This is a genomic window from Arthrobacter sp. TJ-270 (genome assembly GCF_058269075.1).
Window position 1 is genome coordinate 1 of the sequence record NZ_JBZCNB010000005.1, and the last position, 57,671, is coordinate 57,671.

General features: G+C 64.4%; 46 protein-coding genes and 1 riboswitch (1 of these 47 running past the window's edge). Of the genes, 22 read left to right on the plus strand and 24 right to left on the minus strand.

Translation table 11 applies throughout. The annotated features are described in order from the left end of the window. Positions 1-187: 187 nt before the first annotated feature. From AC4D2M_RS10715 to AC4D2M_RS10740, 6 genes are all read right to left on the minus strand, one after another. Positions 188-1,258 carry a hypothetical protein gene (locus AC4D2M_RS10715; RefSeq protein ID WP_490891789.1) on the minus strand — a complete coding sequence of 357 codons (1,071 nt, stop codon included), beginning with the start codon at positions 1,256-1,258 and terminating at the stop codon, positions 188-190. After that, positions 1,255-2,361, minus strand: a complete 1,107-nt coding sequence (locus AC4D2M_RS10720) for an AI-2E family transporter (protein WP_490891791.1) — start codon at positions 2,359-2,361, stop codon at positions 1,255-1,257. The genes AC4D2M_RS10715 and AC4D2M_RS10720 overlap by 4 nt, the downstream gene beginning before the upstream one ends. Beyond that, positions 2,358-2,669, minus strand: coding sequence for a hypothetical protein (locus tag AC4D2M_RS10725; RefSeq protein ID WP_490891792.1), 312 nt, complete (start codon positions 2,667-2,669; stop codon positions 2,358-2,360). Before AC4D2M_RS10725 ends, AC4D2M_RS10720 begins: the two co-directional genes overlap by 4 nt. Before the next feature lie 1,331 nt (positions 2,670-4,000). After that, the gene (locus AC4D2M_RS10730) at positions 4,001-4,414 is read right to left on the minus strand and encodes a MarR family winged helix-turn-helix transcriptional regulator (protein WP_490891793.1); all 414 of its coding nucleotides are present in this window, start codon (positions 4,412-4,414) and stop codon (positions 4,001-4,003) included. 132 nt (positions 4,415-4,546) lie between these two features. Continuing rightward, positions 4,547-5,086: a hypothetical protein gene (locus AC4D2M_RS10735; RefSeq protein WP_490891794.1), complete on the minus strand. Its 540-nt coding sequence runs from the start codon at positions 5,084-5,086 to the stop codon at positions 4,547-4,549. Positions 5,087-5,376: 290 nt separating this feature from the next. Continuing rightward, on the minus strand, positions 5,377-6,384 hold the full coding sequence (locus AC4D2M_RS10740) for a M20/M25/M40 family metallo-hydrolase (RefSeq protein ID WP_490891795.1): 1,008 nt from the start codon (positions 6,382-6,384) through the stop codon (positions 5,377-5,379). Positions 6,385-6,587: 203 nt separating this feature from the next. Between AC4D2M_RS10740 and AC4D2M_RS10745 the strand changes: the two genes are divergently transcribed. The 4 genes from AC4D2M_RS10745 (at position 6,588) to AC4D2M_RS10760 (ending at position 10,679) form a co-directional block, all read left to right on the plus strand. Next, positions 6,588-7,736: a baeRF3 domain-containing protein gene (locus tag AC4D2M_RS10745; RefSeq protein ID WP_490891797.1), complete on the plus strand. Its 1,149-nt coding sequence runs from the start codon at positions 6,588-6,590 to the stop codon at positions 7,734-7,736. A gap of 110 nt (positions 7,737-7,846) precedes the next feature. Next, entirely contained in the window at positions 7,847-8,311 is a 465-nt protein-coding gene (locus AC4D2M_RS10750) for a hypothetical protein (protein ID WP_490891798.1), read from the plus strand. 83 nt (positions 8,312-8,394) lie between these two features. Then, positions 8,395-8,814 carry a nuclear transport factor 2 family protein gene (locus AC4D2M_RS10755; protein ID WP_490891800.1) on the plus strand — a complete coding sequence of 140 codons (420 nt, stop codon included), beginning with the start codon at positions 8,395-8,397 and terminating at the stop codon, positions 8,812-8,814. 176 nt (positions 8,815-8,990) lie between these two features. Next, positions 8,991-10,679, plus strand: a complete 1,689-nt coding sequence (locus tag AC4D2M_RS10760) for a thiamine pyrophosphate-binding protein (RefSeq protein ID WP_490891801.1) — start codon at positions 8,991-8,993, stop codon at positions 10,677-10,679. A gap of 17 nt (positions 10,680-10,696) precedes the next feature. On the opposite strand, the gene AC4D2M_RS10765 is transcribed toward AC4D2M_RS10760, so the two are convergent. After that, positions 10,697-11,410, minus strand: coding sequence for a TetR/AcrR family transcriptional regulator (locus AC4D2M_RS10765; protein ID WP_490891802.1), 714 nt, complete (start codon positions 11,408-11,410; stop codon positions 10,697-10,699). A gap of 229 nt (positions 11,411-11,639) precedes the next feature. Here AC4D2M_RS10765 and AC4D2M_RS10770 point away from each other — a divergent pair, with 229 nt between their 5' ends. Genes AC4D2M_RS10770 through atzF form a run of 5 tightly spaced genes read left to right on the plus strand, consistent with a single transcriptional unit; the run spans position 11,640 to position 20,215 of the window. Then, positions 11,640-13,145: an amino acid permease gene (locus AC4D2M_RS10770; protein ID WP_490891803.1), complete on the plus strand. Its 1,506-nt coding sequence runs from the start codon at positions 11,640-11,642 to the stop codon at positions 13,143-13,145. 44 nt (positions 13,146-13,189) lie between these two features. Continuing rightward, positions 13,190-14,071 carry an urea amidolyase associated protein UAAP1 gene (locus AC4D2M_RS10775; RefSeq protein ID WP_490891804.1) on the plus strand — a complete coding sequence of 294 codons (882 nt, stop codon included), beginning with the start codon at positions 13,190-13,192 and terminating at the stop codon, positions 14,069-14,071. Then, the gene (locus tag AC4D2M_RS10780) at positions 14,068-14,748 is read left to right on the plus strand and encodes an urea amidolyase associated protein UAAP2 (RefSeq protein WP_490891805.1); all 681 of its coding nucleotides are present in this window, start codon (positions 14,068-14,070) and stop codon (positions 14,746-14,748) included. The genes AC4D2M_RS10775 and AC4D2M_RS10780 overlap by 4 nt, the downstream gene beginning before the upstream one ends. After that, positions 14,745-18,455, plus strand: coding sequence for an urea carboxylase (uca, locus tag AC4D2M_RS10785; RefSeq protein WP_490891806.1), 3,711 nt, complete (start codon positions 14,745-14,747; stop codon positions 18,453-18,455). Before AC4D2M_RS10780 ends, uca begins: the two co-directional genes overlap by 4 nt. Continuing rightward, entirely contained in the window at positions 18,452-20,215 is a 1,764-nt protein-coding gene (gene atzF, locus AC4D2M_RS10790; RefSeq protein WP_490891808.1) for an allophanate hydrolase, read from the plus strand. Before uca ends, atzF begins: the two co-directional genes overlap by 4 nt. 85 nt (positions 20,216-20,300) lie before the next feature. Here atzF and thiC read toward each other — a convergent pair whose 3' ends face one another. Next, entirely contained in the window at positions 20,301-22,025 is a 1,725-nt protein-coding gene (gene thiC / locus AC4D2M_RS10795; RefSeq protein ID WP_490891809.1) for a phosphomethylpyrimidine synthase ThiC, read from the minus strand. Continuing rightward, positions 22,018-22,127, minus strand: a riboswitch (TPP riboswitch). (Overlaps the previous gene by 8 nt.) A 46-nt stretch (positions 22,128-22,173) precedes the next feature. Continuing rightward, positions 22,174-24,357 (minus strand): alpha-xylosidase, encoded by a 2,184-nt coding sequence (gene yicI / locus AC4D2M_RS10800; protein WP_490891810.1) that lies wholly within the window; start codon positions 24,355-24,357, stop codon positions 22,174-22,176. Between the two features lie 126 nt (positions 24,358-24,483). Between yicI and AC4D2M_RS10805 the strand changes: the two genes are divergently transcribed. Then, positions 24,484-25,473 (plus strand): LacI family DNA-binding transcriptional regulator, encoded by a 990-nt coding sequence (locus AC4D2M_RS10805; protein WP_490892073.1) that lies wholly within the window; start codon positions 24,484-24,486, stop codon positions 25,471-25,473. A 14-nt stretch (positions 25,474-25,487) separates the two neighbouring features. Here AC4D2M_RS10805 and AC4D2M_RS10810 read toward each other — a convergent pair whose 3' ends face one another. Genes AC4D2M_RS10810 through AC4D2M_RS10820 form a run of 3 tightly spaced genes read right to left on the minus strand, consistent with a single transcriptional unit; the run spans position 25,488 to position 29,100 of the window. Next, a complete protein-coding gene (locus AC4D2M_RS10810; protein ID WP_490891811.1) occupies positions 25,488-26,411 on the minus strand; it encodes a carbohydrate ABC transporter permease in 924 nt (307 codons plus the stop codon). Beyond that, positions 26,408-27,412 carry an ABC transporter permease gene (locus tag AC4D2M_RS10815; protein ID WP_490891813.1) on the minus strand — a complete coding sequence of 335 codons (1,005 nt, stop codon included), beginning with the start codon at positions 27,410-27,412 and terminating at the stop codon, positions 26,408-26,410. Before AC4D2M_RS10815 ends, AC4D2M_RS10810 begins: the two co-directional genes overlap by 4 nt. Positions 27,413-27,423: 11 nt before the next feature. Beyond that, a complete protein-coding gene (locus AC4D2M_RS10820) occupies positions 27,424-29,100 on the minus strand; it encodes an extracellular solute-binding protein (RefSeq protein WP_490891814.1) in 1,677 nt (558 codons plus the stop codon). Between the two features lie 240 nt (positions 29,101-29,340). Between AC4D2M_RS10820 and AC4D2M_RS10825 the strand changes: the two genes are divergently transcribed. Next, positions 29,341-32,121: a glycoside hydrolase family 3 C-terminal domain-containing protein gene (locus tag AC4D2M_RS10825; protein WP_490891816.1), complete on the plus strand. Its 2,781-nt coding sequence runs from the start codon at positions 29,341-29,343 to the stop codon at positions 32,119-32,121. A 3-nt stretch (positions 32,122-32,124) separates the two neighbouring features. Here the strand turns inward: AC4D2M_RS10825 and AC4D2M_RS10830 are convergent, their stop codons facing one another. Beyond that, a complete protein-coding gene (locus AC4D2M_RS10830) occupies positions 32,125-32,409 on the minus strand; it encodes a hypothetical protein (protein WP_490891817.1) in 285 nt (94 codons plus the stop codon). 190 nt (positions 32,410-32,599) lie between these two features. Between AC4D2M_RS10830 and AC4D2M_RS10835 the strand changes: the two genes are divergently transcribed. From AC4D2M_RS10835 to allB, 6 genes are all read left to right on the plus strand, one after another. Then, the gene (locus tag AC4D2M_RS10835) at positions 32,600-33,541 is read left to right on the plus strand and encodes a type IV toxin-antitoxin system AbiEi family antitoxin domain-containing protein (RefSeq protein ID WP_490891818.1); all 942 of its coding nucleotides are present in this window, start codon (positions 32,600-32,602) and stop codon (positions 33,539-33,541) included. Positions 33,542-33,742: 201 nt separating this feature from the next. Further along, positions 33,743-34,543, plus strand: a complete 801-nt coding sequence (locus AC4D2M_RS10840) for a hydroxypyruvate isomerase family protein (protein ID WP_490891819.1) — start codon at positions 33,743-33,745, stop codon at positions 34,541-34,543. An 18-nt stretch (positions 34,544-34,561) separates the two neighbouring features. Beyond that, a complete protein-coding gene (locus AC4D2M_RS10845; RefSeq protein WP_490891820.1) occupies positions 34,562-35,449 on the plus strand; it encodes a 2-hydroxy-3-oxopropionate reductase in 888 nt (295 codons plus the stop codon). A 105-nt stretch (positions 35,450-35,554) separates the two neighbouring features. After that, entirely contained in the window at positions 35,555-37,333 is a 1,779-nt protein-coding gene (gene gcl / locus AC4D2M_RS10850; RefSeq protein WP_490891821.1) for a glyoxylate carboligase, read from the plus strand. Between the two features lie 20 nt (positions 37,334-37,353). Then, positions 37,354-38,502 (plus strand): glycerate kinase, encoded by a 1,149-nt coding sequence (locus AC4D2M_RS10855; RefSeq protein ID WP_490891823.1) that lies wholly within the window; start codon positions 37,354-37,356, stop codon positions 38,500-38,502. After that, entirely contained in the window at positions 38,499-39,842 is a 1,344-nt protein-coding gene (gene allB / locus AC4D2M_RS10860) for an allantoinase AllB (protein WP_490891824.1), read from the plus strand. Before AC4D2M_RS10855 ends, allB begins: the two co-directional genes overlap by 4 nt. Positions 39,843-39,940: 98 nt before the next feature. Here the strand turns inward: allB and bcp are convergent, their stop codons facing one another. Next, a complete protein-coding gene (gene bcp, locus AC4D2M_RS10865; protein WP_490891825.1) occupies positions 39,941-40,411 on the minus strand; it encodes a thioredoxin-dependent thiol peroxidase in 471 nt (156 codons plus the stop codon). Positions 40,412-40,569: 158 nt separating this feature from the next. On the opposite strand from bcp, the gene AC4D2M_RS10870 reads away from it, so the two are divergent. Beyond that, positions 40,570-41,415 (plus strand): HpcH/HpaI aldolase/citrate lyase family protein, encoded by an 846-nt coding sequence (locus tag AC4D2M_RS10870; RefSeq protein WP_490891826.1) that lies wholly within the window; start codon positions 40,570-40,572, stop codon positions 41,413-41,415. A gap of 41 nt (positions 41,416-41,456) precedes the next feature. Here the strand turns inward: AC4D2M_RS10870 and AC4D2M_RS10875 are convergent, their stop codons facing one another. From AC4D2M_RS10875 to AC4D2M_RS10900, 6 genes are all read right to left on the minus strand, one after another. Next, positions 41,457-42,086: a polysaccharide deacetylase family protein gene (locus AC4D2M_RS10875; protein WP_490891828.1), complete on the minus strand. Its 630-nt coding sequence runs from the start codon at positions 42,084-42,086 to the stop codon at positions 41,457-41,459. 339 nt (positions 42,087-42,425) lie between these two features. Beyond that, positions 42,426-43,508 (minus strand): fatty acid desaturase family protein, encoded by a 1,083-nt coding sequence (locus AC4D2M_RS10880; protein WP_490891830.1) that lies wholly within the window; start codon positions 43,506-43,508, stop codon positions 42,426-42,428. A 221-nt stretch (positions 43,509-43,729) separates the two neighbouring features. Next, a complete protein-coding gene (locus AC4D2M_RS10885) occupies positions 43,730-45,061 on the minus strand; it encodes an ABC transporter substrate-binding protein (RefSeq protein WP_490891831.1) in 1,332 nt (443 codons plus the stop codon). Positions 45,062-45,130: 69 nt separating this feature from the next. Beyond that, positions 45,131-45,964, minus strand: coding sequence for a carbohydrate ABC transporter permease (locus AC4D2M_RS10890; RefSeq protein ID WP_490892074.1), 834 nt, complete (start codon positions 45,962-45,964; stop codon positions 45,131-45,133). Positions 45,965-46,029: 65 nt separating this feature from the next. Then, positions 46,030-46,962, minus strand: coding sequence for a carbohydrate ABC transporter permease (locus AC4D2M_RS10895; RefSeq protein ID WP_490891833.1), 933 nt, complete (start codon positions 46,960-46,962; stop codon positions 46,030-46,032). After that, positions 46,962-48,986, minus strand: coding sequence for a beta-galactosidase (locus tag AC4D2M_RS10900; RefSeq protein ID WP_490891834.1), 2,025 nt, complete (start codon positions 48,984-48,986; stop codon positions 46,962-46,964). The genes AC4D2M_RS10895 and AC4D2M_RS10900 overlap by 1 nt, the downstream gene beginning before the upstream one ends. A 166-nt stretch (positions 48,987-49,152) precedes the next feature. On the opposite strand from AC4D2M_RS10900, the gene AC4D2M_RS10905 reads away from it, so the two are divergent. From AC4D2M_RS10905 to AC4D2M_RS10920, 4 genes are all read left to right on the plus strand, one after another. Further along, positions 49,153-50,169 (plus strand): LacI family DNA-binding transcriptional regulator, encoded by a 1,017-nt coding sequence (locus AC4D2M_RS10905; RefSeq protein WP_490891837.1) that lies wholly within the window; start codon positions 49,153-49,155, stop codon positions 50,167-50,169. A gap of 127 nt (positions 50,170-50,296) precedes the next feature. Next, a complete protein-coding gene (locus tag AC4D2M_RS10910) occupies positions 50,297-51,430 on the plus strand; it encodes a Re/Si-specific NAD(P)(+) transhydrogenase subunit alpha (RefSeq protein WP_490891839.1) in 1,134 nt (377 codons plus the stop codon). Beyond that, complete coding sequence (locus AC4D2M_RS10915) at positions 51,430-51,741, plus strand: NAD(P) transhydrogenase subunit alpha part 2 (RefSeq protein WP_490891840.1); 312 nt, start codon at positions 51,430-51,432, stop codon at positions 51,739-51,741. The genes AC4D2M_RS10910 and AC4D2M_RS10915 overlap by 1 nt, the downstream gene beginning before the upstream one ends. Next, positions 51,738-53,111: an NAD(P)(+) transhydrogenase (Re/Si-specific) subunit beta gene (locus AC4D2M_RS10920; RefSeq protein ID WP_490891841.1), complete on the plus strand. Its 1,374-nt coding sequence runs from the start codon at positions 51,738-51,740 to the stop codon at positions 53,109-53,111. Before AC4D2M_RS10915 ends, AC4D2M_RS10920 begins: the two co-directional genes overlap by 4 nt. A 112-nt stretch (positions 53,112-53,223) precedes the next feature. On the opposite strand, the gene AC4D2M_RS10925 is transcribed toward AC4D2M_RS10920, so the two are convergent. The 4 genes from AC4D2M_RS10925 to AC4D2M_RS10940 form a co-directional block, all read right to left on the minus strand. After that, positions 53,224-53,490 (minus strand): GlsB/YeaQ/YmgE family stress response membrane protein, encoded by a 267-nt coding sequence (locus AC4D2M_RS10925; RefSeq protein WP_490891842.1) that lies wholly within the window; start codon positions 53,488-53,490, stop codon positions 53,224-53,226. Positions 53,491-53,584: 94 nt separating this feature from the next. Then, complete coding sequence (locus tag AC4D2M_RS10930) at positions 53,585-55,435, minus strand: pectinesterase family protein (protein ID WP_490891844.1); 1,851 nt, start codon at positions 55,433-55,435, stop codon at positions 53,585-53,587. Further along, a complete protein-coding gene (locus AC4D2M_RS10935; protein WP_490891845.1) occupies positions 55,432-56,796 on the minus strand; it encodes a pectate lyase family protein in 1,365 nt (454 codons plus the stop codon). Before AC4D2M_RS10935 ends, AC4D2M_RS10930 begins: the two co-directional genes overlap by 4 nt. Positions 56,797-56,931: 135 nt before the next feature. Next, positions 56,932-57,671 carry the 3' portion of a LacI family DNA-binding transcriptional regulator gene (locus tag AC4D2M_RS10940; RefSeq protein WP_490891846.1) on the minus strand. The gene runs 274 nt beyond the window's last position, so only the last 740 of its 1,014 coding nucleotides appear in the window; its start codon lies off the right edge, out of view — the gene reads right to left on this strand; it ends in the stop codon at positions 56,932-56,934.

A 57,671-nucleotide genomic window follows, 5' to 3' on the forward strand; every position in this document is an offset into this window, starting at 1 on the left:
TTGGTCGTCATCGCCGTGGTGGCAGGAGGCACATTGGGCGGAATCATCGGGGCCCTCGTCGCGGTTCCCGTGGCAGCCGCGGCAGTCATTGTGCTGCGAAAAGTTGTCATCCCGAAACAAAACCAGCGATAGAGCCGTTCCGGCAGGGGCAAAGGAGCAAACGCGGTTTGCAGCGTCGCGGGGAGGGTCAGTCCTCTTCGGAATCAGCCAGTTTCCTTCGTTCGTGTTGTCGGCGGCTGTAGGTTGCTTCTCGGATCGCCTCGTCGCTGTCGAAGTTTGAGCCGAGCGCTCCTGCAGTTGTGCCGAGGGAGGCGGCAAGCCATGAAAGTTCTATGTAGTCCGTGAAGTTCACTGGGTGTTGGAGTTCCGATTGAAGATATTCAGTCGAGATGACGGCTACGGCACCGAAGAAGACCAGCGCAAAGAGGGCGGCGTACATCATTGTGACGCTGAGCAGGACTGTGAGGATTGCAGAGGCGTTGTCCCAGGCGGCATTCCGCGGTGTCGAGACATGGCTCGACGAGTTCCACAGCCCGTTGTGGACAATGAGCCAAATGCTGAGGGCCGAAATGGCAAGGGCGCTGATGAGGAGTAGCCGAACCGGTGGGAGGGCGTCAGCCATCCGCCAGATAGATGCGTAGAAGATACCGAACGCTCCGGTCGCTGCCGCTGCGGCCATGGAGCTAGAAAGCGCGGGGACCAGTCGTCCCGGACGATTGCTGCGGATCGTTCCCGTCAGCAGCCGAAGACGGTTCCACACGCCCGGAGCAGTGAGGTAGGCCACCTCACTCGGCTCTTCCAGGAACTGGAAACGAGCCCTCCCGAAACCCATGTCCTTCGACAATTGGGCGTTGTCAGGACGTTGTTGATCCTTCATAAGGTGAATCAGCGTCAGTATTAGCCTCTGGACCGAGGATTTGATGGCCACTGCCCCGAGAGTGGGAAGCGATATGAGCGCCGCGTTGGTTGCATAGTCGATCTCGCAGAGCATGGGAGTGTCGTCTTTGAGCCGGGGCAGGTCAGTCAGATAGATGAAGTAATCCCAATGCTTCTCTGCCTGCAGTCTCCTGGCCAGGGAAAGAAAGGGGATTTCACCTTCGGCGTTGAGGGGCAACTTCTCGCTGCTGGTCTCCACCTGCCAAACCGCCTGACCGGCGAAACGGTTTTCCAGCTGTTGCTTGAAGCCATTCATCAGAGAATCAACAATCTCTCGGGGAAGTCCGGGATCAGCGACCAACCCAACGGTCACATCGGTCATGAATGCTCCTCCCCGATTGATCTTCCCAGAGGCATCGGTTGATCGGGTGTGGCCATGTTCCAGCCTTTGATGACGGTCCAAATCACCGCAGCTACGGGCACGGCAAGGACTGCTCCGATGACACCGGCGAGGATCCCCCCGACGCCCAGTGCCAGGAGGACCACCAGCGGGTGGAGTTTGACGGCTTTGCCCATGATGACCGGTTGCAGGAGGTTACCTTCGAGTTGTTGGACGATGATGACGGCGGCAGCCATGGCTAGGGCCGTGCCGGCGCCATTGGTGACGAATGCGACCAGGACGACGAAGATCCCGGTGATGGTTGCCCCGACGACCGGGATAAAGCCGCCGAGGAAGACGATGGCAGTCAGGGGTAGAACGAGGGGAACCCCGAGCAGCAGCATGGCCAGTCCGATACCTGCCGCGTCGATGGCGGCGATGATCGTGATTCCGCGGACGTAGGCTCCCATGGTTTCCACGGCGTTCCTACCTGCGCGCATGGTCCGCTCGCGCCGGTCCCCGTGGAGGGTTTGGGTGAGGAAAGACCACATGGCTTTGCCGTCTTTGAGGAAGAAGAACAGGACCACAATCGTCAGTAGCAGGGCGGTCAGGAACACCGCGACGGTGTTGAGGGCTGCGATGGCATCACCAGCGGAGAACCCCCCGGTGAGGGACTGGATCGCATTCTCCCGCGCCTGCCGGATCTGTTGTTCTGAGAACGGTAGCGGGCTCTGGGCGATGGTTCTTTCAAGCCTGCCGAAGCCTGCATCAGTGTTGGCCCTCAGCTCATCCCACCGAGCGTAGATGGAATAGGTCACCGCTGCTCCCAAGCCGACCAGGGCGAGGATGCCCGCTAGCAGGGAGATGAAGGTGGCCGCCGGTTTTGGCATGCCGCTGCGTTGAAGGAAGTGAACCAGGGGACTGATCGCGGCGGTCAGCAGCAGCGCGACCAGTACTGGTACGAGGACCAGCTGCACCGCGGTCAGGGCATTGATCGCCATGACGGCAGCGAAGACGGCGAGGATCACCAGAAGTAGCTTGACCGTGGCGTGGCCGGCGCGCGTGTTCCAGATGCTGGTCATGCCGGCGGGGTTGGAGGCGCTCATGGTTTCGCTGAACTTTGGATGTCGGCGGCCTGGTTTTTCCAATGAGCCAGCAGGGCGCCGGCGATGATCGCCGCAGCCCCCGCGCTCCAGGAAGCAAGGAGTATCGTCGCGCTGAATGCCGCGTCGAAAAGCCCGGCGAGGTGGTGGGGCCGGGGAAACATCAGCCCGACTGTGAGGATGCTGAAGCCGATGGTTTCCGGTATCCCGAACCATATGGCGGCGGCCACGACGCTGAGAACGGCTGCGGGCCTGCACGCATCACCGATACGTTGCCCACGGACGTGGGCGCCATTCCTATGAGTATGCAAGGCTTATTTCTCCTTCTTATGTGGTTTCTACTGAAGGTTAGCCGTGAGGCGGCCAGCGTTGTCGAGAAATTTATCCGGGGACGCCCACCCGGGTGTCCACGACGAGAACTTTCCGGTGATTGCGCAGATCCGGCCGTTGAGGTGTCGACCGTGCTCGCTTGGACGTAGGTCTCGCCCTCCCAGTCCTCGTAGAGAGCATCGTCGAGGTCAACTCCCGACGTCCGCTCCTTCTTCCGAACCTGATGTCCCGTCGCAGGCCGTTACTCCCAGAGCGCTGATCGGCAGGATCGATAACGCCGCTGCTCTCTTCATCCAAGTGCGCTTACTCATAGTTCGCATGTCCTCCTCTAAGTTGGGTCCGGCCCATCTTGTGGATTGGTAATTTTGAGGGCGACCCTAACACCGTAAGCATCCTTAGTAGGCCGGGTTCTAGCTGAGCGATTCGCTCGTTACCTCTGTCGCAGGAGTCGATATCGCGGCGTAACCCCAGCTTTACCTACTCGTTATTCACACCGTTGCGACGTCACATACCCTGTGTCTCGTGTCAGCCGCGCTGACCTTCACACCCGTACAGGGAATCCCGAGCTAGCTTTCCGCATCCTCCCTGAATTCTTCCACTCAGTTCCCAGCCATTTACCTGCCTCTAGCCATGCTCGCTCGATAGCTTAGGAGGCCATTGCTGCAAAGATAGGAATAGAACATGGCACGCCTAAGCAGGATACGTATTGGTATGGCCGTGTTGGATAGGACAGGGACGATCGTCGGGGTGGTGAAGGCTTTGGAGCTTGCGGAGGGCACCAAGCCACCACTGAGTCTGGTTCTTGGTGGGAGTCAGAGTCAGCCGATGCTGGAAGCAAGCTTGCGGGAAGTGGCGCGAACAAACCGGCCCGCTCGTAGGGGGCGCCTGTTGATAGAGACGAGCGAGGGCAAGGAAATCGTTGAATCTTTGGAGTCGGTTGACCGTGTCGCGGACACTGGTGTTCATCTTGCGGTGGCCAGACAGATTGACAAGACGGGTGAGGGGTCACTCGAGGGCGTATAAGACTCATGAAGCCCGGGGAGGAAACGAATGGCGCAACTGTTTCGCGTCGGACGCGGACGGCTCGAATAAAGGGTGGTCGTCACCGTCACTCAGCAGGCATAGCGTCAAATGTCTCGAAGCCATCCGAAACCTTGTAAGTCACTGGGCTTAACACTTCAGGTTCCGGCGATTCAGTGGTTTCCGGCACAGCGCTTGTCGGAGCCTCGCTTGCCGGCGCTGCACTTGTCGGCGCTGCCGGCTGTGGTTCCGCGGCAAGCTCCCCGCCCCCACACCCCGTCAACAGAACGTACTAGATCACACCTGGCTGCAGAAGTTGGGGAAGGACTTGCAGGAGTTGGGCACGTAGCCCCTCGGCTCCTGTCAAGAGAGATTTCTCGATGTCGCGGCCGACCTGTAGAACCTTTCGCCCGCGAGGAGTGATGTGGACCATCCGGCACCTATTGTCGTTTGCTGGATGGTAGGTGATGACGTGTCCTTGCTGTTCCAGCCTATCCAGGATGCCGCCGGCGGTGGGGGTTTTGACGTGAAGTGATTGTGCTATCGCAGATTGGCGAGGGGTCGGGCTGGTGGTTGCTGCTGACAAGGCGAGGTAGCCGGCATAGGTGATGCCAAGGCCGGTAAGGCGTCGGTTCCAAACGCTGGCCAAGAGGCGCGATGCGTGGCTGAGTAATTCCCGGGATGTTTCCGGTTCAGGATGCGTCACATCGTCACCTCTTGTGGTTGCCTGTAGTCGCGTGCCGCTACTAGGCTGCTTGGTTTTCGGATTCTGAGAACATGTGGTCGGCCCACGTTCCCCGTCGAGACGTCCGTTACTTACTGGGATGGCAGGCGATGATTACTCGTCCTCGAGGATCCCTCCACTCGTGGCCTCAATGTAGGGCTCTCCCACATAGTCGGCGTAGAGCTCGTCCTCCAGGTCGATCCCCAGCTTCTCCTCCGCGGTCACGACGTCAAACCCCTGCTGGACTGTGCCGGTCAGTTCGACGACCTGGCCCTCATCGAGAGGAGGAATCTCCTCCATCTCGAGGATCAGCAGCGGATCAACGGTGGTGCCGGCGGCACCGGCAATCACGAACGTGTCATCCGAGAGGGTTTCCGTCACCTCCGCGGAGACTGTGACCTCCTGGCCCACGTAGGCGTCGGCTTCGTCGTAGAAGTTCTGGTCATACGGGCCGGCAAAACCCGGCATGGGTTCGGCTACCGTTTCTTCAGGTGCCGGTGAAGTTTCCGCGATGTCGCCCTCGGAGATGTCCTCCACATCGGTGCCCTGTTCGGGTCCTTCGGTGTTACACCCTGCGAGCCCGAATGCAGTGATCGGCAGGATCGACAGCGCGGCGGCTCTCTTCATCCAGGTCTGCTTGGTCATAGTGCCCATGACTCCTCCTTTGGGTTCGGGTCCGGCGGCGCGAGCCGGCCCGTCGTGCGGTTGGGTTTGTTCAGCCCCTCCCAACACCGTAAGCAGGCTTAGTAGAGAGAACCCACGAGAGCTATCGACCCGTTACCGCCGTCGCGGGCACCGTTATCGCGGCGTTACCCTTTCTCTACTTAGACGTGACGCTGCCTGGTTCTCCGAAGCGAATTCCCTTTCCAGCATCGCGGCAGATCCTTCGATTCGGACTACACCCCGGCAAGCATGCCCAAGTACTCCCGAGGATCGAGGTAGATTCACTTGGGTGTGGCAGAGGCGAACGCCGCGGTCACATGTGCAAGGGCGGCTGTCATTTCCGCGAGCAAGTCAACGTCGACGTTGTCCAATGTGTCGCAGCGTCGGTGGTAGCACGGGTCATGTTGCTCGCCGGCAGTTCCGCCATACGCTTGTGCTTCCTGCGCCGTTTTGATTCCTACGTCGCCCGTGAAGAGGCCGCCCACGGGTATGCCGGCTTCTTCGAATGCGGCGTAGTCGGACCCTCCGTCTAAGACCGCGGGTTCGACGCTTAGGCCGGATGTGGCGAAATAGTCGAGGAACATTTCCTCGATCTGAGCCGAACCGTCGGGATACCGGCCGCCGAAGGTGGACCCGTCGCCATCATGGACAAAGCGCGCGCCGTTAGGCGATCCCGCTATATCGATGTTCAGGTTCATCGCGGTCTGATCGATTTGAGCGTCGGTCAACTGATTCACGTAGTGCGTGGAACCTTCCAGGCCATCCTCCTCGGCACCCCAGAAGGCGAACCGCACGCGGTTGGCAGGGTCTTCGCCGGCCGCGGCGATCCACCTGGCAACTTCCAGCATCGCTGCAACACCGCTGCCGTTGTCGTTGATTCCTGGGCCCTTGAGCACCGAGTCCAGATGACCTCCGACGACGATGGTGTGGGCATCGCTGCCGGGCGTGTCGGCCAGTATGTTGAAGGATTCGACCCATTCGCCGTCGTCCTGGTAAGAGAAGGGTTGCCGGACGGGCGTATAACCGGCTTCCTGAAGGACCGCCTCGACATATTGGGCGGACTCCTCGTATCCGGATGTACCTGCTGCACGGTTCCCATTATTCGAATCGGCGATGTCCTGCAGCGCTGCGAGGTGCACCCCGTAATCAGCGGCCTCCAACGACTGTTGGACGGCGCTCGCGTTCGGCGCCTGATCGGGCACCAGGGGAAACGGCGCAGAACACGCAGCGGCGCCGAACAACACCGTGGACACGGCCATGATCAGACCGGTCTGGGAGAGGGCTCGCATGAACGGAAACCTAGCCCCAACCGGCACCAAACGGAAGCACACTCTAACAACGATCGAGATCAATTACGCAGCTGGGAGGGTGGCCAGCAGCGAATACAAACAGTAGCGTCGAAGGCAGTGAGGAACTGACCGGTGAGATCGAGTCCGCCGTCAGTTGTCACCGCTAAGGCAGTACGGAACACGCTCTGCGGAAGGACCTTGAATTGTTCACGCAAACCGATCTGACCCGACTGATGACCATTGACTCAACCACTGCGGTATCGATTTTCATGCAGACACATCCCAAAGGGAAAGAAGTGCGGCAGGACCCCATTCGCCTGAAGAATCTCCTGGCCGAGGCCCGGACAAGGCTCATCGCCGCAGACCTGTCAGAAGCAGACGCCGACTCTATCCTTGAGCCCGCCGTCGCCCTTCTGGAAGACCGCGATTTTTGGCAGCACCAGAACACTGGATTGGCTCTCTGCATCAACACGGAACAAACAAGAGAGTTCAGGGTTCCCCTCAGCTTCGAGGAACTCGTGGTGGTGGGAGAGAAGTTTCATATCAGGCCTCTGCTGCCCCTCCTGGCTGCAGACGGTCGCTTTTCCGTCCTGACAGTGACGGCCGATGAAGCTGTTCTCTTCGATGCGTCACGTTATGAAATCACTGAGGACACAACCGCCGGTCTTCCTGAGAGAACGTCAGTGGAAAACGATTATGAGAATCCGGTGCAGGCCAGTCCTCCTGCGCGTCCCAATGTAGGGACAGCGAACATTCCGAATGCACAGGTTTATGGAGACAGCCCACCTGATTTCCGGAAAGCACGCCTCCAGGAATTCGTCGCCGACGTGGCGAAGGCGGTTGAGAATCGGCTTTCCTCGGACCCCCAACCCCTGGTGCTCGTCGCGGATGCTGAACTCAGCGGGCATTTCCAGCAAGCGAGCGGCCTTGGCGAGCTCCTGGCGGGCGTCGTGGAGACCAATCCGAGCTCACTTGATACTTCAGCGCTGCACAATCTGGCTTACGAGCAGGCGAAGGAACGGCTGGAAAGCGGACAGATGGAAGCCATCACCAACGCCGCTGAGCTTCTGGGCAGAGGCGACAATGCAGCAACGAGCCATATCGGGGACATCGTTCGCGCATCACACCAGGGGCGGGTCGGCACTTTACTCGTTAACGACGGCGAGCCGATCTGGGGGCATTACGACAGCGAGGCTGACAGACTTGAGACAGGGCCCGTCTTCGAATCCCGGGGAGAGGATCTCTTGGGCGTCGCCGCAACCGAGACACTGCAACACGGAGGGGTTGTCCATGTTGTATCGCCGGATGAACTTCCCAAGGAAACCGATGCAGTAGCGCTCCTGCGCTACTGAACCATAAGGCGTCTCTTCTGGATCCTTCGTTCGTGGTTCTACCCGAACCCAGAATGTGCCGGGCGGAAAGTTGAAGGATGCGCGACGTTCGGGCGGGCTACTCTGGTTCCATGTCGCGAGCACTCCTTCGAGCCTGGGGAATTGCGCTCATCGTGCTGACCTCCGGATGTGCCTGGATCCCGCAGCCCAAGCCCGGTACGGAATCAGGACCCAACGGTGAACTGCTGGTGGTGTCGCGTACCGGGCCGGTGGACGCCGTCATGGAAGCGCTCTTCGAGGGCACACTCTTTCTCAATGAGCACTCCTGCGTTGCCGGTCGCACCTTCGACGGCCAGGAAGTGACGATGCTCTTTCCGCAGGGCAGTTCGCTGGAGGGTGCCGACGAGTTGGTGATCCGCTCCGGGGATCATCGGATCGCCCTTCAGGTTCCTGTCGCGCTGGGTGGGGGCTTCTTACCTTCCGATGAGGACAACCTCTCGGACGTCCCGGACGGATGCAAGTACGACGAGACGTTTCTCGTCCAGACGATCGGGGGGCCGGGACCGGTGGCCGAACCGTCAGCTTCGCCTGACTGATCAATGGACAAGGTGCACCTGCAGTTCTTCGGGCAGGGAATCGAAGGATCAAAGGGAACCAGTCAGCCGAAAGGAGAGCCCAGATGCGTGAAGTTATAGATCGGCTTGTGGCGGCGTTGAACGCGCACGATCTCGAAGCGGCAGCGGCGCTGTTCCACGAGAAATACCATAGCGAGCAGCCTGCCCACCCTGGCCGGGCCTTTGTGGGCAGGGAACAAATGCGCGCGAATTGGGCGGCAATGTTGGTCGGGATTCCTGACCTCCACGCAGAATTGATCCGCTCGGTCGAGGACGGGAACACCACATGGACCGAATGGTTCTGGTTCGGTAATCGCACCGACGGTCAATCGGTCCAGGTGCGCGGAGTGACCCTTTTCGAGATCAAGGGTGGCCTGATCACGGCTGGCAAGCTGTACATGGAGGACGTCGAACGCGAGGCTGTGGGCATCGAGCAGGCGGTGGAGGATCTGTCCGGGCGTCGACCGGACCATGCCGGGGACTGAGTAGCATCACGGCCGACGCGGGGCACCGCCCACGGCTTCCTAGGTGCCAAGGGACTCCCATTGGCCGCTCCAGCGTCGCCGCGTCGCTGGCCGGTGGCGTTTTCGGCACCCGATGCGAGCGGCCTGCCCATGACCGATAACCTATTCACGACGACACGAAGGAGTGGATAGAACCAATGACGAGCGCCAGCACACACGTTCCACAGTCCGGCAAGACTCCCACGCTTCCGGACGAGGGCCACGTTTCGGCGGCGGTGGCTGACGCGGTCGCGGAGCGGGCCGGGCACCTGTTCGGGCTCATGGGCAACGGCAATGCGCACCTGATCAGCCGGCTCACGAGGCGTGGCTTTCCGTTCACTTCCGCACGGCATGAATCCGCTACCGTCGCCATGGCTGACGCGTATCACCGGGCGACCGGCGGAGTCGCCGCAGCAACCACTACGTACGGCGCCGGTTTCACGAACGCCTATACAACCCTGGCCGAAGCGCGCATTGCCCGCATCCCACTGGTCCTTGTTGTCGGCGACGCGCCGTCCAGCGGGCCACGGAACTTCGACCTCGACCAGACGATGGCCGCCGAAGCGGTCGGCGTGACCACGCTCGTTGCCCATCCCGGCAACGCAGCCGAAATCACCCATCGCGCCTTTGACCTCGCACTGCAGACGGTGCAGCCCGTCATCGTCGCCATCCCCTATGACCTGGCCACGGCACCGCTCACCGAATCCGAACCCCTCGACCCGCTGCCCGCCAAGGCAGAGTGGCCACCCAAAACGGATGACCTGGAACGCGTCGCCGACCTGCTCGCCTCGGCGCAGCGTCCGGTGGTAATCGCCGGCCGCGGTGTCGTGCTCGCGGACGCAGCCGCTGCGCTGCGGACCATCGGTGACCGCCTCGGCGCGCTCTTCATGACCTCAGTGATGGCGATCAACGCGTTCGAGAGCGAGTGGGACCTTGGCGTCGCGGGCGGATTCACCCGACGCCACCGCCTCGACGTGGCACGCCAGGCGGACGTCGTGCTGGTGGTGGGAGCGAGCATGAACATCTTCCAGACGCGCTACGGAACCCTCTTCCCGCCGGAAACACGCATTATTCGGGTGGACAACGAACCTGACGAGCATCATCCGATCGTCGTGGACTACATCCGCGCCGACATCCGCCCCTTCGTTGAAAGCCTGCTGGAGCGGGTGCAGGAAGCACCGACCACGTGGCGCGAGCAGGTCCCCGAGGTCGCCGGGGAGGAGTTCCATTCTTCCTCGCCCATAGAGGATCCGGTCGAGTTCGGCCCCGACGGACGGCTGAATCCGCGGGCGGTGGTCGCTGCCCTGGAGAGTATCCTGCCGGTGGAGCGGTCGGTGGTCATGGATGGCGGGCACTTCATCGGGTGGGCGCCGATGTATCTGTCGGTGCCGGATCCGCACGCCATGATCTTGGTCGGCACGGCCTTTCAGGCCATCGGCATGGGCTTCGGGTCCGCCGCGGGGGTCTCTGTGGCGCGGCCGGAGCGCACCACCGTCCTGGTCAGCGGCGACGGCGGCGGCCTGATGGGGTTGGCGGATTTCGAGACGTTCCTCCGCGCCACCCGAAGGGGAGTGGTGGTGGTTTTGAATGACTCCGCCTATGGCGCCGAACTGCACCAGTACGCGGCCAAGGGACTGCACAACAAGGCGATGCTGATCGATGAAGTGGACTTCGCCGCCGTCGGGCGAGCCCTCGGTGCCGAGGGCGCCAAAGCCCGCACCCTGGCGGACCTCACGGAACTGAGCGACTGGCTGGCCGCCAACGACGACGGCGTCTTTGTCCTCGACGTCGCCATTTCCCAGCAGGTGGTTGCCGAGTTCATGGCCGAATCGGTGGCCAAGAAGTAGGAACGACGACGACGGCGTTACCTCGCGCTGTTTGCGCAGGGAACGGCGTCTGCGTGGACCGTACCGTGGGCGGCAATGAGCGCCCTGCTTTCCGCGCGGATCTCCTTCAACCGGTCGCCCAGGCCGCAAAGAATGATGCCGGCGTCTGCCACCTGCATCGGGGAGTCCGGCGTGCTCAGCCCATCGGCCCGCAGGCTCACCAGGGACTCAACCAGCCGGAAAGCCAGGTCACCGTTATGGGCGGCGTCGGATGCGCCGCTCCCGGGAAGCTCTGCGCCGAGGCGCTGATACAGGCCCCGTAGTTCCCGCCTGTCCTCCAGGAAGCTGCTGAAACGCTCACTTCGCGCTTCCGGCAGGTGGTAAAGGACGCCCAGGTTCCAGCGGGCGGTGCACAGTTGGATTCCGTCGTAAAGCGCTGTCGCATGTAGGCGGGCAGCGGCGGCGAGTGGTTTCTCGTGTGGAGGACGGTCCCGGGTGATCTCGCGGGCGAACGCCAGCCCGCCTGCGACCGTGCCGGAGAGCAGGACCTCGAGGATGTCATCCTTCGTTTTGAAGTGGTGGTACAGGGAGGACTGGCGGATCCCGACGGCGTCGGCGATGGCACGCGTCGATGTATTCGCGAAGCCCTGTGTGGTGAAAAGTTCCGCGGCGGCGTCGAGAATCTCATCGATGGCGGTGGCTCCGGGCCGGGAGGGCTGCTGTTTGCGGGGGCGGCCCGGTCCTGTGGTCACTGCATCATTCTTGCATCACTACTGACGCACGATTCGGGTGGCCCCAGTTGGTGAGAAAGGCGAAATATCCGGGAAACAAGCTCTCAATGAGCCTTTCACAGAGGTGAAACCGTTCGGGCATATCCGCTTGGAAAACTATCAAGTGACCGGTATTCAGCAGCTATCGGCTTCATCGCTGCATTTGCCGGAACGATCCACTGCCTGTCCCGTTCCAGCTACGGAGATCCCGATGACGTCCACTGCTCTCCCCGCGTCCGCACATGCGGACGATGCCGACCTTTCTTCCCTCGGCTATGAACCTGCCCTGCACCGCAAGCTGGGGCGATACGCGTCTTTCGCGGCCGGCTTCTCCTTCGTCTCGATCCTGACGACCATCTTCCAGCTCTTCGCCTTTGGCTACTCCTTCGCCGGCCCCGCCTTCTTCTGGACCTGGCCCGTGGTGCTTGTGGGACAGCTCCTGGTCGCCCTCAACTTCGCCGAGCTGGCCGCGCGGTACCCCCTCTCGGGGGCGGTCTACCAGTGGTCTCGGCGCGCCGGCGGTGAAACCGTCGGCTGGTTCGCCGGTTGGTTCATGGCACTGGCCCAGGTGGTCACCGCCGCTGCTGCCGCCATCGCGCTGCAGGTAGTGCTGCCCCAGCTCTGGGACGGCTTCCAGCTCGTAGGCGGGGACCCTGCACTGAACACCGTAACCGGCGCCACGAACGCCGTCGTCCTCGGTGCGGGCCTCCTCATCGCCACGACGATCATCAACTGCCTCGGCGTCAAGCTGATGTCCCACGTCAACTCGATCGGCGTCACCTGCGAGATCGTGGGCGTCATAGCGGTTGTCCTCGCTCTGGCGACTGCCGCGCAGCGCGGTCCCGACGTGGTCATGGAAACCACAGTCCTCCAGGGCTCCGAGTTGGGTGCCGTGGGCGCGTTCCTGGTGTCCGGCCTGATGGCCGCATATGTGATGGTCGGCTTCAACTCCGCAGGAGAACTGTCCGAGGAAACGAAGGATCCGCGCCGGACTGCTCCCCGGACCATTCTTTCGGCGCTCATCATCTCCGGCATCGGTGGAGCGCTCATGATCATCACCGCGCTGATGGCGGCACCCAGCCTTGACGACGGCCGACTCGCCACCGAGGGGCTTCCCTACGTGCTTACGGCAGTCCTGGGAACCTTCTGGGGCAAGGTGCTCCTGGTGGACGTTGCCGTGGCCATCTTCGTCTGCACCCTGGCCATCCAGACCGCCGGATCACGGCTGGTCTTCTCGATGGCCCGGGACGGCAAGCTCCCGGCCTCCGCACTGCTGTCCTCCGTCCATCCGACCCGCGGCACACCGATGTGGCCCTCCATCGCCATCGGCGCCCTCGCCGTAGCAGTGCTCGGCATCAACGTCGGAAACGCTGCTCTCTTCACCACCCTCACCAGCGTCTGCATTGTCATGGTGTACCTCGCCTACCTGATGGTCACTGTGCCCCAGCTGATCAACCGCCTGCGCGGTGACTGGAACGGCGTTGGGCAGACCATGCCCGCCGGCCTCTTCTCCCTAGGGCGCTGGGGGCTTCCCGTAAACATCCTCGCCGTCCTCTACGGCGCCGTCATGGTGCTCAACCTGGCCTGGCCCCGACCCGAGGTCTACGACCCCTCCGGGGAGAACGGGATCCTGCTCTATTCGGCGCCGCTGATGGTGGGACTGGTCCTGTTCCTCGGGATCTGGGTCCGCCGCCGCACCCTGGCCGTGAAGGCCTGAAACCCGTCCGCTCCGCACGTACCCGCACCACTCACAGGATTGATATGACACAGACAGTAGAAACAGCAACGACCGGCACGGCCACCACCGCCGGTGCCCGCGCCCACGCCCGCAGCCAGCACGGACGCTCCGCCGACACCATGCGCCACGTTCCCGCCGCTTCCGCGCCCGAGGCGTTGACTGCCGGACTGCCCGACGCCGGCCGCCACCGCCTGGTCTGGAGCGAATCCCTTGCCTTCGGCCGCTACACCACCCTCCCGCTGGCACGCGGGACACGTGTGAGGATCACGGACACAAGCGGGGACGCCTGCGTGCACAGCCTCCTCTACCGGGCGGGAGCAATGCATGAGCGCCTGAACATTGCGGACACAGTGAAGGTTCCGTGGCAGGCGTATCCGACACTCGGCCACCCCCTGCTGTCCGACGCAGGGCGCCTGATGGCCACCATTGTGGCGGATACCTCGTCCAGCCACGACGCCCTCACCGGCGCCACCACCGTGGCAGGCAACACCGCCCGGTACGGTGCGGGCAGTGCGCACAGTGCATCACCGGCAGCCCGTGAGCTTCTCACCCTGGGGGCACTCAAGTGTGGTCTCAGCCCCCGGGACGTGGCGCCGTCGTTGTCTTTCTTCAAGGGCATCACCGTTGACCCAGCCGGCACTATCGCGTTCACCGGAAGCGCCGGTCCCGGTGCTTCGGTGGACCTGCTGCTCCAAATGGACGCCGTGCTGGTGCTGGCCAATACTGCGCACCCGCTGGACCCGCGGCCGCTCTTCACCGGCACCGCTGTCGACATTCTCGCCTGGAGCGCGCCCGAGGACCTCGACGCGTTGGCTGAGGGGCAGCTCGCCGGTCCGCTCTCACCGGAACACCTCCAGGCGCTGAACAACACCGAACACGACCTCACAGCAAGGAACGCCCGATGAACCCCGTCACGGAAATCCAGGAAACCAAGCCGGAAGCCGGCAGCACCGCCCTTGTACCGGGCGCAGTCGTCCTCGATGAGTTCGTCGAGGCCCGCGGTCCCTGGTCTGCGGTGGTCAGGGCAGGCGATGTGCTGACGATCGTTGACCTGGAGGGAAACCAGGCCGTGGATTGCCTGCTCTACGCCGCCGGAGATACCTCAGTACGCTACTCCGCAGCAACAACCATCGCCGCACAGCAGTCCATCGTCCTCACCACCGGATCAGTGCTCCGCGCCGACACCGGTGCGGCACTGATGACGGTGGTTGCCGATGAGGTGGGCGTGCACGACACCATCGGCGGGGCCTGCTCGCAGGAGTCGAACACCCTTCGCTACGGCCAGCACACCCGCGAGCAGCATGCCTGCGTCGAGAACTTCCTCATTGAAGGCTCCCGCTGGGGGCTCGGTAAACGGGACCTGGTCTCCAACATCAACTGGTTCATGAACGTGCCGGTGGACTCTGACGGCGCTCTCGGGATTGTTGACGGGCTGTCTGCTCCGGGCAAGCGCGTGGCACTCCGGGCAGAAGAGGACACCCTGGTCCTCGTTTCGAACTGTCCGCAAATCAACAACCCGTGCAACGGCTTCAACCCAACTCCCGTCCGAATGATCATCACCCGTCCGGAGGTTTCACAGTGACCCGCTTCGACACCCTGCTGGTCGCCAACCGCGGCGAGATCGCCTGCCGGATCATCGAGTCGGCAGGCGATCTCGGACTGCGCACCATTGCCGTCTTCTCAGAAGCCGACCGCGGCGCGCGCCACGTGCAACTCGCGGACGAGGCTGTCCTCCTGGGCCCGGCCCCCGCCAAGGACTCGTACCTTCGGGTGGACGCACTGCTGGCTGCCGCCGCTTCAACCGGGGCCGGCGCCATCCACCCCGGCTACGGCTTTCTCTCCGAGGATGCAGACTTCGCTGAGGCCGTGGAGCGCGCGGGCCTGGTCTTTGTGGGACCCACTGCTGAACAACTGCGGATTTTCGGCACCAAGCACACCGCGCGCGACGCCGCACGTGAGGCAGGCGTACCCATGATCGCCGGGTCCGGACTGCTGCCCGACGTCGATGCGGCCCTGACAGCCGGAGCAAACATCGGCTACCCGCTGATGCTCAAGGCAACCGGCGGCGGCGGCGGGATCGGAATGACAATCTGCCGCAACGAACACGAACTCGCCGAGAACTTCCCCCGCGTCGCCCGCATGGCCAGCGCCAGCTTCGGCACCGCAGGCATCTTCGCCGAACGCTACGTCGAGAACGCGCGGCACGTGGAGGTGCAGATCTTCGGTGACGGGGAAGGCCGGGTAGTCAGCCTGGGGGACCGTGACTGCTCCCTGCAGCGCAGGCACCAGAAGGTTCTGGAGGAAGCACCCGCACCCGACCTGGCGGATGATCTGCGCGAGGAACTGCATCGCAGCTCACGCGCGCTCTGCGCCTCCCTGAAGTACCGCTCCGCCGGAACTGTGGAATTCGTCTACGATCCGGTCCGCGGGGAAGCGTCCTTCCTGGAGGTCAACGCCCGGCTCCAGGTGGAGCACCCGGTCACCGAGGCCGTCACGGGAGTAGACCTCGTCGAATGGATGCTTCGCCTGGCCCAGGGCGGCGAGGACGCCGCCGCCGTCCTCGCAGACATGCCCGACAGTGTGCCCGTGTCCGGCGCAGCAGTCGAGGCTCGCCTCTACGCCGAGGATCCCGCCCGGGGTTTCCAGCCCAGCGCCGGAACCGTTACCAATGCCGTCTATCCCGACGCCTCAAGCGCTCGCGTTGATGCCTGGGTAGAGACGGGCAGCGAGGTCTCCACCAATTACGACCCCCTGCTGGCAAAGATCATTACAGCTGGAGCCAGCCGTGACGAGGCCTTCGACCGGCTGGCTGCGGCTCTGAGCGTGACACGCATTGACGGCATCGAAACCAACCTCGGCATGCTTCGCGCAGTCAGCGGCCTCGACGTCGTCCGCAGCGTCCTACACTCGACGAGCACGCTCGACAGCGTCGGTGATCCCGAGCCCCGGATAACAGTGGAACGGCCCGGCCTGCAGACCACCGTCCAGGACTGGCCTGGACGCACCGGACTCTGGCAGGTGGGCGTCCCACCGAGCGGTCCCATGGATGACCTGTCCTTCCGCCTCGGCAACGTGGCGCTTGGCAATCCGGAAGGTACTGCGGGCCTGGAATTCACCATGGCGGGCCCCAGGCTGCACTTCACCCATAACACCACCGTGTGCGTGGTGGGTGCCGATGTCCTCGTTAGCGTGGACGGCAAAGCTGCACCCGCCTGGGAGCCGCTCACCGTACCGGCGGGCGGAACACTCGACGTCGGTACCGCCGACGGTGCCGGCCTCCGCGGGTACATCCTGTTCGAGGGAGGCCTGGACATCCCCGAATATCTCGGCAGCGCGTCCACGTTCACACTGGGACAGTTCGGCGGCCACGCCGGCAGGGCGCTGCGCACGGGCGACGTGCTCCGCGCGGTCCCGACCGAGCCGGTTGCCGGGGAGGTCGCGCGGCCGCACGGTCCGGTTCCACTCGATTCCCGCCCGGTCCTCACTACCGACTGGGAACTCACCGTGGTCGAGGGACCACACGGAGCCCCGGAGTTCTTCCAGCGCGAAGACATCGAGGAGCTTTACTCAGCCAAGTACGAGGTGCACTTCAACTCTGCCCGCACGGGCGTCCGGCTGATCGGACCGAAGCCGCGCTGGGCCCGGAACGACGGCGGCGAAGCGGGTCTCCATCCCTCCAATATCCACGACACCGCCTACTCGGTGGGAGCCCTGGACTTCACCGGTGACACCCCGATCCTGCTTGGGCCCGATGGGCCGAGTCTGGGCGGGTTCGTCTGCCCCGTCACCGTGGTGGCGGCAGACCGCTGGAAGCTCGGCCAACTACGGCCCGGCGACAGGGTCCGGTTTGTGCCCGTCCAGGTGAGTCAAACAGCCTCCATCAAGGATCTTGGACCCGGCCGGCAGCTGATCCTGCCCGGTGATGTGGCCTGGGCAACCAATGGGAACAGTGCCGCTACGGGACGGGGCGACGGCGACGACGGCGTACTCGGCCGGGTGCCGGAAAATACCGGACGGCCTGCAGTCACCTACCGTCGCTCCGGCGACGACAATCTCCTGGTCGAGTTCGGCGACATGGTCCTGGACCTCGGTCTGCGGGCACGTGTCCATGCCCTTCACCAGCACATCGCCGGGTTACAGCTGCCCGGCATCGTGGACCTGACTCCGGGTATCCGTTCCCTGCAGATCAAGGTTGATCCGTCCGTCCTGCCCACCCGCCGCTTGCTGGGCCTGGTGCAGGAAATTGAGCAGGCCCTGCCCGCGAGTTCGGAGCTGGTGGTGCCCAGCCGTTCGGTCCGCCTGCCATTGTCATGGGACGACCCAGCCACCCGCGAGGCGATCGAACGCTACATGACCGGCGTTCGCGACGACGCCCCCTGGTGCCCGTGGAACATCGAGTTCATCCGGCGGATCAACGGGCTGGAGTCGGTGAACGAGGTGTTCGATACCGTCTTCAATGCCGAGTACCTGGTCCTCGGACTGGGTGATGTGTACCTCGGCGCACCCGTGGCCACACCGCTGGATCCGCGGCACCGCCTGGTGACCACGAAGTACAACCCGGCGCGGACCTGGACCCCCGAAAACGCAGTAGGAATCGGTGGCGCCTACATGTGCATCTACGGCATGGAAGGCCCCGGCGGCTACCAGTTCGTGGGACGCACCACCCAGGTGTGGTCCCGCTATGCCGATTCCGCGCCGTTCGAACCGGGTTCCCCCTGGCTGTTGCGATTCTTCGACCGCATCTCCTGGTATCCGGTAAGCCCTGAGGAGCTGCTGGACCTGCGCGCGGATATGGCAGCCGGCAGGGGAAGCGGCGTCGAGATAGAGGACGGCACCTTCTCCCTCGCCGAGCACGAGCTGTTCCTCGAGGAGAACCGCGCCTCCATCGCGGCGTTCCGTACCCAGCAGGCGGCCGCGTTCGCAGGGGAACGGCAAGCCTGGGCCGATGCCGGCGAGTTCGACCGCGCAGACGCTGCCGCCGTCGTCGTACCCGCCACGGATGACGTGGTGGTTCCTGACGGGGGGTCCCTGGTCTCCGCGCCGTTCGCGGCGAGTGTATGGAAGGTGGATGTGGAAGTCGGCGAGCGGGTGGTCCGCGGCCAGACCCTGGTCTCCCTCGAAGCGATGAAGATGGAAACCGTCCTGACCGCCCCTGACGACGGGGTGGTAGTCAGCGTCCTTTCCGCGGCGGGAGCGCAGATAGTAGCCGGCGAGGCCGTGGTGGTCCTGGGCAGCGCTCAGGACGCCGACGTCGAAGGCGACAGGGAACTTGAAGGAGTAACAGCATGAGCGCCATAACAACCACGACGACGGCCGCCACCGAGCGGGTCCGCGCAGCTCTTGCCGCAGTGGAGGCCGTGCAGCGGCCCGAGATCTGGATTGCGCTACGGGACGGCGACGAGTTGCTGGCGGAGGCTGCCGCGGTCGACACGGCTGTGGCGGCCGGTGAGGAACTGCCTTTGGCGGGCCTGCTCCTGGCGGTGAAGAGCAACGTGGACGTCCAGGGCATATCCACCACCGCGGCGTGCCCTGGTTTCGGCTACCTGCCCGAAGCCGATGCCCCCGCTGTAGCCCGGCTGAAGGCGGGAGGAGCGATCGTCCTCGGGGCCACCAACCTGGACCAGTTCGCCACCGGGCTTGTCGGCACACGGAGCCCGCACGGAGTCGTCCGCGATTCGCGGCGCCCGGACCGGATCTCCGGCGGTTCCAGTTCCGGTTCGGCAGTGGCTGTGGCACTGGGCCTGGCGGACATTGCGATCGGCACCGACACCGCCGGTTCCGGCCGGGTGCCCGCAGGGCTTCAGGGGATCGTGGGCATCAAGCCGACGTTGAATGTCGTCTCTACTGACGGCGTCGTACCGGCATGCCGTTCCTGGGACGCAGTCACGATCTTCGCGCGGGAACTGACCACCGCCGAACTGGCCATGGGCGTGATGGCAGGGAGTGCACGGCCCTGGCCGGCGGATATCCGGCTGGCAGCACCAAGCGCGCCGCGGGTTGCTTATCCGGCGCGGCTGCCGGAGCTGCCCGAGGCCTGGGCTGACGAGTTCGGGCGCCGGATCACCCGGCTTGAGGATGAGGGAGTGGTTGCCGAAGCGATCGAGTTCGACGTCTTCCTCGAAGCCGCGCGCCTGCTGTACGACGGCGGCCTGGTGGCCGAGCGGTATGCGGCCGTCGGTGAGTTCGTGAAAACGGCCTCGGGTCTATCCGGGAACCCGGAAGGTCTGGACCCAACCGTGGGCGGAATCATCGGCAGGGCCGGTGACGTGCCTGCCCACCGGTATGTCGCAGACACGGCAAGGCTGGAGAGGCTGAGGACGCAGGCGATGGAACTGCTCGACGGGTTCGATGCGCTGATTGTTCCCACGGCACCGTTCCACCCGACGCTGGCCGAGGTGGCCGCGGATCCCGTGGGGGTCAACTCGCGGATGGGGACGTATACGAACTTCTGCAACCTGTTCGATCTGTGTGCGGTCGCCGTGCCGGCCGGGGAGGTGGAAGGTTCCCAGTTCGGCCTGACGGTGGTGGGACGTACCTTTGACGACGCCGTGGTGGCGGACATCGCACGCAGGATCGAGGACACGCCGACTTCGCCGGCACTGTTCGCCGATGGTGCGGCGGTCCGTCTGACGGCACCCGGCACGCCTTGGCCCCTGGCTGCAGGAGCGACGGCGGTACCCCTCGTTGTGGTCGGTGCGCATCGCCTGGGCCAGCCGCTTGCACGGGAACTGGAAGCCCTCGGAGCGTTCTGGGATGGGCCCGTGCGAACCGCTGCCCGGTACCGGATGGTGTCCCTGGATACCCAGCCCCCGAAGCCGGGGGTTTACCGGTCGGAGGACGGAGCTGAGCTCGTCGGTGAGCGCTGGCTGCTCTCGGAGGCGGCGCTGGGCCGGTTCCTGGCGGCCCTGCCCGAGCCGATGCTGCTCGGTTCGGTGCGGCTGCAGGATGGTTCTTCCGCAGTTGGATTCGCCTGTGACGCGGTTGCCGCCGCTCAGGGCGCCGACATCACCCACCACGGAGACTGGCTGGCAGTGCGGCAGGAAGCCTAGTACTTCCGCAGATCCCAGGCGCCGTATCATGGAGCGGCCGGTTCCCCGAAGGGAACCGGCCGCCGTCGTCCGTTGAATGATGCTCCTACGAGTGAGGCAGGGCCGGAGCCGGGAGGTAGACCTTGCTGCCGGCGGCACGGAATTCGGCTGATTTGCCCGCCATGCCCGCTATGGCTTCCTGCGCGGACACTCCACCGAACTGGTCACGGATGTCCTGGGAGATGCGCATGGAGCAGAACTTCGGACCGCACATCGAGCAGAAGTGGGCGGTCTTCGCCGGCTCGGCGGGGAGCGTTTCATCGTGGAATTCCTCGGCGGTGTCCGGGTCGAGGGAAAGCGCGAACTGGTCGCGCCAGCGGAACTCGAACCGGGCCTTCGACAGCGCGTCGTCCCGCTCCGATGCGCCGGGATGGCCCTTGGCCAGGTCAGCGGCGTGGGCGGCGATCTTGTAGGTGATCACGCCGGTCTTCACATCGTCTCTGTTGGGCAGGCCGAGGTGTTCCTTCGGGGTGACATAGCAGAGCATCGCCGTGCCGTAGCGGGCGATCTCGGTGGCCCCGATGGCTGAAGTGATGTGGTCGTAGCCGGGTGCGACGTCGGTGACCAGCGGGCCCAGCGTGTAGAACGGGGCGCCGTGGCATAGTTCCTGCTGTCGTTCCACGTTCTCCCGTACCAGCTGGAAAGGGATGTGGCCTGGGCCTTCGACCATCACCTGGACGTCGTACTTCCAGGCACGCTCCGTCAGTTCCGCGAGCGTGTCCAGCTCGGCGAACTGGGCGGCGTCATTCGCGTCGGCGATGGAACCGGGGCGCAGCCCGTCCCCGAGCGAGAACGCGACGTCATAGCGGGCGAAGATCTCGCACAGCTCGTCGAAGTGGGTGTACAGGAAGTTCTCGCGGTGATGGGCAAGGCACCAGCCGGCCATGATGGAGCCGCCGCGGGACACAATGCCGGTGACCCGCTCCGCCGTAAGCGGGACGTAGCGCAGCAGGACGCCGGCGTGGATGGTCATGTAGTCCACACCCTGCTCGCACTGCTCGATGACGGTGTCGCGGAAGATCTCCCAGGTCAGCTCATTGGCCTCGCCGTTGACTTTTTCAAGTGCCTGGTAGATCGGAACTGTGCCGATCGGCACGGGGGAGTTACGGATGATCCATTCCCGGGTGGTGTGGATTTCGTCGCCGGTGGACAGGTCCATGACGGTGTCCGCTCCCCACCGGGTGGCCCACTGCATCTTGCTGACCTCCTCCGCAATGGAGCTGGTCACCGCGGAGTTGCCGATGTTGGCGTTGATCTTCACGAGGAACGCCTTGCCGATGATCATGGGCTCGGACTCGGGATGGTTGATGTTGTTCGGGATGATGGCCCGCCCGGCGGCAAGCTCGCTACGGACCAGTTCGACGTCGCAGTTCTCCCGCAGCGCGACGAACCGCATCTCCTCCGTGATGACGCCGTTCCGTGCGTAGTGCATCTGGGTCACCGTCCGGCCTTCACGGGAGCGCAGCGGTACCGATTGCTCACCCTGCCACTCCTGGGAGGCGCGGCCGCGACGCACTGCGGACCTGCCGTCGTCGTGCAGGTTTCTCTCCCTGCCGCGGTAGGGCTGTGCGTCACCGCGGCCCTGGATCCAGTGCCGCCGCAGCGGAGGCAGGCCGCGGACCGGGTCGCTGCCCGGGCCTGCCGTGCGGTACACGCGCAGAGGCGGGTTCGCAGTCCCGTCGGGGGAGGGGGAGAGGCTTATCTCGGTGACTGGAACAGCGAGATCGTGTTCCGTGTCGCGGACATAGGCGATCGAATGTGAATAACTCAAGGTTCCTACTTCCTTCGCCGGAATTACCCGGACAGGTTCGACGGTCGCAGGCTGCATCAGCCCGATCTCAGCCCCTGCAATGGGGCACCCGTGTGGATGCTGTAGACCCTAGCACCCGACCTGCGGAAAGAGAGGATTCTCCTTTCCCTTACGAACCCACGACGACGGCGCTCACCTCGCCCTGCGTAACGGCCACCTCGTAGGAGGTCAAGGAACCGTCGGGGGAAGGCACCTGAACAGTGCTCCGATGCCCCTCCCCAACTGCGAACGCCCTGAACTCGACGTCGGTTGCCCAGTTGTAATCCGGCCGGGTTGAGACCGTGCCCATCGGCAGCACCGTTCCCGGGCGAACGAATACCGGAGCCTCCAGAACCGGGAAGAACCGGCTGTGCCACCGCGGGCCCTCCAAAGTTTCGCCGGTTTCGAGGTGAGTCCACGTTCCCTCGGGGAGGTAGAAGGAGTGTTCGCCGTCGGCCTCCAGCACCGGGGCAACGAGGAGGTTGCTTCCGAGCATGTACTGCCGGTCCAGGTGGGCGCATCCGGGATCGTCCGGGAATTCAAGGAACATCGGGCGCATCAGCGGTGTGCCCGATGAGTACGCCTCTTCCGCGGCACCGGCCAGGTAGGGCATCAGGCGCATCTTCAGTTCCGTGAAATGGCGCAGCACGTCCACCGACTCTTCATCGACCAGCCAGGGCACCCGGTAGGAGTTGGATCCGTGCAGGCGCGAGTGCGAGGACAGCAGCCCGAACGCTATCCATCGCTTGAAGATCTCCGGCTGCGGGGTGCCCTCGAATCCGCCGATGTCATGGCTCCAGAACGCGAAGCCCGAGGACGCGAGGGACAACCCGCCGCGCAGGGATTCGGACATTGCGGCGAACGTGGATTCACAGTCCCCGCCCCAGTGCACGGGAAGTTTCTGTCCGCCCGTGGTCGCGGACCTGGCAAACAGGACCGCTTCGCCGACACCCAGCTCCTTCTCGAGGAGCTCGAACACCGCTTCGTTGTACAGCTGCGTGTAGTAGTTGTGCATCCGCTGCGGATCCGAGCCGTCATGCCAGACGACGTCGGTGGGGATGCGCTCGCCGAAGTCGGTCTTGAAGGAGTCAACTCCCTGCCCGAGCAGCACCCGCAGCTTGTCCTGGTACCAGAGGATTGCATCGGGATTGGTGAAGTCCACCAGGGCCATGCCGGCCTGCCAGAGATCCCACTGCCACACCGACCCGTCAGCCCTGCGCACCAGGTAGCCGAGCTCCTGCCCCTCCCGGAACAGGTGGGAACGCTGCGCAATGTACGGATTGATCCACACGCAGACTTTCAGGCCGCGTTCGTGCAGCCGCCGCAGCATGCCCTCCGGATCGGGGAAGGTGGCCGGGTCCCAGACGAAGTCGCTCCAGTGGAACGCCCGCATCCAGTGGCAGTCGAAATGGAAGACGGAGAGCGGCAGGTTCCGCTCGGCCATCCCGTCTATGAAGGACATCACGGTCTTCTCGTCATAGTCCGTGGTGAACGAGGTGGAAAGCCACAAACCGTAGGACCACGCGGGGATACGTGCGGGCCTGCCGGTCAGCTCGGTGTACCGGCGCAGAATCTCCTTCGGGGAGGGCCCGTAAATAACGAAGTACTGGAGTTTCTGGCCCTCAACGCTGAACTGCGCCCGTGAGACGACCTCGGACCCGATTTCGAACGAGACGCGCTCCGGGTGGTTCACGAACACCCCGTACCCGGAGTTGGTCAGGAAGAACGGCACGTTCTTGTAGGCGAGGTCGCTCGAAGTTCCACCGTCCTCATTCCACACATCCACCGACTGGCCGTTCTTCACGAACGCCCCGAAGCGCTCGCCAAGGCCATACACATTGGTACCGACGCCGAGGGCGAGCTGCTCGTGCACAAAGAAGCGTCCGGCGTCGTCGGTAATGAAACCGACGCTGCGCGGCACCGAACTGGTCAGGTGCCTGCCCTCACCGGTGAAGTCGACCGTCCAGTCGCCGGTGAGACTGACAGACGCGGTCAGCGCGCCCGAGGTGAGGGTCGCGTGTGTTTCACCGACCGACACGTCGACGGCGGGGTGCGCTTCCTGTACATCGAACCGGGGACCGGGGTCGAGTGTTCCCTGGAAGTGCTCGATGGTCACGCCGATGACGCCCTCAAGCGGTGACGTGAAGGAAACCGTCAGTTGCGGGCAGTTCAACGCATCGCCGCGCGCATTGATCTGCCGGGTCGGTGCATAGACTTCCAGGCCCGAATCGGTGGCAACGACGTCGGAAATGTCCCGCGGGTGCAGGGCCGTCAGCCCCTTGCGGTACATCCAGTAACCGTCAGTGAATTTCATGCTGTTCCTCTATTTCGTGCGTGAAAGTGTGCGGGTGAGTGTCGAAGCGCTTCTGCACTCACACGTTGGTTTCCTCGATGGTAGGGATCGAACGGTGTCGAAGTTAGGATGGGAGCTGTGGCCACCATGAATGACGTCGCCCGGGAAGCCGGAGTATCGCTGAGCACCGTCTCCTATGTGCTGAGCGGCAAACGGACCATCTCGGAGGAGACACGGCTGGCCGTCCAGAACGCCATCCGGAAGCTGAACTACAGCCCGCACTCCGGAGCGCGGGCGCTCGCTTCCAACCGGTCCAACGTGCTGGGGCTGATGGCACCGCTGCGCGCTGACGTGAACGTCAGCGTCATCATGCAGTTCGTCGCCGCTGTTGTCACCACCGCGCGCACCTACAACCAGGACGTCCTCCTCCTGACCCAGGACGACGCCGGTGGGCTGGAACGCGTCACGTCGCAGTCGATGGTGGACGGGCTTCTCATGATGGACATCGAGGCCCGAGACCCCCGCATCCCGCTTCTGGCGAAGCTGCGCAAGCCCGCGGTGCTGATCGGCTTGCCCGACGATCCGCAGGGGCTCAGCTGCGTCGATTTCGATTTCGCCGGCGCCTCCCGCACCGCCGTGCGGCACCTGGTCGATCTGAACCACCGCAGTATCGGCTTCATCGGGTCCCCGCAGGCCTCCCTTGAGCGCCACGCGACCTACGCGGACCGCGCCAGGAAGGGATTCACTGAGGCCTGTGATGCCGCCGGCGCGGACTCTGTGCTGCGCGCCTGCGAAGCCTCCATGCCGGCCCTCGCGGAGGCGCTCAACGCAGTGCTCGACGGCGATGCCCCGGTCACGGCTCTCGTGGTCCATAACGAGGGGCTGCTGCCGCTGCTGCACGAGGCGCTGGCAGCACGAGGTCTGCGTATTCCCGAGGACATCTCCGTGGTGGTGATCGCCCCCGAGGATGTGGCCCTTGCTGCGGTCAGACCGTGGACCGCGGTGTCCATCCCCGCGCACGACATCGGCCGTGCCGCCGTCGAAATGGTCATGGACCGGCTCAACTCGGACAAGCCCGTGGAGGTCCGGCTGATCGTTCCCAGCCTGGCGCAGCGCGAGACCACAAGCGCCCGCTGACCCTGACGTCTCCGTCATCCCTTCACCGCGCCGATCATGACGCCCTTGGTGAAGTGCTTCTGCACGAGCGGATAGACGAGGAGAATGGGCACCATCGCGATCACAATGACGGCCATCTGCAGCGCGAGCGAGGGTGCTACGCCCTGGCCGAGGTCAATCTGCCCCGGCACGGATACGCCCTGCAGCACATAGGAGCGCAGGACCACCTGCAGCGGGTTCTTGGCGCTGTCATTGATGTAGAGCACCGCGTTGAAGAAGGCATTCCAGTAGCCGACGCCGTAGAACAGCGCGATCACGGCGGTCACCGCTTTCGACATGGGAAGTACGATCTGGGCCAGGATGCGCCACTCGCTCGCCCCGTCGATGCGCGCGCTATCCAGAATCCCGCGGTCGATGCCCATGAAGAATCCGCGCAGAATGATGATGTTGAAGACCGACACCGCGCTCGGCAGGATCAGCGCCCAGTAGGAGTTGATGAGTCCCAGCCCTGAGACCAGGAGGTAGGACGGGATCATGCCCGCGCTGAAGAACATGGTGATCAGCAGGGTGAACAGCAGCGGCGTGTGGGCGAAGGAGCCGGGCCGTGAGAGGCCGTAGGCGCACAGGATCGACACCACCATGCTGAGCAGCGTTCCGACGACGGTGACGCCGACACTCACCATCACGGCGCGCGTTACGACGCCGCCGTTGAGGATCTGGCGGTAGGCGTCGACCGTGATCTCGCCCGGAATGAGGACGAGGCCGCCCGCCTGGGTGATGGTGCCCTGCGAGGAGATGCTGGTGAGCACGATTGTGTAGAGCGGGCCGAGCACCGCGAGCACCACGAGGCACAGCAGCACCGCCTTGCCTGCCTTGGCAGCTATTCCCGGTTCTTCTTCCCATGCCGGTCGTGAAACACCTGTCCGGCGGGCCGGGGCTGGTTTGATGATCGTTGTCATGACTTGGAATACACCCCGTTTTCACCGAAGAGATGTGCCACCTTGTTGGCGGCGAGAATGAGGGCGAGCGAGATGACGCCCTTGATGAGACCGGCGGCAGCCGCGTAGCTCCAGTCGCCGTTCTGGATGCCGGTGTAGTAGACGAAGGTATCGAGCACTTCTGCTGCCTCAGTGCCGACCGCATCGCGCTGCAGTATCAGCTGCTCGAACCCGACCGTCAGCGCGTCGCCGAGGCGGAGGATGAGCAGCAGGACGATAACCGACCGCAGGCCGGGGAGCGTCACGTGCCACATGCGGCGCCAGCGGTTGGCGCCGTCGACGGCCGCAGCCTCGTACTGCTCGGGATCGATCGCTGCCAGGGCGGCGAGGAAGACGATGATGCCCCACCCCGCGTCCTTCCAGACGGCCTGTGAGGTGATGAGGAAGAGGAACGTATCGGGATTTGTCATGATGTCCATGCCGCTCCACCCGTTTGCCCGCAGCATCTGGCTCAGGAGTCCTGCACCGCCCAGCAGCTGCTGGAAAACCGACACCACCAGCACCCATGAGAAGAAGTGCGGGAGGTAGACGATCGCCTGGATGGTGGCCCGCATTGCCGGCTGAAGCAGCGAATTGAGCAGGAGCGCCAGCGCAATCGGGATGGGGAAGAAGAACACCAACTGGAAACCGGTGATCATCAGAGTGTTCCGCACGGCGTTCCAGAAGTCCGGATCCCTGAACACACGCCCGAAGTTCTCGAGGCCTACCCACGGACTGGCCGGGATGCCGATGAACGGCGAGTAGTTCTGGAAGGCGACCACGTTGCCGAACATCGGTATGTAGGCGAAGACAGCCAGGAGAACGACGGCGGGAAGCGCCATGAGAACGAGCGAGCGGTCCCGGCGGAACCGCGTCCGCAGGCCCTGTTTGCGCCGCACCGGCGGCGGGGCAGGCGGGCTTGTGACGCCGTCGAGCGTTTCTGCAGTCCGCTGCCCGTTTTGGGAGAGATTCGTGGTGGTCATGACGGCGGCGTTTACGCGGTCAGGAAGCCGGCGTAGAACTCGCGGAGTTCCTCGCCGCCGTTCCGCTTCCAGGTCTCAATCTCGGAATCGAGGTCCTTGATGCTCTTGCGGCCGCGGGCGATGTCCTTGGCGAGATCGTCGAACGGCGCGCCCAGTGAACCGTACTGAGGCGGCTCCTGGATCTGCATTCCGAAGAAGACGTCCTCCTGCACAAAGGCTGCCTGCCGTGCTTCCCATTCCGTCTTCGCCTCGACGAAGCCCGGATACTGGACCTGCGAGTTGACGGCCGGCGGGCTCACGAGGAACTGGTAGGTGCTGGTGACTTCCTCGCGGCCGAGGTCGGTCATCTGCGGGATGTTCTGGTCGTCGCGCTTGAAGTGCTTGCCCTCGACGCCGCTGCTGATGAGGAGGTTCTCTTGCGTCCCGAACGGTGCGGCCATGAAGTTGGCCAGTGCCAGCAGTTCCTCGACCTTCGCGGTGTCCTCGGTCTTCTTGATGAAACTGAAGATGCCGGCGGGCTGGCCGCTGAATAGGACGGGATCGCCGCCGTCGGGAGAGAAGTAGTCCATGGGCTGCATCTGGAAGTCGGGGTTGGTGGGAAGGACCCGGCCGAGCGCTTCATGCCAACCACCGACGCCGTCGACCGTCATGAGCGTGGCACCCGACTCGAACCGGGACTTCGCCTGCTGCGCGTTGCCTGCGACGGCGTCCGGGTGGACAGCGCCGGACTTGAACAGCTTCACGATCCATTCCAGGGCGGCGCGGTACTCCTCGGTCTCGAACTTGTGCACCAGGGTGCCGTCCACCAGTTTCCACTTGGGGACAACGCCGTGCATGATCTGCGCGCCGTTCCAGACGTCTTCGGATCCCCAGCGGTTCTTCGACGGATCGGTGACTTCCTTCGCGATGGTGATGTATTCCTCGGCAGTCTTCGGCTGCTCCAGTCCCATTTCGTCGAACAGGTCCTTGCGGAAGAAGAACGCGTCGTTGAGCAGTGTGGTTGGCATCGGCAGCCCGTACAGGCCGCCCTCGAAGCAGCTGTACTTCCAGGCTGCCGTCGGAATGTTGGCGAGGTTGGGATACTTTTTGACCTTGTCGCCGGCCAGGTAGGGGGAGAGGTCCGTGAACAGGCCCTTGGCCGCCTGACCGAAGCGCGGCGGGATGTTCCACGAGGGAATGACCACCCAGTCGGGAACGTCGCTTGGGGAGGCAAGCACGGTCTGGATCTTGTCACCGTATGTGTTGCCGTCATTGGCCTGGAAGTTGATGGTGGCACCGAGACGCTCATTGACGGCCTGGTAGTAGGCGTTGTCCGGCAAGCCGCGGGGAATTGCCCACCACGCCGGAGTCATGGCCGTGTAGGTGCCGCCGCTGCCGGGCGCCTTCGGGACCGACTTGACCAGCTTGGTGGGAATGGTGGTAAAGCCGGGGGTGGACCCGTTGACGCCCGGGATATCGGGCTGGACCAGGTCCATCGGAATGTAGCTGGGCACCAGCTTGGCGACGGCGTCAGCCAGGCCGCCCGCCGTCGTCGCCTGCGGAGCTGACGCGCCGGTACTGCAGGCGGTAAGGAACGTGGGGGAGGCGGCGAAGAAGGCGGCTCCGCCGAGCAGGCCGAGGAAAGACCGCCTGCCCAGCGGTTTGCGGGCGACGCCTTCGAGGCTGGAGCCGTGTGAATTCATTGGCATGGTGCACTTCCTTGTGTCCAGGCGCGCTGGTATGGCGCTTGCGTGGTTTGCAGCAGAAATTGGAGCGCTATGACCATCGAATCAGTCGAAGCGCTTCGATTGGTCCCACGCTAGGGCATCTTCCGGGTTCAGGCAAGAGGGAATTGTGTTGCGTATCACAGCGCTTGGTGTCAGCATGGTGGTCGAGAAGCGCTGTGCAAGCGCTTAAACAAAACTTCCCCCAGCGATCGGAAAATCTTCGTGACCGAAACCCCTTTGGCTACCCGTACCGCCGAAAGCATTCTCGCGACGCTGTCCCCGGCCGAAAAGATCTCCCTGCTCCATCAGCATTCGCCCGCTGTTCCCGACGCCGGCCTGGCGTACTTCCACACGGGCGCAGAGGCGGCGCACGGCGTTGCCTGGCTCGGCGAAGCGACGGTATTCCCGCAGACAGTGGGACTCGCAGCCACCTGGGACGAGGAGCTGCTGCGCCGGGTGGGGCACGCCGTCGGTACGGAGATGCGCGCCAAGAAAGCCTCTGACCCGACGGTGAGCCTGAACGTCTGGGCCCCCGTGGTCAATCCGCTCCGGCACCCGCTCTGGGGCCGGAACGAGGAGGGGTTCTCCGAGGACTCCGACCTCACCGCCCGGCTGGCGACTGCCTACTGTGAAGGCCTGAAGGGCGATCATGCCGAGCAGTGGCTGACCGTCCCCACCCTGAAGCACTTCCTCGCCTACAACAACGAGCGCGACCGCAACGTCACCTCCAGCCAGCTGCCGCCGCGCGTCCTGCACGAGTACGAGCTTCCCGCCTACCGCCTCCCGATCGAATCGGGTGCAGCGGGCGCCGTCATGCTTTCCTACAACCTGGTCAACGGTCGGCCGGCGCACGTTTCCGACCTGGTGGCCGATCACCTTCGGCAGTGGCGCAATGGGGATTCCCTCGCGATCGTCACCGACGCAGGCGCACCCTCCTCGCTGTTCACGGCGGAGAAGTATTTCGACGACGGCCCCAGTGCCTACGCTGCGGCCCTCCGGGCCGGCGTCGACAGCTTCACGGACGACGGCGACAATCCGGCACCGTCGATCGCCTACCTGGAGGAGGCGCTGGCACGGGGGCTTCTGACCATGAACGATGTCGACGCTGCGGTCCTCCGCCTCCTCACCCTGCGCCAACGTACCGGGGAGTTCCTCGCCGACGGCGGCGTGTACGGATCCATTTCTGCCGACGCGCTGCTGACGGCTGAACACGGCGCGTTGGCCCGCGAGGCCGCGCGCAAGTCCGTGGTGGTTCTCCGGAACGCCCCGGTCGACGGCGGTCCGGTCCTCCCGCTGGGAGATGCGCCGGGTACCGTTGCGGTGATCGGTTCCCTGGGTTCGGACGTGCTCACCGACTGGTACAGCGGATCACTTGTGAACCCCGTCAGCATCGCCGACGGTCTCGCTGAACGGTACGACGCCGTCGTCGCAGAGGAAGCGCTGGACCTCGTCGCGCTTCGCAGCGTAAGAACCAACCGATACCTCAGCGTGCCGGACGGTTCAGCCGCGGTGACGGCTGCCGCCGCCGGTCCTGGAACGGCTGAAACCTTCGCGCTCAAGGACTGGGGAAGCGGCGAATATGCGCTTCGGTCCTCCGCGAATACGTGCTTCCTTTCCGGGGAGAGCGGGTACCTTCGGGCATCGGCGGAGCGCGTCGGCGGGTGGGTGGTGCAGGAGACCTTCGCACTGCACCGCTCGGCCGATGGGTCGCTTGCCCTGCGGCACATCGCCTCCGGAAAGTGGGTCCGGGTTGAGGAAGGGACAGGCAGCGCCGTCCTTGTCACCGGGTCCGAGCAGGATGCCGACCGATTCACGCTGAGGACCATCCGGTCCGGAACCGAAGCGGCACGTGCGGCCGCGGCGTCGGCGGAGGTCGCCGTCGTCGTCGTCGGAAATGATCCGCACCTGGGCGGGCGGGAGACGCTGGACCGTTCCACGCTGGACCTGCCGCAGGGTGAGCAGGAGCTGATCCGGGTAGTGCGGGAGGCGAACCCGCGCACGGTGCTGTTGATTGTTTCGTCCTACCCTTATGCGCTCGGCGAGCTCGCGGAGGCGCCGGCGGTCGTATGGTCCTCCCATGGTGGGCAGGAGCTGGGGCGGGGTGTGGCCGACGTGCTGAGCGGTGACCATGAACCCTCCGGGCGATTGCCGCAGACCTGGTGGGCGCGGGATGCGGACCTGCCTGACATTCTCGATTACGACATCATCGGCGCCCGGTCGACGTATCACTACAGCTCGGCGGAACCGCTTTACCCGTTGGGCCACGGGCTCGGCTACGGCGCTGTGGAGTACCAATCGGCCGAACTGCGGCCGAATGCCATCGAGGTCGCCGTACGGAATGCCGGCGAACGGGTGCTGCATGAGTTGGTGCAGGTGTATGCGACGTCCGACCTGCCCGGGTACCCGCGGCGGAGGCTGGTTGCCCACGCACGGGTCTCCCTGCAGCCGGGCGAGCAGACGGTCGTCTCCATCCCGGTAGAGGTGGAGAAGCTTGCGACGTTCAGTCCGGCGGCCGAGCGAATGCTGGTGGAGCCGGGGTCGTATTCCTTGCTGGTTGGCGGTTCGGCGGAGGACCTGCCGTTGGCTGTGACCCTCGAGATCGACGGCGAGCGCAGCCCGGCGCGGAGTCGTGGAATGTGGATCCGCGCTGAGCTCTTCGACGAATCAGCCAATGCCCTGCTGGTGCCGGAGACGCCCCTGCAGGGAACCGCGGTGACGGTCGCAGATCCCGCGCTGCTGCGGGGTGCGCTGACCTACCGCGGGTGGGAAGGTTCCGCGCCTGAGGCCGTCACGGTGAGAGTTGTTCGTAGCGAGGGCGGCGTGCTGCGGATCCGGGTTCCGGGGCCTGGTGGTAGCAGGATCGAGCGGGGTGCTGTGCCGGTAGCAACCGGGTATGTCGGAGACGTGGAGATTCACCTCTCCGGCCCTGCCGGTGCCATGCCTCCGGTGATTCAGGTGGTGCTTGAAGGCTCCGTCACCGTGAGCGAACTCCGAGTGCCCTGACGCTTACCTGTCCTCTGCGGCAGGTCCGTCGTTGCGTTCTTCGTTGCGCTCCTGCGCGCGACGCTGGAAGAACCGCCGCGCCGGTCCTGCCCAGGTCAGGAGGAGGATGATCGTGAAGAGGTTGTTCGCGAGTCCGCCGAGCATCTGATACGGAATGATCTGCAGGAGGGCGGTGACCACGAGCACGCCCAGAAGTACGGTCTTGATTACCTTGAGGGCCTCGGCGCTGAGCGGCCGTGGCCACTCGACCATTGCCGTTACTTCTTCATCCCTGTCCGCGCGTTGCATCGGTCCCCTTTCCTTGCATTAAGGCTATCGCGCGGATCTGGCCCTTGGGTACGTGTACGCTGCCTCGAATCGGCGAATCTGACGCTATGGGCCACTTCTGGAGGGTGTCGCCTCGTTGCTGTCGGGCGCGTTGTCCACATAACAGAAACTGGCGCCTGATCGGTGCCGGGGAGCAACGCACGCTTGACCCATGGACGAACCTCCCTGGCTGTCGCGCAACGCACTATGGCTTACCCGGATGCTCAGGGAGCGAGGCCTGTCAACTGTCCAGATCAGAGAGCTGACGGCCGCCGGGTCTCTGGTGCGGCTTCGGAGGGGCTGCTATATCCACCACTCCCACTGGAGCGGCCTGTCAGCAGGGCAGCGCGCTACTCGGATGATCTATGCCCACAGGCTGGTGACGGCGGTTGCGGCCGTCGCGGAGAGAACCTACAGCCACACCTCTGCCGCACGATTGCACGGGCTGCACCTGTGGGGCGCCGATTCTCTTATCCATGTCACCCAGCAGGCGGCTCTATCCTCAGCCAGCCAAGCACCCGATGTCAGGACACACCAGGCGCGGCTTTCTGAGTTCGAGGTCACGGAGGCACGCGGCGTGCGGGTCACCTCGCTCGAGCGGGCCGTCGTCGACTGCTCCCGGATTCTCCCGCACAGGTCGGGACTGATCGTTGCCGAGCACGGATTGTGGTTGGGCGCGGACGGGGCGGTGATGGAGAAAACGATTGCGGAGCACCCCGGCCACAAGGGGGTCCACAGGGCGCGGAGGGTGCTGGAGGTTGCCAGTTCACTGTCCGAGTCGCCCGGCGAGACCCTTGCACTCCACGCCATGAAAGTCATGCGGCTGCCGATGCCGGAGCAACAACTCGTCGTCCACACGCGCCATGGCCTGCACCGGCTCGACTTCGGATGGCGCGAGCGGAAAGTGGCCCCCGAGTTTGACGGGAAGGCGAAGTACTTCGCTTACAGCCCCACGGAGCAGGCCATCTTCGAGGAGCGACGCCGGGAGAAGGCACTGATGGAGGAGGGGTGGACGTTCCTGCGCGTCGAGTGGAAGGACGTCTTTGATGAGGTGAAGCTCAAAGAACGGGTGCTTCGGGCTTTTGCGCGCGCGGTCGTGCGCCCGGCGGCATAGTGCTTGCCCAAGCTTAGAAGTGGCCCTTAGCGACGAAGACGTTGGTTCGCACCCACGGACCTGGTGCGAAGGGCCACTTCTGCGCGAGGACCCCGAAGAGAAGGTTGACTCACATCCCTCCAACGCCCTACCATTTCATTAGACAGAAAGTTACTTCCACATTACGGAAGAACAGACAAAGCTAAGCACAAGGGATCGACGATGACCTACACCGTGAACTGCTCCATCCTCCTCACCGAGCTGCCCCTGCTGGAGCGGCCGGCTGCTGCGAAGAAGGCCGGCTTCGACGCCGTCGAGTTCTGGTGGCCCTTCAGCACCTCCACCCCGTCCGACGCCGACATCGCAGCCTTCGAGAACGCCATCACCGATGCGGGCGTCCAGCTCACAGGTCTCAACTTCAACGCCGGCGACATGCCGGGCGGCGATCGTGGCCTCGTTTCCTGGCCCGAGCGGCAGGAGGACTTCCGCGCCAACGTGCCGGTCGTCGTCGGAATCGGTGAGCGGCTGGGCTGCAAGGCCTTCAACGCCCTGTACGGCAACCGGATCGACGGCGTCAGCCCCGAGGAGCAGGACGCTATCGCCGTCGAGAATCTCGCCTTCGCCGCGGAAGCAGTAGCCGCAATCGGCGGCACGGTCCTCGTGGAACCGGTGAGCGGCGCTGAGAGGTACCCGCTGATCACCGCGCAGGACGCACTCGACGTCATCGAGAAAGTCACGGCCACGTCGGGAAAGAGCAACATCAAGCTCCTCGCCGACTTCTACCACCTCGCGGTCAACGGCGACGACGTTGCACAGGTCATCGAGAATCACGCCAGGGACTTCGGCCACATCCAGATCGCCGACGCACCCGGCCGCGGAGCACCCGGCAGCGGCGACCTCCCCCTCGGTGAGTGGATCGCCCGCAGCCGCGAACTCGGCTATCAGGGCCCCATCGGACTCGAGTACAAGGAGCCGACCGAGGCCGCCTTCACCTGGACCATCCGCGAACACGCCTCCCGCTAAGAACCTAAGGATTCGACAATGAGCACCTCCACCAAGAACGTAACCGTCATCGGTCTCGGCATCATGGGCCTGCCCATGGCCATCAACCTCGTCAAGGCCGGCCACACCGTCACCGGGTTCAACCGCAGCTCCGACAAGATGGACAAGCTCGCCGCCGAGGGCGGAGCAGCGGCAGCCAGCATCGCCGACGCGGTGAAGGATGCCGACGTCGTCATCACCATGGTGCCGGACTCACCGGACGTAGAGGGCGTGGTCAAGGGCGACGACGGCGTCTTCGCCAACGCAAAGAAGGGCGCCCTCTGGATCGACGCCAGCAGCATCCGCCCCGACGTCGCCGCTGAACTCGCGAAGCAGGCCCGCGATGCCGGCCTTCGCCCGCTGGACGCACCGGTTTCCGGAGGCGAGCAAGGTGCAATCGACGCCGCCCTCTCCATCATGGTCGGGGGCGCGAAGGAAGACTTCGATGCCGCCCAGGACGTACTCAACGCCGTCGGCAAGACCATCGTCCACGTTGGCCCGTCCGGCTCCGGTCAGACCGTGAAAGCCGCGAACCAGCTCATTGTCGCCGTCAACATCGGCGTCCTGTCAGAAGCGATCGTCTTCCTCGAGGCCTACGGCGTGGATACCGACGCCGCCCTCAAGGTCCTTGGCGGCGGCCTCGCCGGCTCCAAGGTGCTCGACCAGAAGGGCCAGAAGATGCTCGACCGTAACTTCGACCCCGGTTTCCGACTAGCCCTCCACCACAAGGACCTCGGCATTGTCACCTCAGCCGCCCGTGAAGCCGGCGTTGCCACCCCACTGGGTGCCGTCGTCGCACAGCTGGTTGCCTCACTCGTCAACACGGGTGACGGCGGCCTGGACCACTCCGGCCTGTTCAAGCTGATCAACCAGCTCTCCGGCAAATAACCACCCCCACTTCCCGTTCATTTGGCAGGGCACGCCTCGAAAGACACCTCATAAGGGGTGTGTCCTGCCAACTCGACGGACCGCAGACTCAAGTAGGAGCACACCATGCCCAAAATGCGCGCTGTTGACGCAGCCGTTGCGATCCTGGAAAAGGAGGGCGCCACCACGGCGTTCGGCCTGCCGGGCGCAGCGATCAATCCCTTCTATTCCGCGATGCGAGCCCACGGCGGCATCCACCACGTCCTCGCCCGCCACGTCGAGGGCGCCTCGCACATGGCCGAAGGCTTCACCCGGGCCAAAGCCGGCAACATCGGCATCTGCATCGGCACCTCCGGCCCGGCCGGCACCGACATGATCACCGGCATGTACTCGGCCTGGGCGGACTCCATCCCCATCCTGTGCATCACCGGCCAGGCTCCCGTGGCCAAGCTGCACAAGGAAGACTTCCAGGCAGTGGACATCTCCTCGATCGCCAAGCCGGTCACCAAGATGGCCATGACCGTGCTCGAAGCCGCGCAGGTTCCGGGTGCGTTCCAGAAGGCGTTCTACGAGATGCGGACCGGCCGCCCCGGACCTGTGCTGATCGATCTGCCGATCGACGTGCAGCAGACCGAGATCGAATTCGATCCGGACACCTATGAGCCGCTCCAGGTCCACAAGCCTGCCGCCACGCGCAAGCAGCTGGAGAAGGCCCTGGACATGCTGGTTGCAGCCGAAAAGCCGCTGATCGTGGCCGGCGGCGGCATCATCAACGCCAATGCCTCCGAGCAACTGGTGGAGCTCGCCGAACTGCTGAACATCCCGGTCATCCCCACACTCATGGGCTGGGGCACCATCCCGGATGACCACGAGCTGATGGCCGGCATGGTGGGCCTGCAGACCTCGCACCGCTACGGCAACGCCACCATGCTCGAGTCCGACTTCGTGATCGGCATCGGCAACCGCTGGGCCAACCGCCACACCGGGGCCCTCGACGTCTACACCATGGGCCGCAAGTTCGTTCACATCGACATCGAGCCCACCCAGATCGGCCGCGTCTTCGCCCCGGACTTCGGAATAGTGTCCGACGCCGGCGCGGCACTGAGCGGGCTTGTCGAGATCGCCCGTGAACGCAAGGAGCAGCAGGGCCTGCCCGACTGGAACGCCTGGGTGAAGGACTGTGCGCAGCGGAAGTCCACGATGCAGCGCAAGACCAACTTCACCAACGTGCCGGTCAAGCCGCAGCGCGTGTACCAGGAGATGAACCAGGCATTCGGCCGGGACACCCGCTATGTCTCGACCATCGGGCTCTCCCAGATCGCCGGCGCCCAGTTCCTGCACGTCTACGAGGCCCGCAACTGGATCAACTGCGGTCAGGCCGGCCCGCTGGGCTGGACCGGACCGGCAGCGCTCGGTGTGGTTCAGGCAAGCCCGGGGGAGACCGTCGTCGCACTGTCCGGTGACTATGACTTCCAGTTCATGATCGAAGAGCTGGCGGTCGGCGCGCAGTTCCAGCTGCCGTACATCCACGTGGTGGTGAACAACTCCTACCTCGGCCTGATCCGTCAGGCGCAGCGCGGGTTCGAGATGGACTATCACGTCTCCCTTGCGTTCGAGAATGTGAACGCCCCGGAGCTTGCCGGCTACGGCGTGGACCACATCAAGGTCGCCGAGGGCCTGGGCTGCAAGGCGATCCGCGTCCGTGAGGCCGATGACCTGCAGGCTGCGTTCGAGAAGGCCCGCGCGCTCATGCAGGAGTACCGCGTGCCGGTGATCGTCGAGGTCATCCTGGAACGCGTCACCAACATCGCGATGGGCGCCGCAGGAATCGACGCGATCAACGAGTTCGAGGACCTCGCCGAATCCGCCGACGACGCACCCACAGCCATCTCCCTGCTGGTCTAGAGGGCTGGTTCAATAGCGTCATGCGAATCGTCATCGCACCGGACAAGTTCAAGGGATCGCTGACCGCTCCCGAGGTAGCGGAACGGCTTCGCGCCGGGCTGCTCGCCGCGGATCCGCTCCTCACCGTGGACGCTGTTCCCGTGGCTGACGGCGGCGAGGGCACGCTGGATGCTGCCCTCGCCGCCGGGTTCGACCGTCACACCACGACGGTTTCAGGGCCGACCGGCGAACCCGTCGAAGCACCGATCGCTATCCGAGATTCCACCGCGGTGATCGAGATGGCCCTCGCCTCCGGTCTCGCCGTTCTTCCCGGGGGAGTACGGCGGGCCCGCGAGGCCACCAGTCTCGGCACCGGTGAACTGATCCGTTACGCGCTCGACCAGGGCTGCACCAACATCGTGCTCGGCGTCGGCGGCAGCGCCAACACCGATGGCGGGGCCGGGATGTTGGCGGGACTCGGAGCGGTTCTGCTCGACGACGCAGGCGCACCGCTACCTCCCGGAGGCGCGGCGCTGGCTGAGCTCGCCCGGATCGATCTGTTCGGGCTGGACCCCCGGCTCGCCAACGCGGCGTTCATCCTGGCGTCCGACGTCGACAATCCCCTTCTCGGCCCCACCGGGGCCGCGGCGGTCTTCGGCCCCCAAAAAGGAGCCACGAACGACGACGTCGCGCACCTCGACCACGCGCTCGCGCGGTTCGTTGAGGTACTGGCGAAAGAACTGGGGTCGCGGGTGCAGGCGCAGGCCACGGCTCCCGGTGCCGGCGCCGCAGGTGGTGTCGGGTACGCCGCCCTCGCTGTACTGAACGCGGAGCGCAGGCCGGGCATCGACGTCGTACTGGAACTTACCGGACTTGCAGACAAACTGTCCCGGGCGGATCTCGTGATCACGGGCGAAGGCAGCCTGGACGAGCAAAGCCTCGGCGGCAAGACTCCGCTTGGGGTGGCAAAGGCGGCCGGTGGAATCCCTGTGCTGGCCGTCTGCGGGAGGACCACGCTGACGCAGCAGCAGGTTCAGGAGGCAGGGTTCGTGGGTGCGTATGCGCTGACGGATCTGGAACCGGACGTCGGGAAGTGCATCGCCAATGCCGGCGACCTGCTTCAGCAGGTAGGACACAACATCGCTGCCTCCCTTGGCATCGGTGTCGGATCAAGCGGAGGAAATCCATGAGTACGGAAGCGTTTGACCTCGTGATCCGGGGCGAACGGATTTTGACGACGGCGGGAATCGCCCCGCGTGAGATCGGCGTGCGGGACGGCGTCATTGTGGCGATGGAGCCCCTCGGTAATGGCCTGGACGGTGGGCGCATTGTGGAACTCGCTCCGGACGAGACGCTGATCCCGGGCCTCGTCGATTCCCACGTACACGTCAATGAACCCGGCCGCACGGAATGGGAGGGCTTCGCGTCCGCCACGAAGGCCGCCGCAGCCGGGGGAGTCACCACCATCATCGATATGCCGCTGAACAGCATCCCGCCGACGGTGAATGTGGACGCGCTCGAGCAGAAGCGGGCCGCGGCGGAAACGCAGTCCTTCGTCGACGTCGGATTCTGGGGCGGTGCGATCCCCGGTAATACGGCCGATCTCCGCCCGCTTCACGACGAGGGCGTCTTCGGCTTCAAGTGTTTCCTGCTTCACTCGGGCGTGGACGAATTCCCGCACCTCGAGGCAGACGAGATGGAACAGGACATGGCGGAGCTGAAGACGTTCGACTCCCTCATGATCGTCCACGCCGAGGATTCGCGTGCCATCGACCGGGCCCCGTCCGCCGAGGGCGACCAGTACGCCAGATTCCTGGCCTCCCGCCCGCGCGGCGCGGAGAACGTGGCCATCGCGGAGGTTATCGAACGCGCCCGCTGGACCGGGGTGCGGGCGCACATCCTGCACCTGTCGTCGTCGGACGCGCTACCCATGATCGCGTCGGCGAAGCGCGACGGCGTGAACCTCACCGTGGAAACGTGCCCGCACTACCTCACGCTGCTCTCGGAGGAGATCCCGAACGGCGCGACGGCGTTCAAGTGCTGCCCTCCCATCCGCGAGGCGTCCAATCGGGAGCTGCTGTGGCAGGGCCTGATCGACGGGACGATCGACTGCATCGTGTCCGACCACTCGCCGTCGACCCTGGACCTGAAGGACCTCGAGAACGGCGACTTCGGTGTGGCCTGGGGCGGCGTGTCCTCACTGCAGTTGGGCCTCTCGCTGATCTGGTCCGAGGCGCGGAAGCGGGACATTCCGCTTGAGCAGGTTGTGGAGTGGATGTCTGCCCGCCCGGCGGCGATCGCGCGGCTCCAGCGGAAGGGAAAGCTCGCGCTCGGATACGATGCCGATTTCTCGGTGTTCGCGGCGGACGACACCTTCGTGGTGGACGTCCACAAGCTCCACCACAAGAACCCGATCTCGCCCTACGCGGGCAAGGCGCTGTCCGGCGTCGTCCGCTCCACCTACCTGCGAGGTGAGGTGCTGGACCTCGAGAAGCCAACGGGCCGCCTGCTCCGCAGGGGCGCGGCGTAAGCCGCCCACCAAAGACTCCGGAAGGGTGCTAGCACGTCCATCCGGGAACGCAGAAGGCCCTCCCCTCTCGCCGGGGGAGGGCCTTTTGCATATGAAAACTAGGCGACGCTCAGCTGTTCACGCAGTCGTGTGACGTGGCCCTTGGCTTCGACGCCGTACTCGGCGTGCTGTACGGTGCCGTCCGGGCCGACAACGATGGTGGAACGAATGATGCCGACGACGGTCTCACCGTTGCGCTGGCGTTCGCCGTACGCGCCCCATGCTTTGGCGACGGCGTTGTCCACATCGGAGAGCAGGGGGAACGCCAGCCCGTGGTTGCTGGTGAAGGAGGCGAGTTCTTCCGGCGTATCCGGCGAGATGCCGACAACGCTGAAGCCTGCGCCCTGGAGCGATGCCAGGTTGTCGCGGAAGTCGCATGCTTCCGTGGTGCACCCCGGCGTCTCGGCCTTGGGGTAGAAGTACACAACAACGCTGCGTTGGCGGAACTCCGCGAAGCTTACCGGCTGTCCATCGGCGTCGGGGAGGGTGAACGAGGGAGCCGGATCTCCGACTGCAAGCTGGGTGCTCATGCTCTTCTCTTTCGTCTGGTGATAATTATTTATTATATTGCGAAAAGGCTTAATGAGGGTGGTTAGCACGGCCAGAAGTCTCTTTTGGTCGTAGTGTTTACCGTCCTAAACCGTCGTGCGGTGGATTACGACGACGCCCGTTGCGTAAGGTTCTAGGTATGGCCCCCCTTCGTAATAGCCGCGCTGCCGCGCTTCCCGCCAAGCTGTCCCGTTCCTGGCTGCTCGCCTCCGCGGCGTCGGAGGAAAACTTCGCGCCGGCGCTGGCTTCCGAGGCGGATTCGGTGGTCTTCGACATCGAGGACGCGGTGCCCACGGAGTCCAAGGCTGAAGCACGCGAACGTGTGGTGGAGGCCCTTTCCACCGGCATGACCGCCTGGGTCCGGGTGAACGGCATCGAGACCGACTACTGGGCCGATGACCTCGCCGCGCTCTCCGGGGCACCCGGCCTGCGCGGCGTCATGCTCGCCATGACCGAGAAGCCGGAGCAGGTTACGCATACCGCCATGCGCCTGCAGGCCGGTACTCCCGTGCTCGCCCTGGTCGAGTCCGCCCTCGGCATCGAGAACGCCACGGCAATTGCCAGCGCTCCCGGCACGTTCCGTCTGGCCTTCGGTGTGGGCGACTTCCGCCGTGACACCGGTGCCTCCGATGATCCAATGGCCCTGGCCTACGCCCGTGCAAAGCTCGTGGTCGCCTCCCGGGTGGGTCAGTTGCCCGGGCCGATCGACGGACCCACGGTGGGCGCGCTGGGTGAAGACCTGCTCGAAGCCTGCAAGGTCACGGCGTCCATGGGGATGACCGGGAAGCTCTGCCTGCGGCCCGAGGCGGCGGACACGATCAACAAGGGCCTGTCCCCCAGCGAGTCCGAGATTCTGTGGGCGCACGAACTCCTCGATGCCCACGCCTCCGGTGCGGTGGTGGGCGATGGTTCCTACCTGCCGCGCCTTGCCCGCGCGCAGAAAATTTCCTCCCTGGCGGACTCCTACGGACTCTGGAACGCCTAGAGGCTGTTTAGACGACGCAGGCTTCCACCCCGGGCGGTCGCTCAAGCTGTGAAGATGTCGTTCAGGGTCACCGTTGTCAGTTGGCGGTCGCTGATGAGCTGTCTGAGTTGTGGGAACGCGTTCGTGACGGGCAGAAAGTTGAGATGCCCTATAACGATATGAGCGGGTAAAAACCATTCTGTAGCGTGGTCGATGATTTGCTGCTCAGTGAGTAATCCGGAATCGGCGAGAGAGCCGTACCACATGATGGGGGCGGTGTAACCGATCGAGGCTGCAACGGCGTCCGTGCGTGCGTCGCGGTATCCGTACGGTGGGCGGTAGTAGGGGCGGGCGTCCACGCCGAACGTGGAGGCAATGAAGTCGTGGTTGCGTTGCAGCTCCGCGACGATATCTGTGTCACTGAGGCTGGTGAGGTCGGCGTGGGACCAGGTGTGATTGGCGACCTGGATCTGTCCGGAAGCGACGAGCGGTCCAAGTAGCGCCGAGTGCTCTGCCCACCCGGGGTATGAGCCGTTGAGGAAAAACGTGAGTCGGGTGCCACTTGTCCGGGCGAACTCGGTGTACCGCCGAATGACCTCGCTGTCCGATCCGTCGTCGACGGTCCACGCGAGGACCCGTTCGGCTGTGGGGAGGCCGGTGACAACTCCAGCCGGTAGCGGCACTTTCGTCACGGCTGGTGGTGCCGGCGGTGGGACGGGGGTGGGTGTCGGTACCACCGGTGACGGTTGCGGGGTCGGTGGTTTTGTAGGGAGCGTGGATTCCGTTGGAAGCTTCGAGGGGCTTGTGCAGGCGGCCAGCCCAAGACTCATACCTGTTGCAGCGATTGCTCTGATGAATCTCCGGCGTTCCACAGCGAGCCCTTTTCCCTAAACGTGAATAGAAATGCGGGGCACACTCCTTTTCATCGGATACTACCTGCGAATAAGGCGCAGATCCCCAAACGACGACGGCGACCGCTCACCGATTGGTGAGGGTCGCCGTCGTAATTGGCTAGGTGAAACTAGGTGAGATTAGCGCCTGCGGTACCGGTTGACCATCGGGCAGTCAAAGGGATCGCGGGCTGCAAGGCCTACCCGGTTCAGGTAGGAGACAACCGCGCCGTACGATGCCGCAACTCCCACTTCGGTGTAGGGAACCTTGAGCCGATCGCAGTGCTCGCGGACAATCACAGCCGCCTTGCGCAGGTGTGGGCGCGGCATGTCCGGGAAGAGGTGGTGCTCGATCTGGAAGTTCAGGCCGCCGAAGGCGTTGTTGATGAAGTTGCCGCCGCGGATGTTGCGCGAGGTCAGGACCTGCTTCTGGAAGAAGTCGAGCTTGCTGTCGCGGGGGATAACCGGCATGCCCTTGTGGTTCGGTGCGAACGAGGCACCCATGTAGACGCCGAAGACCGCCATCTGCACGCCGATGAAGGCGAACGCCATGCCGACGGGCAGGAACCAGAACAGCACGCCGAGGTACAGGCCGAAGCGAATCGCGAGTAGGGCAAGCTCAACCCAGCGGCCCTGGATGGCGCCGGGCCGGAACAGGGTGGCGATGGAACGGGCGTGCAGGTTGATGCCCTCGAGCGTCAGGAGCGGGAAGAACAGGTAACCCTGGCGGCGGGTGACCCAGGCATGGATGCCCTTCGCCTTGGCGGCGTCTTCCTCGATGAACGAGATGGTGTCTATCTCGATGTCCGGGTCTTTGCCCACCACGTTGGGATCATTGTGGTGACGGGAATGCTTGTTCATCCACCACTGGTAGCTGATTCCGACGACGCCGGCAGCCAGGATGCGCCCGGACCAGTCGTTGGCGCTGCGGGAGGCGAAGATCTGGCGGTGGGAGGCTTCATGTGCCAGGAATGCGATCTGCGTCAGGACAATGCCTAGGACGCCGGCAATCAGGAGTTGGAACCAGGTGTCGCCGAGGAGGGCGAATCCGGTCCAGGCTGCGACGAGCGCCAGTCCCAGGGACACCATGACGGTGATATAGAACCCGCGCTTGCGGGTTAGCAGGCCCTCTTTCCGCACTTCCTTGAGGAGGGTGGCGTAGGAGGCAACGACGTCGTTTGGTTTTGAAACGCGAACCGTACGGGCGGGTGAAGTGATTGTCATGAAAAGTCCTGAAGTCAATAATCGACTTCCCAGCCGCGGAGGGTCCCCAATTTCCCGAAGATTCCTCAACGGTACAGCCACAGTCTGATGGTGCGCTGTAAATATGCCGTCCGCTGACTATTTCGGTGAACAATGCGGGTATACAATTATCGGCTTGTCGCATGACCGCCGTGAATAAATGACGTTCATGCGACAGGCCGACAAATGTGGAAATGGAGGAGTTACTCGACCACGGGAATGGACTGGGCCTTCAGCGCCTCGACGGTCTGCTCCTCGCCGCGCTTCAGAGCTTCGGACAGCGTGGACTCTCCGCCGATGGCAGCTCCGAACCCATCGGAAACATCCGTGTAGGTCTGAGTCATGGTCGGGCCCCAGGTGAACTCGGGATCAACGTTCCCGGATGCCTCGGCGAAGACGTCGTAGACGGCCTGGCCGCCGAAGAACTCTGACTCTTCGTTGAATGCCTCGAGATCAGCGCCCGCCTTTGCAGCCGGGTAGAGCCCACCGAGCTCGTTCGTCAGAGCGAGCGCCTCGGGGTCGGTGTTGAGCCAGAGGGCAAACTGCGAGGCCTCGTACGGGTGCTCGGATCCCTTCAGCACTGCCGTGGAGGAACCGCCCCAGTTACCTGCGGAGCTCAGGTCTGCGTCCCACTGGGGCATGGGGGCAACTGCCCACTTGCCCGCGGTGTCGGGCGCTCCACTCTGCAGTGTCGAGGTGCCCCAGACCGCTGAGACCCAGGTCCACTGATCGCCCTCGTTGAAGGAAGCGTTCCACTCATCCGAGAAGGAGGGGAGCGTGGACACGAGGTCGTCCTCGAGCAGTCCCTGCCAGTACTCGGCCACCTGCGTGGACTCTTCGCCGGTCAGGTTTACTTCCCAGCCGTCTTCCTCGCTGCTGAACCACTTGCCGCCCGCCTGCCACACCAGGCCGGCGAACCAGTTCACGTCCGAGCGCGGGAAATTGGTGATGTAGCCGCCCTCTTCGCGGATCTGCTCGGCAGCAGTTGCGTACTCTTCCCAGGTGGTCGGGACTTCGATCCCGGCCTGCTCGAAGAGGTCGGCGCGGTAGAACAGTGCCATGGGGCCGCTGTCCTGCGGGACCGCGTAGACGGCGTCTTCTTCTCCGAAGGTCACCTGGTTCCAGGTCCAGTCGATGAACTGGTCGCCGGCGTCACCAATGCCTTCGCAGCCGGCGATATTCTCGAGCCCGTCCTGCACGCGGAAGTTCGGCAGGGCGTCGTATTCGATCTGACCCAGATCGGGTGCATTCCCCGCCTGCAACTGGTTGAAGAAGTTCTGGTAGGTGCCGGAGTTCCCGTTGGGGCCCGTCTGCACCGTCACCTGGATGTCCGGGTTCTCCTCGTTCCACAACTCGACGACCTGGTCCATACCAGGGACCCACGTTGTGAAGTTCAGCTCCACGGGCTCGGTGGACGGCTCGCACGCCGCTGCTTCTGGAGCCCCGGCGGAGTCGCCTCCACCGGAGCAGCCCGCGAGGGCTAGCGCGGAGACCATGACGACGGCGGCGGTGGTCTTTCCGTGATGCATACGCATTCTGTATTTCCTTCTTGTATGGACGGTGCCGGCAGGCGGGTGCCTTCCGGCGATTTCATGCGGTCTGTGTTACTTGACGCTTCCCGCACCGAGCCCGCTGCTCCAGAATCGCTGCAGGCCGAGGAAAGCGATGATGAGGGGAACGATTGAGACCAGCGCACCGATGATCACGTAGGTGCGCAGTTCGGGGATCTGGCTGATCTGGCTGTTCCACGCGTACAGGCCGAGCGTGACCGGGAACAGCGCCTGGTCCCGCAGCATGATCAGCGGGAGGAAGAAGTTGTTCCAGATGGCGACGAACTGGAACAGGAAGATCGTGACGAGTGCCGGTGCCATCAGGCGTGTGGACACCGTAAAGAAGGTCCGTACTTCACCTGAGCCGTCGAGCCGCGCAGCTTCCAGGAGTTCACCGGGGACGCTGGCTGCGGCGTAGATCCGGGCGAGGTAGACACCGAAGGGGCTTACGAGGCTGGGCAGGAAGACCGCCCAGTAGGTGTTCGTCAGGTTCACTTCGCTGAAGATCAGGAACAGGGGCAGAGCCAGTGCAGTCGCGGGCACCAGCACGCCGCTGAGGACGACGTTGAAGATAAGCTCGCGGCCCTTGAACTCGTACTTGGCCAGGGCGTAACCACACATTGCCGCAATGACCGTGCCGAGCAGTGCGCCCGCACCGGCGTAGAGGGCGCTGTTGAGCAGCCACTTGATGAACAACCCGTTCTGATACTGGAACAGTCCGGTGAGGTTGCTGAAGAAGGTGGAGAGGGAGTCCGGTGTGAACCACAGTGGTGCGGATCCGGTGATCTCGCCGCCTGTTTTTGTGGAGGTGACGAGCAACCACCAGATGGGGGTCAGGAAGTAGAGGGTGAAGACTCCCATGATCAGCATCGCTGCGGCGCGCGACATCACGTTTTGCCGGGGGCCTCGTGAGTGTGCCTTCTCTGCGGCGGACAGGGGAGGGGCTGCCGTGGTCATTGGGATACCTTCCGCTGGGTCGCCTTCAGGAAGACAAAGGAGAGGATGAACGTGGCGAGCGCCAGCACAACCGAGAAGGCGGCGGCCAGGTTGTAGTTGGGGATCGACGCCGTGGTGTACACGGCCAGGTTCGGCGTGTAGGTGCTGCTGATTGCCGAGCTGAAGCTCCGCAGGGTCTGCGGTTCGGCGAGCAGCTGAAGTGTGCCGATGATGGAGAACACCGCGGTAAGAATGATGGCCGGCGTCACCAACGGGATCTTGATGCGCCAGGCGATCTGCGCATTGGAAGCGCCGTCGAGCCGTGCCGCCTCGTAGATCTCAGTGGGAATGGCGAGCAGTGACGCATAGATAATGAGCATGTTGTAGCCCACGTAGACCCACGTCACAATGTTGGCGATTGACCATAGCACCAACGACCCGTCGAGGAAGTTGATCTCGGATGTCACGGCGCCGAAGGGCGACAGGGACGGCGAGTAAAGGAAACCCCACATGATGGCGGCGATGACGCCGGGCACGGCATAGGGAGCGAAGAATGCCAGACGGAAGAACCGCTTGCCCTTGAGAAGCGGCGAATCGAGCAGCAGCGCGAACAGGAGCGCCATGCCCAGCATGACCGGAACCTGCACCACGCCGAACAGCAGTACCCGGCCGACGGAAGCCCAGAATGCCTGGTCCTGGAAGACGATGGCGTACTGGGTGAACCCGCCGAATACCTGCTGCGGTGGTCCGAACGTTCCTTCGCGCTCCACCGTGAGCAGCGACTGGATCACAGCGAAGATGATCGGCGCCGCGTAGAAGAGGATGAAGAGCACGGCAAACGGTGCAACGAAGACGGCTACCGCCCTGCGCGTACTGCGCCCCTTCTGCGTCTTGCGCGGTGTTTTCCCTTTAGCGCCCGGCGGCGTGTGGGTCTGGTCCAGAGTAGCCATCAGTTGGCCTCCTTGCCTGTTGAATCGGTGCGCACAACGCGTACGGTGCCTGCCGGTACAACGACGACGTCGGCGACCTCGGTCCCGAGCACCATTTCGTTCCCGGTGATTCGGTGTTTGTAATCCTGCGTGGTGTGGTTGATGAAGAAGACGTAGCGCTGGTCCCCGGACACCCGCTCGACGGTTTCGACGCCACGGGTTCCGGGAACGGGAATTCCGGCGTGGCGGGCGGCGTCGCCGATCACTTCAATCAGTGATTCCTTCGCAAGCGAGGTGCCAAGGTACCAGGCGGCGCCGTCGTGAAAGGAGTTGCGTGTGACCGCCGGGGTGCCGGCCAGCGGGCCTTCACTGATTGTCAGAACTGCTTCAGCGCTCGTCACGTGAAGCGCCTCGCTCCAGAGTGCCGCCGTCGTGCCGTTTGATAGTGGCAGCTGCTGGCCGGCGGCCAGCGGATGGAATTCTTCCACCCGGACGCCGAGCAGGTCACGGAAGGCGCCGGGGTAGCCTCCGGGCCGGACCCGCTCGTTTTCGTCCACGATGCCGCTGAAGAAGGAGACGACGGCGTTGCCTCCCTGGCGCACATAGTCCGTGAGCCGGCGGGCGTCCTCGTCGGACACGAGGTACAGCGCCGGAACGAGCACGAGGTCGTAGGCGGTGAAGTCGCCGTCGGGCGGCAGGAAATCGGCCGTGATGCCCGCGTCCCAGAGCGCACCGTAGAGCGCGTGCACCTGATCGAGGTAGCGCAGGTCGGAGGAGGGGTGGGAATCGGAATCGCAGGCCCACCAGGCTTCCCAGCTGAAGACCACCGCGGCACGCGCTGTGACCGTGCTTCCGGCGATTTCGCGCAGGCGGCCCAGCGTGGCGCCAAGCTCACTGACCTCGCGCCAGATCTTCGACTCGGTCCCGGCGTGGGGGAGCATGGCGGAGTGGAATTTCTCGCTGCCCTGCAGCGATGCCCGCCATTGGAAGAAGCACAACCCATCGGCACCACGCGCGAGGTGGGCCAGGGAGTTCCGCAGCAGCTCACCGGGCGCCTTTGCAATGTTCCGGGGCTGCCAGTTGACGGCGCTGGTGGCGTGCTCCATCAGGATCCAGGACTGGTTCCGGGCGAGGCCGCGGGTGAGATCCGCCGCGAAGGCAATCTCCTGCACCGGGTCATCCAGGCGGTGGTCGGGGTAGTGGTCGTTGGCGATGACGTCCATCTCCGGCGCCCACTGCCAGTAGTTTTGCGTGCGGATGTGCGCGGTCACCATGAAGTTGGTGGTGACGGGAACGTTGCTGGAGGTTCGTAGCACCTCGGCCTCGGCCCGGTAGTACCCGAGGAGCTCGTCCGAGCTGAAGCGCCGAAAGTCCAGTGTCTGCGTCGGGTTGGGGGTGGCGTGCGGGGTGCGCGGAGGAAGGATTTGCTCCCACGCTGAGTACCGCTGGCTCCAGAAGGCGGTGCCCCAGGCGGTGTTGAGGGCCTCAAGGCTTGCGTAGCGGTCCTGCAGCCAACGGCGGAAGGAAGCGGCGGAGGTGTCGCAGTAGCAGAGGGCGTTGTGGCAGCCCAATTCGTTCGAGACGTGCCAGAGGCGGAGCGCGGGGTGCTCGCCGTACCTGCGCGCGATTTCCTCGACCAGCCGGATCGCATGGGAACGGAAAACGGGGGAGCTGGGGCACCAGGCCTGGCGTCCGCCCGGCCAGCGGGTGTCGCCGTCGACCGTTACGGGAAGGATCTCCGGGTATGCGGTGCTCAGCCACGGCGGTGGGGAAGCCGTGCCGGTTCCCAGGTTCACGCCGATGCCGTTGTCGTGGAGGAGGTCCATGATGGCGTCGAGCCGGGTGAAAGTGAAGGTCTCGGCGTCGGGCTGCAGTTCTGCCCAGCCGAAAATGTTGATGGCAACCAGATTGACACCGGCCTCCCGCATCAGCCGGACGTCCTCTGCCCAGGTGGCTTCATCCCACTGCTCGGGGTTGTAGTCACAACCGAAAACCAGATCGCCGTTTGGGGCGAGCTGGGCGATCGGAGAGGTATTGGTGAGCACACTGGTCCTTGGCTGGTTGTCTTCGCGTTCTGTGAACGTTCCCAGAGGCGGTCGCGTGAGATGAAGTGCGGTGATCTGGGAACGTTCACAGAGTAGTGTGCGTCACAGCGGCATGTCAACGTTTATTCTGATCCTGCCGGATTCCCAGCTCCGTTACAGTAGCGGTATGGACTCCACTCGCACGCGACGGCGGCGGGCAACTATCAACGACGTTGCCTCTGCTGCAGGCTTGTCGCGGGGGACCGTTTCCCGCGTGGTGAACGGGGAAAAGTACGTCTCGCCCGAGGCAAAAATGGCGGTCGAATCCGCAATCGCCAAGGTCGGTTACGTACGCAACTCGGCGGCGCGGAACCTCGTGCGGCAGGAGTCCCGGGCCATCGGCCTCATCATCCATGAGCCACACTCGCTGTTGTTCGAGGACCCCAACATCGGGTCCATTCTCCTCGGCGCCAACTCGGTGCTCTCCGCAGCCGATTATCAGCTCGTGTCGCTGATAATCGACACTGCCCGCGACAGTGACCGGGTGGCCGACTACCTGCGTGGCGGGCTGGTTGACGGTGCCGTCATTATCTCCGCCAGGACCGCCGATCCCATCGCGACGGCGGTGCGGAACCTCAGGATCCCGGCCGCTTTTGTGGGTCACCCGCCGGGCACCCCCGACATTCCGTACGTGGGGATCGACAACGAGACCGCTGCCCAGACCATCGTTCAGCGGCTGCTGGACACCGGCCGTACCAGGGTGGGCATGATTGCGTGCGCACTTGATCGTGACTCGGGCCAGGACCGGCTCGCAGGGTTCCGGAAAGCGCTCGGCCCCGCGTTCGATCCCGAGCTCGTTCTCGAGTTCCCGCTGTACACCTATGCCGCAGGCGCGGATGGCATGGCCGAGCTCCTGCGCCGGCGGCCGGACCTCGACGGCGTTTTCGCCGCCTCGGATGCGGTGGCAGCGGGTGCCATGACCACCCTGCAGGAGCAGGGGCGCAGGGTGCCCGACGACGTCGGAATAGTCGGCTTCGATGACAGCAGTTGGGCGCTGCGCTGCAAGCCGCAGCTGTCCACGGTGAAGCAGCCGGCGGACCTGCTGGGACGTGCGGCCGCCGAACTGGTTCTCGCGCAGATCGAAGGCAAGGACGCCGAGGTGCGGATGCTCAGTACGTCCGTGGTGTGGCGGGAGTCCGCCTGACCCGGCGGAACCGCACATAACCTTCCCGCAACACCGCAGGGTGTTCCGTTCCGCGAACACGCGTGCTGTGTGATGCTAAGTTCCAGCGGCTGGGCGACGGCGCCCCCGTTCGGAAGGGTGCCAGATCGTGTTGGTGGGAGTGAAGCGGGAAACCCGTGCCGGTGAACGCCGTGTGGCGGCTACGCCCGCCTCCGTCCGCCAACTCACGAAGCTCGGTCTGGACGTCGCCGTGGAATCACTGGCCGGTGTCCAGGCAGGTCATGACGACGACGCCTACCGCGCCTCCGGAGCGGACGTCGCTCCCCGCCTCGGCCAGGTCGACGTCCTGTGCCACGTAGCACCCCTGACAGCGGATGACGCCGGCCAGTTGAGCCCTGGCACGGTCACCGTCGGCTTTGCGTCACCGGCCGCAGAGCTTGCCACCGTTCGGGCCCTGGCGCAGGCCGGAGTGACCTCATTCGCGCTCGAACTGGTCCCGCGAATCTCCCGTGCCCAGTCCATGGATGCGCTGTCCTCCCAGTCCCTCGTTGCCGGGTACCGCGCGGTTCTGGAAGCCGCGATCCGGTTCCCGCGCTTCTTCCCCCTGTACATGACCGCCGCGGGAACCGTGCCGCCGGCACGCGTCCTGGTGCTCGGCGCCGGGGTTGCAGGACTTCAGGCAATCGGCACGGCGAAGCGGCTTGGCGCGCGGGTGTCCGCCTACGACGTCCGTCCTGCCTCCGCCGAGGAGGTCACCTCCCTCGGCGGTACCTTCATCAATCTGGACCTGGAGACCATTGAGGGCACCGGCGGGTATGCCCGCGAGATGAGCGAGGACCGTGCCCAGCGCCAGCGCGAACTCCTCGCGCCGCATATTGCCGCCTCCGACGTCCTCATCACCACCGCCGCCGTACCCGGCCGGCGGGCGCCGCTGCTCGTGACCACCGCCATGGTGCAGGGGATGAAGGGCGGTGCCGTCGTCGTCGATCTGGCCGCCGAGACCGGCGGCAATGTGGAGGGCGTGCAGGCCGGGCACGACGTCGTCGTTCCCGCTTCCGGCGGCGATGTCACCCTGGTGGGGATGAAGGATGCTGCATCGGCGATGGCTGCCGACGCCTCCCGACTGTTCGCCGCGAACGTTGCGAATCTGGTGGAGCTCATGACCGTCGATGGGCGTGTGGTGCCCGACTTCACCGACGACGTCGTTGCCGGTGCCTGCCTCACCCACGACGGCAAGGTGATGCACCAACCCACGGCGGCTGCGCTGAAAGGAGTTACCTGATGGACCTTCCCGCCCTGCTCACCGTGGTGGTGCTTGCCGTGTTCGTCGGCTTTGAGGTGGTCTCCAAAGTGACGAGCACGCTCCACACTCCGCTCATGTCCGGCGCGAACGCAATCCACGGGATCATCCTCATCGGTGCCATCCTCGTAGCCGGCCATGCCACTGAACCGCTGCTGCTCGGATTGGCGCTGCTGGCGGTGCTGCTCGCGACGGTGAACCTCGTGGGCGGATTCGTGGTGACCGACCGGATGCTCCATATGTTCAGGGGCCGCAACCGGGCAGGGCAGTCCGTCAGGAAGCCTGACGCATGAACATCCTCCCGGCGGAAGCGACTGCGTTGCTGTACCTGGCGGTCGCCGTGTGCTTCATCGTGGCGCTCAAGGGCCTGAGTTCTCCCCGCACTGCCCGTCGCGGGAACCTGATCGGGGCCGGTGGAGCTGCGCTCGCCGTCGTGACGGTCCTCCTCTCCGCCCGGCTGGAAAACCTGCCCGCCATCCTCGTGGCGGTCGCCCTGGGCGCCGGGATTGCCGCACCGATTGCGCGGCGGGTTCAGATGACCCAGATGCCCCAGCTCGTGGCTCTCTTCAACGGCGTTGGCGGTGGTGCAGCGGCGCTGGTGGCAATCCTTGAACTGGCCGGAACCGACGCCGCCTGGGTGCGCGCCGCCGTCGTCTTCACGCTCGTGGTGGGTGCGGTGTCGTTCGCCGGGTCGGGGGTCACGGTGGCGAAGCTGCAGGAACTGATCACCACGCGGCCGGTCATCTTCAGCGGCATGCGGTGGGTGATGACGGCCGTCGTCGTCGTACTCCTGGTTGCGGCGGTACTGGTGACGGTGACGGGGAACGTGGTGTGGGCGACCGTCCTGCTGCTGCTTGGACTGGCAGGCGGCGTACTGCTGGTGTTGCCGGTCGGCGGGGCGGACGTCCCAATTGTTATCTCGCTACTCAACGCGTTTACGGGGCTTGCCGTGGCGGCGTCCGGCATCGTGCTGGACAACGTGTTGTTGCTGGTCGCAGGGACGCTGGTTGGCGCGAGCGGCACCATCCTGACCCGGGCGATGGCGGCAGCGATGGGGCGCGGCGTCGGAGGAATTCTCTTCGGTGCGTTCCGCGGCGGTTCGACGGCGGGGGCAGGCGCGGTGAGCGAGCGTCCGGTGCGGGCGTCGGGGCCGGACGACGTTTCCGTGATGCTCGGGTATGCGCAGCGGGTGGTGATTGTGCCGGGATACGGCCTCGCGGTGTCGCAGGGACAGCACACGATCGCGGAGCTCGCCGAGGCACTGGAGGCCCGCGGAGTGGAAGTGTCTTTCGCAATCCACCCGGTCGCGGGACGGATGCCGGGCCACATGAATGTGCTCCTGGCGGAAGCCAATGTGCCGTACGAGTCGCTGAGGGAGATGGCCGAAGTGAATCCGGAGTTCCGGAACATGGACGTCGCCCTGGTTGTGGGCGCGAACGACGTCGTGAATCCGGCCGCGAAGTCATCACCGGGTTCGCCGATCTACGGGATGCCGATTCTCGAGGTGGCTGATGCCGGGCAGGTGGTATTCCTGAAGCGGTCGATGCGCCCGGGATTCGCGGGCATCGAGAATGAGTTGCTGTACTCGCCGAAAACCACCCTGCTGTTCGGCGACGCCAAGGAGTCGCTGACCCGGGTGCTCAGTGCGGTGAAGGCGCTCTGACCGTGCACTTCGCACACCTCCGAGGTTAGGTCTGCGGCGCTAAACAGCTCAATCCGGACACTCCGGAGAGGTTTTGCCTCCAGAATTTCCGGATTGAGCAGGTTTCCGCTGGTTACCGGCGGACGCTGCGGTTGCGACGCCCTGACATGCTCTCGGCAACGCCGATCAGCAGTACGGCTGCGATGACCGCAACAATGAAGCCGAGGACGTTCAACTCGAAGATGTCGCCGGTCCCGAGCAGATTCGCAATCACGCCGCCGATCACCGATCCGGCAAGTCCGAGCAGAAGTGTTGCGAGTATTCCGAGGTTCTGCTTGCCAGGCTTGATGAGCCGGGCAAGCGCCCCAATGATCAATCCGGCAATGATGAAGCCAATCATGATGCCTCCTTCAGGTTAGTGTTCCTTCAAAGAACAGTAAGCCTGCTTTGTAATGCAGCGCAAACTGCCTCGCATCAGCTCTGCCGGCACGCCACTACACGGTGGTGTCTGCAGTTGATCGAGCGAGCTGTGGTTGCCACCAGTCCTGACCCCGGAGGTAGTGACTGGCCGTGAAACTCGCAGCCTGTTCGTTGGTCATCTGCGGACGATCGGCCGAGTGCGCTGAACCCGGTCCGCTGTTGTGGAACTCGTGGAACCGCGCGTCCTTCCAGGAGAAGCCGCTCATGTCCGTCCAGGGCGATGGTTTGACGTGGGCGCCGAGGTGGCTGTTTCGGACCAGAACCTGTGCGATGGCTGCGGGATCGCCGCTGGGATGCCATGGCCGCCCCAAGTGCACGGTGCGCCGGGCGGCGTTGGACTCGAAGCGGCACTCGTCGAACAGGTACCCGTATTGGAAGCGCTGGTTGATGCTTCCCGCCGTAACATAACCGTTGTTCGAGGACGAGCCCCGGTCGAGCGACTCAATCGAACAGCGCTGGAAGACCGCCGTCGCCCGTCCGAAGATGAAGTCGACGTCTCCCTGCACGTGTGTATTGATGAAGAACTGGCGGGACATGGTTTGGGCGTTCGGGGTGTTGACGAGCAACGAGTCCTGATTTCCGAGAATGCGTACATCTTCGAAAACGCAACGGTCAGCCGTCACATGCACGGCCACGGCCTGCCGGTTCCTGATGTGCCCATTCGCCGCCTCGTCGAAGTCATTGCTGAAGGTGAGGTTCCTCGCATGGAAATCCGCTCCGTCGAGTCGCGTTGAAGCACTTCCGCTGGTTCCATAGGTGCCGGAGCCGTCAGGTTTGAGGGTGCCGGCCGCATTGTCGAAAACGAGAACGACGTCGTCGGGAGTCGCTCCCGTTCCAACCAGGCTCACCCGCGGCTTGGTTCGCGGGACGAGGACCAGCTCCCTGTACTGCCCGGGTGCGATGTGGATTTCATGACGCTTCTCCGCCTGGTCCGGCACCGCGTTGATCGCGGCCTGCACGCTGCCGAATTGCCGTCCAGGGCCGACGTCGAGGACCACAGGTCTGTCGACAGGGCGTTCAGACGGCCAGAACATGCCTGTCAGGAGGCTCTCGGCAGGAAGCCCGACAGTCCGGGGATCCTGCGGAGCGAGCTCCAGTTCAGACAGTCCGGCGGAAACCAGATGGGCGACGGCGAGCGCGCCTTCGGCCCGGAAGTGGGTGTTGTCCTGCACCCCCGCCGGATACTGCGGGAACTCACCCGGTGAGGTGTAGAGGAACATCCCGGTGGTGCCCTCGGGGCCCAACTGTTGCCACAGCCCGAGCGATGAGCGCGTCAGGTCAATCAGCGGTGTTCCGGTGGCAGTTGCCAGTTCGCGCATCGCGGCCGGATATTCGCCGTGAGACTCCCTGGCATTTCCCGCAGTGTCGAAACGGCGGCGCTCTACGGGAGTGACCAGGATCGGGTGCGCTCCGGCGGCTCGAGCACCGCGGATGAAACCGGTCAGGTACTCCTTGTAGGTGGTTTGCGGATAGGTTCCGCGAGTCGGATCAGTAGTCTTTTCGTCGTTGTGGCCGAAGGAAATGAGCAGGTAGTCTCCGGAGCTCAGCATCGCGAGTGTTTCGGCGGCGAGCCCGGAATCGGTGAAACTCTTCGACGATGCGCCGGACAGCGCCCGGTTCACCACCCTTGAACCCGAGTTGAGCGCAAGGGGGAGGGCCTGTCCCCAGCCTGCCCGCGGCAGTTCCCGATGTGCGTAGGTCGACGCGGTGGAATCTCCTACAACGAAGATGGTGGGTTGTCCTGGGCCACCGGTTGGTGTCCCTGATTCCGCGGCGGATACACCGGCACCCAGAGTCAGGAAGCCGGCAGTACCGGCGATCCCGGTGAGCACCGTCCTGCGGTTGATGGATTGATCGAAGATCACCGGGTGCCTCCCGCAGTGAAGACAGGACCGACATTGCCCTTGAGGATTGCCGGTACCGCCTGCGCGGGGTGGACCTTTGTGCGCAGGACCGGCTGCCAGGAGGTGTCCTCGGCGAGCTGCTTGTCCGCAGGAGCACTGGCGTTGTAGGCGGCGCGGAGATCGAGCACATGGCCGTTGACGGTGTTGTCGATCGTCGTGATCGTGGTGCCCTTCCAGTGCGCAATGATCTCCGCCGGGTCAACGTCCGGTGTCAGGGTGAAAGCATTCGCTTCGGCCCAGATGTGGGACTGGACGCCAACCCCGAGGCTGTACTGGTAAGGGACCCTGGCCTGATCGTTGACAACGAAGTGGTTGTTGTACGCGTCAACCTGTCCGTAGCGCAGGCGCGGTGCCCGCTGCCCCACGTTCACGAACTCGTTGTGGTGCAGGGTGACACGTAGCTTCCCTGGATCTCCGCGCCCCGGTGAATCCGTAGAACCGATCAGCATGAGCTTGTCCCGGTCAGCGAAACGGTTGTAGGAGACGGTCACAAGATCCGAGCCGTTGGTGATGTCGATGGCGCCGTCATGCTGCTGGTGGGACCGGCCGAAGTAGGTTGGGGCCTCGTCGTCGAAATACGGGTCGTCGGTGTAATGGTTATGGTCCATCCAGATGTTGGTCGCCCGGTTGATGATCTGGACCATGTCGTATTCGCTGTTCCAGTTTCCCGAACTGCCATCGGTCGGGTCCCACTGGGGGAAGCAGTCAATAACGCCTTTGTGGTGGAGGTTCCGAACTATTACGTTGCTGGCACCGTTGATGCGCAGGGACAGCCCATTGAGTGCCGCGTCCGGTGAAGCGCCCACAATGGTGGTGTTACTCGGCACGTCAACGAGGATGGTTGCGCGTTGCTTCTGTGCCGCCCGTTTTCTGGCTTCTTCCTGGGTCCCCTCGGGCTCACGGTCCCAGCCCCAGGTGGCAGGATCATACGCCGCAAGGTACGCAGCGAGGGAATAGCCCGTGCCCGTTGCGTACTGGTCGCAGGAAAGTGCGTTGCCGGCGTCGTCTGCGTTTCCCAGCAGTTCGCCGTGCACGCGGATGATCTTCGCATTGTCGCCGGCACTCGCAAAGGCGGCCTTGAGTTCGGCGCGGGTGGAGACGTCGAAAATCCGGTCAGCGGCAGCCCCGGATCCTCCGGTGGTACCGGCCCCGAAGGAGCCCCAGCCGTCGTTGGCGGGAAGGGTCTGGTGCTCGAGCGGAACGGATGGCGTTTGTGCTGGTGGAGCCGCGTGGGATGGCGGCTGGGCGTTGGCAGGTGCGCCGGCTGTCGAGACCAGTGTCGCGACGCACAGCAGTGTGAGGGCAGGACGAAACAGACTCACTGAGATTCTCCTCATTGAGATTGGAGTGATTGTTCGAAAGCTTTCTTGCGGCGACTCGACGAGGCGCCGACCCCGGTAGCCGCAACTATAGGAAAGCGTTTTCTCGGCTGTCAACCACCCGGGTCTCCGGAGGGATCAGCGCGCCGCCCGCGCAGTGCTCCCGCGGCGGCGAACCTCCGGCTGGAAAGTGGTGTGCGCCGGTTCCGAATGAGCTTCACCCAGGAGGCGCCGCATCTCGTGCCAGGCCTGCTCGCCGATATCGTTGATCGGCACAGCCGCCGTGGTGAGCGGCGGAGTGGTGTAGTTGGCGAACGGAATGTCGTCGAATCCGGTCACGGAGATTTCCCCGGGGACGTCGATGCCCCGTTCATGGAGGCCGCTCAGCAGACCCATGGCAACGAGGTCATTGAATGCGAGGACGCCGGTCGCGCCGGTTTCCAGGACGCCGTCTACGGAGCTATGCCCGGCTTCGAAGCTGGAGCCGCCGGGCAGCACGGCCAGTTCAATGCCAGGGTGATCGACGCGGAATTTCTCGAGTCCCTGGAGCCGTGCCTGGTTGCCTGCGCTTCGCTCCGGCCCGGCGAGGAAGGCAAGCGAGGTGTGGCCGAGGTCTATGAGATACGCAGCCAGGTCCTGGATGCCCTGGCCGTAATCGACCACAAGGCTGGGGGTCTCGGCGTCCGCCGTGGAGCGGTTGATGAGCACCAGCGGGCGCAGCGAGGGCACCAGGGCCTCAAGTTCAGTCTCATTCATGCGCGGTGCGCAGAGCACGACGCCGTCACACCGCCGTCGTGCTTCGCCTGCCAGGATGGATTCTTCGCTGGACACCTCGGAGGAGTCAGCGATCAGGACACGGTAGCCATCCTGCGCGGCGG

What these genes read in the sequence shown, in the direction of transcription:
- AC4D2M_RS10775 (WP_490891804.1), top strand. Translation starts at nt 13,190, where the DNA reads ATGACACAGACAGTAGAAACAGCAACGACCGGCACGGCCACCACCGCC.
- AC4D2M_RS10805 (WP_490892073.1), top strand. Translation starts at nt 24,484, where the DNA reads ATGAATGACGTCGCCCGGGAAGCCGGAGTATCGCTGAGCACCGTCTCC.
- AC4D2M_RS10760 (WP_490891801.1), top strand. Translation starts at nt 8,991, where the DNA reads ATGACGAGCGCCAGCACACACGTTCCACAGTCCGGCAAGACTCCCACG.
- AC4D2M_RS10770 (WP_490891803.1), top strand. Translation starts at nt 11,640, where the DNA reads ATGACGTCCACTGCTCTCCCCGCGTCCGCACATGCGGACGATGCCGAC.
- AC4D2M_RS10735 (WP_490891794.1), bottom strand. Translation starts at nt 5,086, where the DNA reads ATGGGCACTATGACCAAGCAGACCTGGATGAAGAGAGCCGCCGCGCTG.
- AC4D2M_RS10720 (WP_490891791.1), bottom strand. Translation starts at nt 2,361, where the DNA reads ATGAGCGCCTCCAACCCCGCCGGCATGACCAGCATCTGGAACACGCGC.
- AC4D2M_RS10715 (WP_490891789.1), bottom strand. Translation starts at nt 1,258, where the DNA reads ATGACCGATGTGACCGTTGGGTTGGTCGCTGATCCCGGACTTCCCCGA.
- AC4D2M_RS10830 (WP_490891817.1), bottom strand. Translation starts at nt 32,409, where the DNA reads ATGCAACGCGCGGACAGGGATGAAGAAGTAACGGCAATGGTCGAGTGG.
- bcp (WP_490891825.1), bottom strand. Translation starts at nt 40,411, where the DNA reads ATGAGCACCCAGCTTGCAGTCGGAGATCCGGCTCCCTCGTTCACCCTC.
- AC4D2M_RS10835 (WP_490891818.1), top strand. Translation starts at nt 32,600, where the DNA reads ATGGACGAACCTCCCTGGCTGTCGCGCAACGCACTATGGCTTACCCGG.
- AC4D2M_RS10905 (WP_490891837.1), top strand. Translation starts at nt 49,153, where the DNA reads ATGGACTCCACTCGCACGCGACGGCGGCGGGCAACTATCAACGACGTT.
- AC4D2M_RS10920 (WP_490891841.1), top strand. Translation starts at nt 51,738, where the DNA reads ATGAACATCCTCCCGGCGGAAGCGACTGCGTTGCTGTACCTGGCGGTC.
- AC4D2M_RS10810 (WP_490891811.1), bottom strand. Translation starts at nt 26,411, where the DNA reads ATGACAACGATCATCAAACCAGCCCCGGCCCGCCGGACAGGTGTTTCA.
- atzF (WP_490891808.1), top strand. Translation starts at nt 18,452, where the DNA reads ATGAGCGCCATAACAACCACGACGACGGCCGCCACCGAGCGGGTCCGC.
- AC4D2M_RS10895 (WP_490891833.1), bottom strand. Translation starts at nt 46,962, where the DNA reads ATGGCTACTCTGGACCAGACCCACACGCCGCCGGGCGCTAAAGGGAAA.
- allB (WP_490891824.1), top strand. Translation starts at nt 38,499, where the DNA reads ATGAGTACGGAAGCGTTTGACCTCGTGATCCGGGGCGAACGGATTTTG.
- AC4D2M_RS10780 (WP_490891805.1), top strand. Translation starts at nt 14,068, where the DNA reads ATGAACCCCGTCACGGAAATCCAGGAAACCAAGCCGGAAGCCGGCAGC.
- AC4D2M_RS10890 (WP_490892074.1), bottom strand. Translation starts at nt 45,964, where the DNA reads ATGTCGCGCGCCGCAGCGATGCTGATCATGGGAGTCTTCACCCTCTAC.
- AC4D2M_RS10845 (WP_490891820.1), top strand. Translation starts at nt 34,562, where the DNA reads ATGAGCACCTCCACCAAGAACGTAACCGTCATCGGTCTCGGCATCATG.
- AC4D2M_RS10855 (WP_490891823.1), top strand. Translation starts at nt 37,354, where the DNA reads ATGCGAATCGTCATCGCACCGGACAAGTTCAAGGGATCGCTGACCGCT.
- yicI (WP_490891810.1), bottom strand. Translation starts at nt 24,357, where the DNA reads ATGAAATTCACTGACGGTTACTGGATGTACCGCAAGGGGCTGACGGCC.
- AC4D2M_RS10750 (WP_490891798.1), top strand. Translation starts at nt 7,847, where the DNA reads ATGTCGCGAGCACTCCTTCGAGCCTGGGGAATTGCGCTCATCGTGCTG.
- AC4D2M_RS10755 (WP_490891800.1), top strand. Translation starts at nt 8,395, where the DNA reads ATGCGTGAAGTTATAGATCGGCTTGTGGCGGCGTTGAACGCGCACGAT.
- AC4D2M_RS10925 (WP_490891842.1), bottom strand. Translation starts at nt 53,490, where the DNA reads ATGATTGGCTTCATCATTGCCGGATTGATCATTGGGGCGCTTGCCCGG.
- AC4D2M_RS10870 (WP_490891826.1), top strand. Translation starts at nt 40,570, where the DNA reads ATGGCCCCCCTTCGTAATAGCCGCGCTGCCGCGCTTCCCGCCAAGCTG.
- AC4D2M_RS10915 (WP_490891840.1), top strand. Translation starts at nt 51,430, where the DNA reads ATGGACCTTCCCGCCCTGCTCACCGTGGTGGTGCTTGCCGTGTTCGTC.
- gcl (WP_490891821.1), top strand. Translation starts at nt 35,555, where the DNA reads ATGCCCAAAATGCGCGCTGTTGACGCAGCCGTTGCGATCCTGGAAAAG.
- AC4D2M_RS10820 (WP_490891814.1), bottom strand. Translation starts at nt 29,100, where the DNA reads ATGCCAATGAATTCACACGGCTCCAGCCTCGAAGGCGTCGCCCGCAAA.
- AC4D2M_RS10880 (WP_490891830.1), bottom strand. Translation starts at nt 43,508, where the DNA reads ATGACAATCACTTCACCCGCCCGTACGGTTCGCGTTTCAAAACCAAAC.
- AC4D2M_RS10885 (WP_490891831.1), bottom strand. Translation starts at nt 45,061, where the DNA reads ATGCGTATGCATCACGGAAAGACCACCGCCGCCGTCGTCATGGTCTCC.
- AC4D2M_RS10815 (WP_490891813.1), bottom strand. Translation starts at nt 27,412, where the DNA reads ATGACCACCACGAATCTCTCCCAAAACGGGCAGCGGACTGCAGAAACG.
- AC4D2M_RS10840 (WP_490891819.1), top strand. Translation starts at nt 33,743, where the DNA reads ATGACCTACACCGTGAACTGCTCCATCCTCCTCACCGAGCTGCCCCTG.
- AC4D2M_RS10740 (WP_490891795.1), bottom strand. Translation starts at nt 6,384, where the DNA reads ATGCGAGCCCTCTCCCAGACCGGTCTGATCATGGCCGTGTCCACGGTG.